Below are 57,671 nucleotides of genomic sequence, written 5' to 3'. Positions count from 1 at the left end.
CATTTACAGTTACCTTTTTTGTTCTGAAAAAATCATCGTCAGAATTTTCAGAGAACAATAGTTACATTATATCAATATATCCCTTTCCAGGCAAGTATACTCCTTTCCCTCTGTCTCAAACCTCAAACAGTTTTTTCACAAAAATAAGGCCGCGATCCGCGACCTCATTATCCTAAAAGTTACTTTCTTTTCTGTTTGTCTGCTCTCTGCAGGCATTTCCTATATTGGTCAGGCAAAGTACTGTAGCGATCAGAAAAAGACCCGGGATCAGAATGATCCACCAGGATCCTGTCATCAGAGCTTTATCTGACAGTGATAACATACTTCCCCATGTGATGACCTCTATCGGAAGACCAATTCCCATAAAACTCAGAGTAGCCTCAGAAATCATTGCTGTTCGCACATTCATGACCACCATAAACATAATGGATGAGAAAAAGTTCGGCACCAGATGCTTCCACAAAACGCGGAAGAAACCTGCTCCCATACATTTTGCTGCGATGATGTACTCACTGTTTCGGATCTGTCGAACCTCGGTACGTACCACTTTCGCAATACTGGTCCAGCTGGTCACGCCAATTACGAACGACAGACTGAGGATATTTGCATTTCCCAGAATAGCCTGAAGCAAAATAATAAGAAGCAAGGTTGGTATGCTCAGAAAAACTTCTGTAAATCTCATGATCAGTTCATCAAGCCATGCCGGTGCCACACCACTGAATGCGCCAACTACCACTGCAATAAAAGTAGAAATGACCGTAGCTAATCCACCGATCAGAAGTGAAATTCTTCCTCCATACCATATCATGGAAAAAATGTCTCTTCCCATAGTATCCGTACCAAAGAGGAACTCCTTATCCGGTGCTTTGTTATAGTTCAGCAGATCCATGTATGCAGGATCCTTTGTCATGATCAGTTCTGCACACAAACATCCAAGAACAATAAGAATCAATATGATAGCAGAAACTATCGGTTTACCCTCGTACCATTTTTTCTTTGCTCTCGGAACTACTGTCTCTGTCTTTCTGTTTCCTGCCAGTTCAAATAAATGATTTGTCATCCTTCTACTACCTCCGATTTCTCGGTTATTACTTCATCCTTCATACGAGGATCAATCTGTTCATTGATAGTCTGGCTGACGATATTACAGAAAATAACCAGGATTCCTGACATCATACAAAGCAACATCAGCAGATTGTAATCATGATATCTGGCACTCTCATAAGACAGAGCTCCAATTCCAGGATACGAGAATACACTTTCTACAACATAGGTTCCACCAAGTACATGAGGAACTGCAATAGCCATGATACTTAAGTAAGCAGGCATCACGTTTCGAACGCAATGTCTGAACATAAGCTTTTTCTTATCCAGTCCCTTGGCCTTCGCCAGAAGCACGTAATCTGCACGAACTTCTTCAAGGATTTTATTTCGGATCATGTAAGCATAGTACCACAGATGCTCAAGAACTATGATCGTCAATGGCATGATCAGATGAATCACCCTGTCTCCAACATCTCCTGCCTTTCCGGTACTGTAAGCACCACTACTTGGCAGGATCTTGAGATTTACGGAGAAAATAAGGATCAGCACCAACGCCATCCAGAACTCAGGAATACAGCTGGATATCGTACCCAATTTACATAAAATCCGATCTGCCAGCCGGTTTTCGTACCAGGCACATAGGATTCCCAGAAGCAATGCTCCCGCGAACATAATGATAAATCCGATTCCTCCCAGCAGAAGTGTATTGCCGATACGGCCACCGATCACTTCTAATACATCCTGTTTGTATTTAAATGAAATACCAAACTCTCCATGAAAAGCATTTTTTACCCACTTCACATACTGTACAGAAATCGGTTCATTCAGACCCAGTTTTTCCATAGCCCATTCACGTTCTTCCGGACTCATCTTCTCTGTACGATCACCATAATAGGAAATCAACGGATCGCCCGGTGCCAGACGTGCTACATAAAATACTACAACAGACAATATAAATACTGAAATCAGAAATATCAGGCATTTTTTACCATAGTAGACTAACTTTTTTTGTCTCATTATATGCTGCACCCCTTTCTGCCATCTGGAAGCATCGCAAAATGTCCCGGTGACACTTCTGTCCACACACTGTTTTCCATTCCTTCACCATCATAATATTTAAGTACTCTTTGTCTTTCTCTGATGGGATCCGGAACAGGAATCGCAGACAGCAATGTTTTTGTATAAGGGTGCACCGGATTAGAATACAGTTCTTCTGACGGTGCCAGTTCTACCAGTTTTCCATGATACATGACTCCGACACGGTCACAAAGATACTCGACCATGGCCAGGTCATGAGCGATAAATAAAAATGTAAATCCATGATCCTCCTGCAAATGTCGGAACAGATTCACGATCTGTGCCTGTATAGACACATCCAGAGAAGCGATCGGTTCATCCGCAACCAGAAATTCCGGTTCCATACAAAGAGATCTGGCTATTGCCACTCTCTGTCTCTGCCCGCCGGATAACTCGGAAGGATAACGATCCAGGAAACTCTTCTCAAGTCCTACATACTCCATCTGAAAGGCTGCTTCTTTCACAAAGCTTCCTCTCGGAGATGTGATATGCTGGATTCTCATAGGTTCCGTAATGATATCGGATACTTTCATTTTCTGATTCAGACTGGATGCAGAATCCTGAAAGATCATCTGGCGTCTGGTCTGCAGCATCTTTTTATGCTTTTTGAATTCCTTTTTGTCACAGATATTGACACCCTTGTACCAGATTTCGCCCTGTGCAGGCTGATAAATGTTCATCAGACATCTGGCTACTGTGGATTTTCCGGAGCCAGATTCTCCTACCAGACCAAAGATCTCACCTTTATGGATCTGAAATGATACATCATCCACAGCCTTTACTTTGATCTTTTTTGTCAGATGAAACTGCTGGGTCAGATGCCTGACATCTAATAATACTTCTTTACTCACTGTGCTGACCTCCCATAGGTGATTTGATCTGTGGAGCCCTTGGATCCAGCAGCCAGGTTGCCGCATAATGCGTATCTGTGATCTTAAACATAGGCGGCATTTCTTCATAGTCAATATTTAAGGCATATTCATTTCGACATGCAAAAGCATCACCCTTTGGTGGATCGATCAAAGTCGGCGGCATACCCGGAATCGTATACAGACTTTCTTTTCCGTTTGCAAATGCCGGAAGTGATCTCATCAACCCCCATGTATATGGATGCCTCGGATCATAATAGACTTCCTCAGCTGTACCGATCTCTACAATCTTGCCCGCATACATTACCGCTACCCGATCCGCTACCCGGGCAACAACTCCCAGATCATGGGATACCAGTATGGTAGCTGTTCCCAGTTTCATCTGTATTTCGCGCAGAAGATCCAGAATCTGTGCCTGTATGGTCACATCCAATGCAGTCGTCGGCTCATCTGCAAATAAAATATCCGGATCTGATGCAAGTGCGATCGCCATAACGCATCTCTGGCGCATCCCGCCGGAGAACTGCCAGGGATACTGATGATAGCGTTCCTTAGGATGCGAAATACCAACCAGTTCCATAAGTTCAAGTACCTTCTGATCTACCTGATCTTTTGTATAATTCTTATTGTGAATGATCACTGCTTCCGCGATTTGTTTTCCAATTTTAATAGTTGGATTCAGAGAAGTCATAGGATCCTGAAAAATCATGGAAAAAACTTTTCCACGCAGTTTTTGCATCTCCTTCTCCCTGTAACAGGTAATGTCCTGTCCATTAACACAGATACTGCCCTCTTTTATCTTTGCGCTTGGCGGCAAAAGCTTCATGATACTTTTGCAGAGCACACTCTTTCCACATCCGGATTCTCCAACTATAGCCAACACTTCTCCCTTCTTTAATGAAAAAGAGACGTCTCTCACTGCCTGAACCTCTCCCGAGAAACCATCTATAGTAACCGAAAGATTTTTGACCTCTAATAAATGTTCCATTTTTAACCCTTTTTCCGCTCGTGTAAAAATGGGGGCACTCCGAGTGCCCCCATCACAACCCATTTCTTATTATTCGATTGTCCAGTCTGCAACATTCCAGAAAATACCTACTCCGTGATGTCCCATAATGGTATCAGGATCGATTCCCTTAATGTTACTGTCAGCTACATAGTTAGCATCGATATAGCAGATCATTGCATAAGCCGGATCTTCTGCCAGAGCTTTCTGGAAATTAGCATAAGCTTCTTTACGAACTTCCGGATCAGCTGACTGTCTTGCTTCTGTCAGATACTTGTCTACTTCTTCATTAGAGTAACTGGAGTAGTTTGCTCCCTTATCTGTTCCGAATACTTTGTATGTGTGGTCGTCAGCATCAAACGGGCTTCCCCATCCGATCAGGAATGCCATCTGTCCGGCCCAGTCTGTCTGTGCGGGAATATCCACAGATACATCCATGCCGATTTCTTTCAGTTCCTGTGCTGCGATCTGAGCCATATCAATACGTACCTGATCTCCGGCACTTACGCTGATAACAAAACCAACTTTTTCGCCATCACGATAGTAGAATCCGTCATCACCCATTTCACATCCGGCTGCTTCAAGGATTTCTTTTGATTTTTCCGGATTGTAATCATAGTGTTCAACATCTTCACAGTTGTAGATATTTCTCTGAAGAGGACCATAAGCAGGCATTCCCTGTCCCAGGATAACTGCATCAATGATTGCCTGACGGTCAAGTCCGTAGCATACTGCCGGGATCAGATCACGGTTTTTCTGCCAGTATTCGTTTCCAAAGTTGAACATGATTCCACGATAATCAGCCGTCTTCATATCATAACATGTGTATGCGTCATCATCAGCAAAAGAAACTGCATCCTTCGGTGTCAGAAGAGCCATATCCAGTTCTCCGGATTTTAACTGAAGAGCTTTTGCATTGTCATCCGGTACAATCTTGAATACGATTTTGTCGATGGATGGCTCGCCTTTGAAATAATCTTCATTCTTAACCAGTGTGATAGCCTGTCCTTCATCCCAGGATTCAATCTTGTATGGGCCTGTTCCTACCGGGTTACGGAAGAAATCAGAAGTCTGCATATCCTCTCCCTCAAGCAGATGCTTAGGAAGAACTGCCATTGTCATATAGTCAAGGAATGCAACGTTCTTGTCCTCGAGTTTGAATGCAACTGTATGATCATCGATCACATTGATCTCTTCTACGTCCTCGTAGTTCGGTGCATTCTCAGAACCATTTTCTGGATCCATGATAGCCTCGATGGTAAATTTAACATCGTCTGCTGTAACAGGTTCGCCATCCTGCTACTTAGCATCTTCTGCCATATGGAATGTGTAGGTGTTTGTTGCATCATCAAAATCCCAGCTTTCTGCCAGTCCCGGAACTACCTGATTATCTCCGTCATGTGCAGTTAATCCGTTGAAGATCAGAATATTGATCTCGCCATGCTCGTCCATAGCCGGGTTGATTCTGGTATAATCTCCGCTTCCATATACCAGTGTTGTTTCTTCGTCTGCCAGTACAGGCACTGTGGTTCCGGTGCTGACCAGTGATACCGTCAGAAGCATTCCGGCCATTGTTAAAAATCCCTTTTTCATTCTTCTGTTCCCTCGCTTTTTTTCATTTGGTAACTTACTCAATGATACCAAAACGAGCTGTCTTTCATAAGCCCTGTGGGGGGATATTGACATATTCCTTTTTATGCCAGATATATTCCATATATATATATCTTTATAAAGAAAAAAACACAGTACAACAGAAATACTCTGTCATACCATGTTTTTTAGTTACTGTGGACAGTTACGTTACTCTGTCCTATTCTGCCAGTAATCCTGCCGCCCGCATATTTGCAAGCAGAAGATTAAACTGATTTACCACATCTTCCGCACTTGTCGCATTTGCGACCGCTGCCGCAGGAGTTATGGTACCTGCAGGGCCGGTTGGACCGGTTGCTCCTACTGGTCCATCTGCACCCACTGGTCCGGTTGGACCTGGACTCCCCTGTGGCCCGGCTGGGCCTGTTGCTCCCGTCACACCAATTGGTCCCTGGATTCCCTGCGGCCCTGTTGCTCCCTGGGCTCCGGCCGGACCCTGAATTCCCTGTGGTCCCTGCAATCCGGTGGCTCCAGTTGCTCCGGTTGGTCCGATTGCTCCGGTTGGTCCCTGGATTCCCTGTAATCCCTGGGGGCCCTGGGGACCAGTTGCACCAGGACATCCTCTTGGTCCCATAGGACCGGTCGGACCTGGACATCCACAGTTGCAGCAGCCCTGACTCTGACAGTCAGCTTCTCTGTTTTTTCTGAAAAAATCCATCTGTTGCTCCCTGCTAAAATATTTCTCTCTTTAGGATATGCGCAGTCAGTCTTTCCTGTTCCCTTTACTTCAGACAACAATAGTCAGATGTACATCGGTAATCTGTATTTACTGTTTGACTGAGATAAAATACTGCTGATTTTTCAGAAATTCTCTCCCGTAAGGTTTATACGTGCCCGCCTGACAATGATACTGAAACGCTTTTTCAATATCGCCAAGATAATACCAGCAGACACTCAGCTGAATGCATGGAATATAGCCATAGCACTCTTTTTCCACAAAACCTCCTGTCTTTGCATTCTCAGATACCTGCAGTGCATTTCTGTACCAGAATACTGCCTGTTCCCATTTCTTTCTGTCAAAGAAATGTTTGCCTATATCACAGCATAGTTCTCCCGACGGTGTCCGGTATGTCAGTCCCCTGTACAGAAACTCCAGTGCCATTCCATTTTGTTTCAGTTCATAACAGCAGCGTGCTGCCACTCTGCATGCCTCCGCCTGGTTTTCCACAAAGCCCTCCGGTAATTGCAGAAATTTCAGGAGGTTATCCACCGCCTCCACATACTCCCTGTGATAAAACAACTCTCGTCCATAATAGAATCTGTCTCTTGCCGATAACACTTCTCCATCTGATTCCATCTTTTGATATATCTCGAGATTTCTTCTTGAGTATTCCGTTTTTATGCTGTGATGTTCTATCTCACAGTCCAGGTATTCCGTCCTGCCCCTGACGGCTAACGTCTCATGCACCCGTCCCTGCCACTGAAAGTCCTTATCTCTTTTTACTATTCTTTCGCGATAATAGACTAATGTCTGATTTCTTTTTTCATCAAAACCTGCCACATATCGGATCATTACCACATCCGATGATCCGTCTGTTTCTTCTTTCCATCGCTTCAGTTTCAGTGCTTCACTTTTCATAATAATATCATCTGCATCAAGCCACATACAGTAGTCCATCTCTGCCTGAGAAAATGAATAGTTCCTTGCTCTTGAAAAATCATCCTGCCATTCCTGTTCAAATACTCTGGCATGATATTTTTCTGCGATCTCTTTCGTCCGGTCTTCAGAACCCGTATCAACTATGATAATCTCATCTGCAATCTCCTGTACAGATTCCAGACATCTGCCAAGCACTCTCTCCTCATTTTTTACGATCATGCAAAGACTGATTGTAACCATCTGCATCCTCTCTGCCTATAAAACGGAAGATCTTCTACTCTGTTCTTATAATACTTTATGAGATTTGTAATGAACTATATACATACATTCCACCAAAAAAGGAAGTCGCTATTTGCGACTTCCAAGTCTTTCTTTAAAATCTGCATAACCAAAATCTGTAAGTTGCTGCATCGTTTTGTCAGCACGTCTGAGCCAGATATCCGGCAACGGCATCCCGTTAAAAGTATTATTTTTGCAGGTAGTATAGATGGCCATATCTCCAAACATAAGAAGATCCCCATATTCGGGAAGCTGTCTGAATTTATAATCTCCGATCACATCTCCTGACAGGCAGGTTGGTCCTCCAAGACGAACTGTGATCCTGTCCTCTTCTGAATCATCTGCTCCAAGAAGCGGCGGACGATAAGGCATTTCCAGCACATCCGGCATATGACAGGCCGCACTGGCATCTATGATCGCAATCTCTGTCTTTCCATTTTTCAGGACATCCAGCACACGGGTCAGAAGGAATCCTGCATTTAATGCCCATGCTTCTCCTGGTTCAAGATAAACCTCTACCTTCCATTCATCTTTTGCCATCCGGATGCATCGTTCCAGTCGTTCAATATCATAACCTGGTCTTGTAATATGATGACCGCCGCCAAAATTGATCCACTTCACTCTGGAAGCCAAATCTCCAAAATGCTTCTTTACAAAAACAAGAGTTGTCTCCAGATCATCGGAATCCTGCTCACAGAGAGTATGGAAATGAATGCCCTCCAGTAAATCCAGAAGTTCCGGGTTTTTCTGGAATGCTTCATCCCACTGCGCTCTTGTCGTTCCCATTCGGCTTCCCGGCGCACAGGGATCATAAATCTCATGTCCATCCTGAGTGGAACATTCCGGATTGATCCGAAGTCCCACGCTCTTTCCCGCTTCTTTTGCTCCTGGTCCGAAACGAAGAAGCTGCATTGGCGAATTAAACACGATATGATCCGCATACTGAAGAAGTTCCTCAAATTCATCTGCCCGATAACCGGCACAGAATACATGAACCTCTTTTTCCGGCATTTCCTCAGCTCCAAGTCTTGCCTCAAACAGTCCGCTGGCCTCTGTACCCGCAAGATACGGCTCAAAAAACTGATAACAGTCATAATTGCTGAACGCTTTCTGCGCCAGGAGCATCTTACATCCTGTCCGCTCTGCCACTTCACCGAGCAGTTTTGCATTTTTTATAAGTGCTTTTTCGTCCAGGATATAGCAGGGTGTTTTTATATTCCTGAATTCCGGCGGAATGATTCCGCCGGTGGCTGTAAATGGTGCTCTTTTATCCAATCCTTCCATCAGTCTACCAGCTTCGGATCGTGGCTTTCACTGCGCGGCAGGCCATAACGGTCGAGTGCATCCAGGAACGGATCCGGATCAAATTCTTCAACTGTATACACACCTGGTCTGATCCACTTTCCTGTCAGCATCATAAGCGCTCCGCACATTGCCGGAACACCGGTTGTATAGCTGATCGCCTGACTTCCAACTTCGTGATAGCATTCCTGATGATCGCATACATTATAGATATAGTATGTCTTTTCTTTTCCGTCTTTTACACCTGTAAAGATACAGCCGATATTTGTTTTTCCTTTTGTACGTGGTCCAAGGCTTGCCGGATCCGGAAGCAGTGCTTTCAAAAACTGGATTGGAACGATTTCCTGTCCATTGTACTGGATTGGTGTTGTGGAAAGCATTCCTACATCTTCAAGACAACGCATATGATCCAGATAACTCTGTCCGAAAGTCATAAAGAAGCGAATACGTTTTACACCCGGGATTGTTTTTGCAAGAGACTCAATTTCCTCATGGTGAAGCAGATACATATCCTTATCTCCAACCTGGTCAAAATTATATTCTCTTTTGATATCCATTGGCGGGATCTCCACCCAGTGTCCGTCTTCCCAGTAGCTTCCCGGTGCACTTACTTCACGAAGATTGATTTCCGGGTTAAAGTTTGTCGCAAATGCATATCCATGATCACCGCCGTTGCAGTCCAGGATATCAATGGTATCAATCTGGTCAAACTCATGCTTTAATGCATGGGCACAGTATGCCTGTGTAACACCCGGGTCAAATCCGCATCCAAGCAGTGCTGTAAGACCTGCATCCTCGAATTTTTTACGGTATGCCCACTGCCAGGAATAGTCAAAATATGCGGAAAATCCTTCTTCTTTACAGCGTTTTTCATAGATCGCACGCCACTTTGGATCATCAGTATCTTCCGGCTCATAGTTTGCTGTATCCATATAGTTTACGCCACATGCCAGACATGCATCCATGATCGTCAGATCCTGATATGGAAGTGCAATGTTCATTACCAGCTCTGGTTTATAGCTGTTGATCAGTTCGATCAGCTGATCCACATCATCTGCATCAACCTTCGCTGTAGTAAGAACTGTCTTTGTCTTTCCTTTCAGTTTTTCCACGAGTGCATCACATTTTTCCTTCGTACGGCTTGCAATGCACATTTCTGTAAATACCTCATCAACCTGACAACATTTCTGAATTGCTACACTGGCTACGCCTCCGCAGCCGATTACAAGTACTCTGCTCATAATTTTTCTCCTTTTCCTGATAACTGACTGTTTCTTCAACAGTCTTATTTTATAATGTTATTTTTATGGTACCGGGGACGACACTGATATCATTTTATTTTGCAACTGCCAGAAGCAGTTCACGAAGAACCTTGCATGCCGTTGCAGTTGAAACACCGCTTGCATCCAGCATAGGCGCCAGTTCATTGACATCTGCTCCTACCAAGTTCACCTGAGAAACCGTACGGATAGCTTCAAGAAGTTCCACAAAACTCACGCCGCCTGCCTCCGGAGTTCCTGTTCCTGGAAATACTGACGGATCCAGACAATCCAGATCAATTGTAAAATATACCGGAACCTGTTTCTCTTTCAGTTCCCTGACCGTTTCCTTCAATCCCTCAAACGTAAACGGATGAAAATCTGTATGCTTTCTGGCAAACTGAAATTCTTCTCTCTCACCGCTTCGGATGCAGAACTGATGAATGTGATTATCTCCCAGAATTTCATGACATCTTCGAAGCACACAGGCATGACTTAATTTTGCTCCCAGATAATCATCTCTTAAATCTGCATGTGCATCAAAATGAATGATATGAAGGTCTGGATATTTAGCTGCTGCGGCACGCACAGCTGCCAGTGTCACCAGATGTTCGCCTCCCAGAAGCAGGGGGAATTTGCCTGCGTTTAATATCTCTTCTGCTCTCTTTTCAATATCTGAAAGTGCCATTTCACTGCTTCCAAAACAAAGTTCCAGATCTCCGCTGTCAAATGCTCTGATGTCCATAAGATCTCTGTCCTGATACGGACTGTAGGTTTCCAGGCCAAAGCTCTCATGTCGCATTGCTGACGGACCAAACCGGGCACCCGGACGGAAACTTGTTGTAGAATCAAAGGGTGCACCGTAAAGAACAACAGATGCCTCCTCAAAACTGCTTTCACAGCCGATAAAAGTTTCTATATTAGGTAACATCATAAATTATTCCTCCACTTCTTTCAGCATATCCTCCAGAAATGCCGGAAGATAAAATGCTCCTTTATGGAGTCTTGTCGTATAGTAGCGCGTGCGAAGATTTAATGCATTCCAGGCCTCTGCATCCAGATCATCCACCGGATGATATTTTTTACTGGCAAATCCAAACAGCCAGTAACCCGCAGCAAAAGTCGGTATGTGTGCCTGATAAACACGGCTGATCTGAAAAGTGCTGGCAATTCTCTTATGACTGCGCTGCATGGCATGTGCATCTTCCGCATAGAACGGGCTTCCCTGCTGGTTTACCATAATCCCGTCATCTTTCAGCGCATTGTAACAATTTCCATAGAATTCACGGGTAAACAAACCTTCAGAAGGGCCAAACGGATCAGAAGAATCCACAATGATGAGGTCATATTTTGCTTCACACCGACGGATAAATCTCAGCGCATTTTCATAATGAAGATGTACTCTTCTGTCATCCAGTCTGCAGGCATTTCCCGGAAGATATGCGCGACAGGCTTCCACAACCATCGGATCCATTTCTACCAGATCAATATGCCGTACTCTGTCATATCTGGTCAGTTCACGAACAACGCCGCCATCTCCGGCACCAATCACAAGAATATCCCTTGCTTCCTTATGTATTGCCATCGGCACGTGCGTGATCATCTCATCATAGATAAATTCATCACGCTCTGTCAGCATTACATTTCCATCCAGAGTCAGCACACGTCCAAATTCCGGTGTCTCAAAGATATCAATTCTCTGATAGTCGCTCTGTTTCGAATAGAGCTGACGATTTACCCGGATACTGTGCTTGACATCCGGTGTATGAAATTCTGAAAACCACATTTCCATTGTCATTACCTCCCTGCCAGAACATTCAGTCTCAAAATATCCGGATCTTCAGGTCCTGTCATATTGCAGCCCTTTGCCTTTGCATATTCAATATAATCCAGGATCTCTGCTGTGATCCGTTCTCCAGGCGCAAGAATCGGGATTCCCGGCGGATAACACATCACAAACTCACTGCAGACCTTTCCTTCGGTTTCTCGAAGCGGCAGGCTGCATTTATCTGCATAAAAAGCCTCCTGAGGACTTGTCACTACCTGAGGATCAATATACTCCTGACTGAGAAGTCCTGAGCCGTCTGTCTGAAAACGTCTGCGGATCTCTGCAAGTGCACTTACCAGTCGTTCTATTTCCTGTGCTCGGTCTCCGATGGAAAGATACGCAAGAATATTTCCAATGTCACCAAATTCTATCTGAATATCATATTCGTCCCGCAGAATATCATAAACTTCGATTCCTGCAAGTCCGATATCCAGCGTATGTACACTTAATTTCGTAATGTCAAAATCAAAAACCGAATTTCCATTTACCAGTTCTTTTCCAAACGCATAATAACCGCCGATCGCATTGATTTCTTCTCTGGCATATTCCGCCATATCGGCTACCTGGTGAAAAATCTGACGACCGCGCTGTGCAAGATTTCTTCTTGAAATGTCAAGGCTTGACATCAGAAGATAACTTCCTGAAGTGGTCTGTGTCAGATTAATGATCTGACGCACATATCCCGCGTGTACGTTCGGTCCTGTAAGAAGAAGACTCGACTGTGTAAGACTTCCCCCACTTTTATGCATGGATACCGATGCCATGTCTGCACCTGCTGCCATAGCCGAAACCGGAAGACCTCCGCCAAAATAAAAATGCGTTCCATGAGCCTCATCTGCCAGGCACAGCATTCCTGCATCATGTGCCATCTTGACGATCGCACGCAGATCACTACATATTCCATAATACGTCGGATTATTTACCAGTACCGCAACTGCCTTCGGATGTTCCTTTATTGCTTTTTCTACCTGCTCCCTGCGCATTCCAAGGGAAATTCCAAGTCTCTGATCCACCTCCGGGTTTACATAAACAGGAATTGCGCCACACAAGACAAGTGCATTCAAAACACTCCTGTGAACGTTACGGGGCAGTATGATCTCATCTCCGCGCTTGCAGGCCGTCAACACCATTGTCTGAACGGAGCTTGTCGTACCTCCCACCATCAGAAATGCATGTGCTGCTCCAAAAGCATCTGCTGCCAGTTCTTCTGCTTCCCGTATTACAGATACAGGATGACAGAGGTTGTCCAGTGGTTTCATGCTGTTGACATCCACCCCTACACATTTTTGTCCCAGAAATTCTGTCAGTTCCGGATTACCTCTCCCCCGCTTATGACCGGGGACATCAAAAGGTACAACTCTCATGCGTCGGAAAGTCTCCAGAGCTTCATGTATCGGTGCATGATTCTGGTTCAGTTTAAATCGACTTCCTTTCATCATTCCTCCATTTCCAGTTTCCTTTGCTTCAACCCTCAAACCACATTCCACAGACTGAGCAAAAATAAAAAAACGCAGATTAGGGCACTAAGCCACAAACCTGCGTCTGATCTGTATTCGCATGCGTGTCAGAGTCTATATAGCAATCATACTTTTACTACTCTTATTGATCGTTTCACAAGTCTGCGCTTTGGGCGCATCTCGGTTATCAAAGGAACCTACTTATAAAATTTGAGCTTCTAACTCAATCAATAAGGTAACCAAAGTTACCATAATCGGCAGTGGACCCGGCTGTCCGTATGGCCTTAACCCTGATGGGTGGTCCAAAACAATTGCTTTGAAAAGACTCTGTCTGTTACTCTGCATCTTCGTCTCTCAAAATCGAATTTATCATATCATGTAGAGAAACAACTGTCAATATTTTCTCGAAGTAACGCTTCACAGCAATTTACATACAAATTCCCCCGTGCTATACTTAAATAATAATGATTTTGAACAGTTATTAATAATTTTTAAAGGAATATCTGCAAAATGAAAAGAATTGATTTCGAAAACGGAACCGTAACCGGAAATATTCTGGCAGCCACCTTGCCCATGCTGGTTGCCCAGATTTTAAACCTGTTATATAACATTGTCGACCGTGTTTATATTGCACGAATCCCTGAAGTAGGAACCGCTGCACTTGGTGCAGTGGGGCTTTGTTTCCCACTGATCGTGATCATCACTGCCTTCGCAAACCTCTTTGGAAGCGGCGGTGCACCACTGTTTTCTATTTACAGAGGAAAAAAACAGGAAAACACTGCCGTACAAATCATGGATACCTCTTTCTCCATGCTCTGCACCTGCGGTGTTTTCCTGATGCTTATCGGCTTTCTGTTTGCCCGCCCGATACTGACCGTATTCGGTGCTTCTCAGAATGCTCTGACCTATGCTTATTCTTATATGATGATCTACCTGATCGGTACTTTACCGTCCATGATCTCCATTGGAATGAATCCTTTTATCAATGCTCAGGGATACTCAACCATCGGTATGCTTTCTGTTGCCATTGGCGCTGTTGCAAACCTTCTGCTTGATCCTTTGTTTATCTTTGTCCTTGGTTTTGGAGTGCAGGGGGCTGCAATTGCCACCATATTATCTCAGTCTTTATCCGCGGCATTTGTTTTATTCTTCCTTACAAAAAAAGCAGAATTAAGAGTACGTTTTCTTAGAAAAAACGAGTTTTCTGCGTGTACCGGTCATGCCAGAGATATTGTAAGTCTCGGCTCTGCCGGCTTTATCATGCAGTTGACAAACAGTCTTGTAACGATCTGCTGCAACAATGTACTTTCTGTTACCGGAGGAGATATCTATATCTCTGTTATGACTATCGTCTCCAGTGTACGCCAGCTGATAGAGACACCTCTTCATGCAATGAATGAAGGAGCATCTCCAATCCTGAGCTACAATTATGGTGCATGCCGCCCAAAGCACGTACGCAAAGCCGGTGTTATACTGTCAGTCATGGTTCTTATCTATACCGCTTTTACATGGAGTATGATCATTTTAATCCCGGAAGTACTGATCCGCATTTTCAGCTCCGATAAGGTTTTATTGAAGGATGCCGTAATCGCATTAAAACAGTATTTCGCTGCCTTTATTTTTATGGATCTGCAGTATATCGGACAGACTGTATTTAAGTCCCTGAACAAAAAGAAATTCGCGATTTTTTTCTCTCTGCTCCGCAAGGTATTTATTGTAGTTCCGCTTACCTATCTGATGCCATATGCCTTACATATGGGAACAAAAGGTGTGTTCCTCGCTGAACCAGTGTCAAACGTAATTGGAGGAAGCATATGCTTTGTGACCATGCTCTGTACCGTACTGCCGGAGCTTAAGAAGATGGAGAAGTAGCTGTTTTTTTTGCCCGATTCAGATATACAAAGAATCCCACATTCAGAATGATTCCTGTTACAGTTGCCACCGGTGCTGCCAGACCAATCCTGGTCAGGCTTGCATTTGGCTGAATACTCATATAATATGCCAGCGGCAGACGAACCAGAAGTGTCTGTACCAGGCCCTGGATCATGACCCAGACTGTCTTGTTATTTCCGTTGAAATAACCAACCATGCTGAATAAAATTGCAGTTACGATCGTTTCCGGTGCAAAACCTTTCAGATAAGCAAAGGCATTCTGGATAACGGATGCATCTGTTGAGAAAATACCTGCGACCACATCGCCTTTAAACATAACAAGCACAAATACCAGACATCCGACCGCCAGCCCAACTCCGATTCCTGTAAACATGGACTGTTTCGCACGTTTTGTCTTGCCCGCTCCCACATTCTGAGATACAAAGGATGCCATGGACTGCATCAGCGAACTTGGTACAAGCATCGCAAAGTTAACGATCTTGCAGGCAACTCCATATCCGGAGGAAGCCTCCAGACCAAGTCGGTTGACAAATGCACAGAGTGCAAGGAAAGAAAGCTGAGTCAGAAACTCCTGCAGTGCAAGCGGCAATCCAATCTGAAGAAATCTCTTACACTGTGGATTGAGTCTGAAATCACTCTTTTTAATTGTAAACGGCAGTTCTTTTTTGATAAGAAGAAGTACAGCAAATACTACGCTAAGTGCCTGTGCTGTGACCGTTGCAATTGCAGCACCGGCTGCATCCATATGAAATCCGGCTACCAGAACCATATCTCCGATTACATTTACGATGCATGCAACCAGCACGAAAAGAAGCGGTGATTTACTGTCGCCCAGACCACGGAAAATTGCCGACAGCAGGTTATAAGCCACAATAAAAAAGATACCGCCTCCACAGATCCGTACATAACTGGAGGTCAGATCAACAGCCTCTGCCGGTGCCTGCATAAGTACCGAAATCGGATGTGCAAAACACACCATTACAAAAAACAATACTACAGATATGATTGTAAACACAACGGCTCCGCCGCCAATGACTGCACCTATTTTCTCCGGTCTTTTTTCACCAAGATAACGGGCGATCAGAACAGTAATGCCCATTGCAAACTGAACTACCACAAAAGTTACCAGGTTCAATACCTGACTTCCGGTGGAAACTGCGGAAAGTCCTGATGTGGAGCCAAATCTTCCTACAACCAGAAGGTCAACCGCACCATACATGGCCTGAAGGATTAATGCTCCAAGAACCGGCATCATGAACGCGACCAGCTTTTTCAGGATACTTCCCCGGGTAAAATCTGCTTTATCGTTTGTCATATTCTTTTCTCCTCTCACACATGATCTGATAGAATTTCTCGATAGTCTGGATCATACAATCCGCGTCTTCCTCTGAAATGTCACTGAGAGAAAGAGCCAGCTCGCTGAAATAATCTCGGTCATATTTCTGTGATAATTTTCTTCCCTCGTCAGTGATGGATATGTATGTGACACGTCCATCCTCCTTAGATGCAAACTTGTGAAGATATCCCTTTGTTTCCATCTCTTTTACTGTTCTGGTCACTCCCGGACGCGGCAGATTCATTACACTACTGATATCCGAAACCTTTACCTGAATCCCCTGCTTTTCCAGTTTCTGGATCGTATCCATATACTGAATATAAGACGGCATAACTCCCTGCGGGAGTGGCGGAAGTAATTCCCGTATTCGTTTTGCCTGATAACATGCATCAAGCATTCTCTTAACTTTTTCGTTTGTCATATCGCACGCTCCTATATAGTTACCTTTGTTAATTACCATTAGTAATTATATAGTGATTGAAGAATTTGTCAAGATTTCTCCTTCACTATACCAAAGCAATTTGAATAAAAAATTGCTGTAATCGAAAAAAAAGCAGACCCCTGTTTTAATACAAGGCTCTGCTTTTCGCTGAATATGAATATGTGTAAGATTTCCAATTATTTTCGGATGGAATCAACCAGTTTTCTTGCCTCTGCGGTCAGTTCTCTGATTTTGTCAAACTCTCCTGCTTTGACAAGCTCTCCTTTTACCATCCAGCTTCCACCACAGCAGATGATTTTATCGCAGGAAAGATATTCCTCAAGATTTTTTGCATTTATTCCGCCTGTCGGCATAAACTTAAGTCCTACATAAGGAGCAGCCATTGCTTTGATCATCGGAAGTCCGCCTGCCGGTTCTGCCGGGAAGAATTTTACAACCTTAAGTCCTCTTTTAACTGCCTGAGCAACCTCAGATGGTGAAACACATCCCGGGTAAACAGGGATTTCTTTTTCCAGACAGTAGTCTACAATCTCTGGATCAAATCCTGGGCTTACAATGAACTTTGCACCTGCTGCTGCAGCTGCATCCACCTGTTCCTTAGTAAGAACAGTTCCTGCTCCTACAAGCATATCCGGAAACTGCTCTGCCATAAGACGGATAGATTCTTCCGCTGCCTCAGTACGAAATGTAACTTCTGCACATGGAAGTCCCCCTTCAACAAGTGCCTCTGCAAGCGGAACTGCATCCTTTACATCTTCCAGTACTACTACCGGAACAACTCCGATTTTCTGAAACTTCTCTGCTAGATCCATCATTTCAATTTCCTTTCACTCAAAAAACTATGTTATCTTTTAATGTCAAAATTCATTTCCATCACATGTCTGATCAGAGAAACATCATCGGTAATATTTCCGTCACCATGGATCGTGTGCTTCACTGCACTTGCCGCAACACCAAAGTTTACAATATCATCTGGTGTATATTCGTTCATCAGAGCATAGATGATGCCACTTACAAAAGCATCTCCACCACCGACACGGTCAAGGATATGGAACGTCAGGCGTTTGCTCTCATAGGTTTTTCCATTTAACCAGAGATATGCGGAAAGACTGTTCTCACTGCAGCTGTATGCAAAACGTACATGTCTTGCAATACATTTGATATTCGGATATCTCTCCACAAAAGCTTTAAAAACTTTTTCCTGCTGATCACGGTCCGGCTGGAATGGAACACCATCTTTTACATCGCCAGCATTGTGGTCTTCTTCATTTTTCCAGATATGATATGGTTCAATCCCAAAAAGAACATCTACATATGGAAGGCAGAGAGTACAGAAATCTCTCGCATCTTCCCAGCTCCACAGGGTGCTTCGGAAGTTTCCGTCAAAGCTGACTGTCATGCCGTTTTCTTTTGCTGTTTTCAGGCATGTCAGGATCAGTTCACTGCAGCTTTTTCCAAGTGCAGGAGTGATACCGCTCAAATGAAGCCATGTATATCCTTCCAGAAGTTTCTTTACATCTGTTTTGCTGAAGTCGTACTCCGAAAAGGCGCTGTGTTTTCTGTCATAAACTACTTTACTGGGGCGAATTCCATAACCTGTCTCCAGATAATAGGTTCCAAGGCGATGTGCAGGTGTCTCTTCCTCTGTTGAATAAATTACGCTGTCACAATTTACATCATTGCTTCGCATCATACGCACAGCACTTTTTCCAAGACTGTTTCCCGGAACTACTGTAAAAAATGATGCATCTACTCCAAGATTTGCAAGGGAGAGGGCCACATTGGCCTCACTTCCCCCGTATCTTGCCTCAAAAGATGTTGCTGTTCTGATTTTTTCATAATCCGGCGGAGTCAGTCGAAGCATGATCTCGCCAATCGTAATAAATTTATGCTTCATAATCAATACTCCAGATAGGCTCCCTTCATCGGACTTGCAGCATGCTGACTGAAAAGTCTGAGTACACCTTTTTTGTATTTCATTTCACGTGGTTTCCAGTTTTTACGTCTTTCTGCAAGAATCTGATCGATTTCTTCCATAGACTTGCGCTCCCCTGCGATTCCGATGATATTCAGTTTTCTTTCCATAACATCAATTTCGATAAGATCGCCTTCTTCAACAAGTGCGATCGGGCCTCCATCAACAGCCTCAGGGCTGCAGTGTCCGATAACCGGACCGGTAGATGCACCTGAGAAACGTCCGTCAGTGATCAGGGCAATGCTCTTTCCAAGTTCTTTGTCGCTGCTGATTGCCTCAGAAGTATAGAACATTTCCGGCATTCCGCTTCCCTTTGGTCCTTCGTAGCGGATGAATACTGCATCACCCTTCTGAACCTTATGTTTCAGAACTGCATCCAGACATTCTTCTTCGCTGTCAAACGGTCTCGCACGAAGAACAGATTTAAACATTTCCTTCGGGCATGCAGTGTGTTTGATTACGGCACCTTCCGGAGCAAGATTTCCACGAAGAACTGCAATGCTTCCATCTGTTCCAATGGCTTTGTCATACGGACGGATAATATCTTCCTTGGTAACATTTACGTTGTAACGTTTATTAAACTCCTGAAGCCATTTATCACATTTTTCATAAAATCCGTTGTTCTTCAGTTCTTCCAGGTTTTCTCCTAATGTCTTTCCGGTAACGGTCATTACATCCAGGTGAAGATGCTCTTTGATCTCTTCCATGATTGCCGGTACACCACCTGCATAGTAGAAGCACTCTGCCGGCCAGCGGCCTGCCGGACGTACATCCAGAAGGTATCTTGCATTTCTGTGCAGTTTATCAAAAGTATCTCCTGTAATCTCAATACCCAACTCATGTGCAATTGCCGGAATATGGAGCAGACAGTTTGTGCTTCCTGAAATTGCAGCATGCACAAAGATTGCATTCTCAAAGCTGTCCATGGTCACAATGTCAGAAGGACGCATATTTTCCATCTGTGCGATTCTTACCGCCTGTCTTCCTGCTTCTCTTGCAAAGTCAAGAAGGTCAGGACTGGTTGCCGGCATCAGTGCTGTACCCGGAAGTGCAAGGCCAAGTGCCTCTGCCATGATCTGCATAGTAGATGCAGTTCCGATAAAGGAACATGCTCCACAGCTTGGGCATGCATTACATTTTGCCCAGTCAAGCTTCTCTTCATCAATTTCACCACGTTCAAATCCTGCGCTGTACATTCCAAGCTGTTCCAGAGTCAGCATTTCCGGGCCGGCATTCATGGTTCCACCTGGAACAAATACAGACGGGATATTTACTCTGGCAAGTCCAATCAGATTTCCCGGCACACCTTTATCACAGCTTGAAAGATATACACCTGCGTCAAACGGTGTTGCATTTGCATGAATCTCGATCATATTTGCGATCATCTCACGGCTTGCCAGACTGTAGTTGATTCCGTCTGTTCCCTGACTTTCACCGTCGCAGATATCTGTACAATGGTAACGTGCTCCAAATCCACCTTCTTCTGCAATTCCTTTGCGTACCTCTTCTACAAGGATGTTCAGATGTCCGCTTCCCGGATGACTGTCACCATAAGTACTCTCAACCATAACCTGAACTTTTCCCAGATCTTCTTTTGTCCATCCGGTTCCAATACGCAGCGGATCAAGCTCCGGTGCAAGTTTTCTCATTTCCTGACTTTTTAACTGCATGATTTTTTCCTCCATTTTTTATTCTCTGATAAGATTTAAACTTTCCAGTGTTTCTCTGAGCTTCTCTTCGTCCTCTTCTTCTACTCCAAGTTCTACCGTATCAAATGTCGGTAAACTGAACACACCCAGCATCGATTTTGCATCTACAATATATCTTCCACAAATCAGGTCTACATCTTTCTTACAGCCAGATGCCGCCTGTACTAAATGCTTTGCATCATACATATCTCTTAGGTAAACCGGTATCTTTATCATTGTGCTCTGCCTCCTATGCAAAGATTGAAACAATAAAGCTTACAATAAGTGCCGTAACACCGATTAAGGTCTCCATAATCGTCCAGGATTTCAGGGTTGTCTTTTCATCAATCTCAAGGAAAGATGTTACCAGCCAGAATCCTGCATCATTTACATGACTCAGTGCTGTTGCTCCACCACAGATTGCGCAGCACATCGCAGCTCTGTAGATCATACTCGTATCCATTACTGCCGGCATAGTTGCCATAATTCCGGATGCCATTGTCATTGCTACGATGGAACTTCCTACAGATGCTCTGACCAGAAGTGCAATCAGAAATGCGATCAGGATCAATGGAAGACCACTCTTCTCCAGTACTGGTCCGATAATGTTTCCAAGACCGGAATCCTGAAGCATCCATCGGATCACTCCACCGCTGGCGATTACCAGAAGGATCATACCAACCGGTCTGAGTGAATGATCCAGAATCTTCTTCAACTGTGCACCGGTAAATCCTCTTTTAATTCCCAGAAAATACATGGATGCGAGAGTTGCGATTGTTAATGCCAGGAATGGTTTTCCGATAAATCCAAGAACATCCTGAACGCCCGCCGGAAGCGGCATGTATTTTGATAAAGTACTGAGAAGGATCAGAACAAGCGGAATCAGAATCACTCCCAGGACCAGTCCAAAAGGTGGGAGTTCTTTTCCATCATCTTTGATCTCTTCCACATTTGCCGGAAGCTCTGTATGGATTTTGTTACCAATAAAGCTTCCCCAGAAGATTCCTGAAACCATCATACAGATCAGTGCTGTTGGAACTCCTACCATGATCATGGTTCCCAGATTCACACCAAGTGCATTTGCCACAAGTACGGATCCTGCAGACGGTGGGACAAACGCATATCCACTTGCCAGACCTGAAAGAAGTGGGATTGCATAATACAATGTAGATTTTTTGGTCTGTTTTGCAACACTGAATACCAGCGGAATCAGTACCACAACACCAGCCTCAAAGAATACCGTTGTACCAATGACAAGTCCTGTGAGTCCAAGTGCCCATCCGGCTTTCTTCTGACCGAATTTACCAATCAGAGTCTCCGCTATTCTCTGGGCACCTCCACTTACTTCCAGAATTCCACCAAACATGGAACCCAGTCCTACCAGAAGTGCGATTCCCTGCAATGTCTTTCCAACACCTTTTTCTACCGTGTCTGAGATCATCGTAAGCGGCATTCCAGCTCCTGCTCCGATGATGATGGCAGAAATCATCATTGACAGAACCGGGTGAAGCTTAAATTTGATGATCAGTATCAGCAGGATTACAATTCCTACCGCAGCAGCGATCATCAGTCTCATCGGATCCGCCGCAAAAGTTGTTTCTTCCATTTTTCCTTTAACCTCCTTGATTCATCTGATGTTTTACGTTTCTCTCGTGAATTCATCTGACCTATTTTGTTGTTTTTTATGCTTTTCTTTGATATTTTAGGTATTTTTCCTAGAATTCATCTGATGTATTTATCATATATTCTCTTTTCAAAAAACGCAATACTGGAATTTTATCTAAAATTTTGTATTTATTTTTGTGCATTTTAGCATTTTGACATTGGAATTGAAAAACATTATCATGGAAAGAAAGAATTACATCTATTAGAAATGAGGTAAATCATATGATGAATCTGTCATCTGAAGAGAAAAGTCTTCCTCAAAAAATATCTGAAGACATTATTGAACTTATTTTAGAAGAGAATCTGCAGCCAGGAGATAAATTACCTAATGAAACCATTCTGTCTGAGCGTCTGAACGCTGGAAGAAGTTCTGTCCGTGAAGCTATGAAGCTTCTCGCCTCCCGCAATATTGTTACGATCCGTCAGGGTTCCGGTACCTACATTGCCTCTTCACCCGGAATGGTGGAAGATCCGCTGGGCTTTACTTTTATCGGCAACAAACAGAAGCTGATTAATGACCTCCTGGAAGTACGCTTTCTCCTCGAGCCTTCTATTGCAGCGATGGCCGCCACACATGCCGACGAAAAAGACATAAAAAAAATCACCGCACTCTGCGATGAAGTTGAAAAATTATTAAAAACTCATAAGGATCACACGCAAAAAGATATCGAATTCCATACAGCGATCGCTATGAGCAGTAAGAACGTTGTGGTTCCACGACTGATTCCTGTGATCAACAGTTCTATTCCTCTCTTTGTTGAAACAACCGGCGGAACCCTGCATGATGAAACCATAGAAACTCACCGTGAGATTGCGGATGCCATAGCATCCCATGACCCACTCCGGGCACAGGATGCCATGTATCTGCATCTGGTTTATAACCGTAAAAGGATTCAGATGATAGAAAAATAAAACCAATTACAGTCTTTTCTTCAGCTCCTGGATCAGTTCCGAGTAGTCTCTGTGTTTCATCTTAGGGAAAGCCTTGATGATACGCCCCTGACCAACGATCGTATGGTTGGTGATAGAATTGGAAAGCTCATCAAACTGTGCCTGGAGCTCTGCTCTCTTCACTCGGAGCATTTCGATGGATTTTTCTTTCTGTGCTGCGGTTGCATCACGGAATTCTGCCCTCGCAAGGGATGCCTGAACCTTTCCTTCTCCAACTTTCTGCGCAGTCTCAATCGTTGTCGTAGCCAAAGTATCACTGAGTCTGTCACTCACAATTCTCAGATCGGAACGAACCTTGTCCAGTCGGGTAAGCTTCTTGTTAAGACCACGGATAACTGCTACCGTCACAATAAAGTCTGTCAGATACACTGCGTATAAAACAGCTATTACGATCCACTCCCAGGTTGCCGGGGTATGGGATGCCTGACTTTCTACATATTTCTGAAAAAACTTTACTACCATAACGATCGCAAGTCCCCAGATCAGCGAAAACTCCAGACAGATATATCCGTGGAAATTGAACGGCTTATCTGAATAGTCCCACCATCTCGCATGAAAACATACATCCAGCAGCCAGCCGGCGATCAGCTCCACTGCCGTTGCAAGGATAATTCCAAACAGAAAGATCATTGCATCATTCATCTGATGTCCGCCACTCTGAATCGTATTGAGCATGGCAAACACAGAAAGCACTCCGAATCCATACACAGGGCATACCGGTCCGTTCAAAAATCCTCGGTTTATAACCTTTCCAAGTGCTACCGCATGAAAAATAACTTCAACAACCCAGCCGCCAAAAGAATAAACCAGAAAATACAGGCATATCTGAAAATATGTCATTCCAAAAATCATGCCTCTCTCCTCCTAAAAATCACTTCTTTCACCTGTCTATTAATGCACTGTTATCAGATGTGGAAAAATTTCTGAATTGCTTTATAATCTCCAAGAACCAGAAGCGTACTGTCAGCTTCAAGAACTGTATCTACAGAAATTGTCACACTGACTTCTCTTTCTTTTTTTACTGCAAGAATATTTATATTATATCTTCTTCGAATATCCAGTTCTCCAACAGATCTTCCAATCCATTCATCTGGGATTGCTACTTCAAAGATCGCATGAGACGCATCTACTTCCATATAGTCAAGGATATGATCATCCGCATAACGGATAGATGACCATTTTGCCACCTGTTTTTCAGGATAAACGACTCTGTCTGCACCATTCCGTAAAAGGAATTTTTCCTGTACGTCACGCTCTGCCCGGGAAATTACCAGATTTGCTCCCAGTTCTTTTAATAATGATGTTGTCTCAAGCGAATTCTGAAAACTGCCTCCAATGGTAACAAAGCAGATATCAAAATTTCCTATTCCCAGTGATTCCAGGAAACTGGCATCTGTACTGTCTCCAATCTGGGCGTTGGTGACAAAAGGAAGGATTCTGTTGACTCGCTCCTCATTGATATCCACTGCCATGATTTCGTGTCCCATTTCATTCAGCTGCATTGCAATATGTTTTCCAAATCGTCCAAGACCAATAAGTAAAATATTCTTCATTCTATCTCCTCTTCTATCCAACTGTTATTTTTTCCAATGGCATTTTGGCATTCATATTTCTTCTGGATAATACTGCATAGATCAGGGTCAGTCCTCCTACACGTCCCAGATACATAAGCACAATCAGTATCAGTCGTGACAGAATATGAAGCCCCGGTGTGATTCCCAGAGTAAGTCCTACGGTTCCTACTGCTGAAGCAGCCTCATACAGACAAAGCTGTAATGAAAGCCCTTCATAAACACTGATGGTTATTCCTCCAAAGAAAAACAATACAAAGTACAGCATTGCTATCGTTGCGGCATTTTTTATTACCTGACCGTCGAATCTTCTTCCAAAAGCACCCGCATCCTCACGACTTCGAAATGTCGCAAATGCGTTCAAAAGCAGGGCTGCCGCTGTCGTTGTCTTCATACCACCTGCTGTAGAACTTGGTGATCCTCCGATCAGCATAAGAAGTATCATGATCGCCTGTCCTGCCTCAGTCATCGATGACAGATCTGCGGTATTAAAACCAGCCGTTCTTGTCGTTACAGACTGAAAAAGCGATAACAGCGTCCGTTTCCCAATCGATACCTGTCCAAAGTCACAGACAAAAAAGAAGATCGCCGGGACAAAAATCAGGATTGCGGTCGTTAACAGAATAATCTTGCTCTGCATACGATAACGTTTAAATCGGCGTTTATTCGTATAAACATCATCCCATGTAAGAAAACCAATGCCACCAATGATAATCAGAAGCATAATCACTATATTTAACCAGAAATTTCCAGCATAACCACTCAGTGATACAAAAGTGTTATCTGCGGTACCAAGTATATCAAATCCCGCATTACAAAAGGCCGATATGGAATGAAAAATCGACATCCATATACCTTTTATTCCAAAATCACGGCAAAATACCGGAAGAAGCAAAACCGCACCAATTCCTTCGATCAGAAACGTTCCTCTCAGAATAAACTTTGTCAGGCGGACAATACCACCGACTTTTGGTGCTGAGATGGCATCCTGCATGGTACTTCGCTGCATCAGTGATATCTTTCGTCCTGACAGCATAAACACCGAAACGGCAACCGTTACAACTCCCAGGCCGCCTGTCTGTATAAGCAGCAATATCACTGCCTGTCCAAAACCTGACCAGTAGCTTCCTGTGTCCTGCACAACAAGACCCGTCACACATACAGCAGAAGTTGAAGTAAAAAGTGCCTGATCAAATGGCGTTACAACTCTCTCCGCAGATGAGACGGGTAACATAAGCAGGAGTGATCCCAAAAGAATCACTCCTGCAAAACCTAAAATAATCATCTGAAAGGATGTCAGATGTTTTCTTTTATGTTTTTCTGGCATAACTAATCTCCTCTTTTTTGATTTTAATAGTATTATATACCAAAAAAGAAGTTATACAAGCTTAATATTGATTATCATCTGATATTAAGCCCATATAAAAATTTTATTTTCTTTTTGTCCCACACTGAATTGCCTGTGTCGGACAGATCTTTTTACATCTTCCACAGCGAATACATTCTAAGCTGTTCGGGTTTTCCACCGGATTTACTTCCATCTGACATGCTTTTGCACATTTTCCACAGTGAACGCATTTTTCTGCATCCACTCGATAACGGAAAACAGAAACTTTATTAAATACAGAATAAAAAGCACCCAACGGACAGATATATTTACAGAACGGCCGATAAATGATAATGGAGAGTATGATTGTGATCACCAGGATCGTATTCTTCCACACATAGAGCCATCCCACTGCACTGCGCATGGATTTATTCAAAAGCACCAGTGGAAGCCCGCCTTCCAGCGTACCTGCCGGACAGATCAGCTTACAGAAATAAGGGGAGCCCTGCCCCATAATATCCACCACAAATAATGGCATCAAAACTACAAACACCAGAAGAATCACATATTTCAGTTTACGAAGCAGCTTATCTCCCCTGAATGTCCGAATCTTTTTGGGAAAAGGAATCTTATTCAAAAGATCCTGGATCAGTCCAAACGGACAGAGGAATCCACAGACAAGTCTTCCCAGCAGAGCTCCGATAAAAATCAGAAATCCAACTATATAATATGCCATTTTGAAATTCCAGCTGCCGATCACTGCCTGAAAGGAACCAATAGGACAGGCACCTGTGGCCCCGGGGCAGGAATAGCAGTTCAGCCCCGGAACACATACATTTTTCAATTTTCCGGTATAAATCTTTCCAGTCACAAATCCGGAAACATGACTGTTTGTAAGTGCCGCCCACAATGCCTGAATTCCATGCCTCGGCCACTCATTTATTTTTATCTTCTTATTATCCAATTCCAATACACTCCATACAGATATTTACTGCTTTTGTGAAAACCACAGACATCTCGCCTCTGTAAATTCCAAAAATTATCATCAGAATTCCCGCTCCAGCCAAAACAACTCCTGTCCATTTAGTTTCTGTCAGTTTTTTCATCATATTTCTCACCATGCTCATTCATTATTTGGAAACATTCTGTAATTCTTTTTCTACAATCTCTTTCCACTCCTCCAGTGAATGACTTCCTGTATAAGTCTCACCTACGATGTTTCCATCTTTGTCAACAAAGAAAGTTTCAGGAAACGCAGAGATTCCATTTAAACGTCCGTTCATCATTGTAGAATCCGGAATCAGGAATGGATAGGATGCTTTTGTCTTTTCCTGAAGAACACCGGCTTTTTTCACTGTAGCATCATCCTGTTTGCCGTCATCTCCTACTGTATCAAGAACTACACCAACAACACCCACTCCTTTTTCTTTCATCTCTTCATAGAGTTTCTCCAGTTCCGGAATCTCGTTGACACATGGAGAACACCAGGTGGTAAAGATGTTTACCAGAGTCAGATCATAATCGCTAAATACTTTTTCTGTATAGTCCTTTCCGTCAATGCCCTTTGTCTCAAACTTTCCTACAGTTGTGGAATCACCTGTATTGCTGGTGTCCTGCGGCTGATCAAAAGCAGAAAGCTGCTGGAATGATGTCATCTCTGTAAATGTCGGAGCAATTTCTTCAACTTCTTTTCTCAATGTTTCGTCTGCATCTTTATTAGTGCTCAGATAGTATTTATACTTTCCGTCGCTGCTACTTCCAAGCTCTTTGTGTTCCGTACATCCTGTGGTCTCATCGAGTTTTTTCTGAGATTCCTCGTCATAGATGCCGAGCACTCCGATTTTTGCAAGACTGTTGCACCAGTCTTGATATGCCGTACCAAGCTTATCAACCTCTGCATTCTTCTGTTCTTCTGTCATTTCACTCCAGCTTAAATACGCATATTTTATTGCATCTGCATTGTCATTCCATTCTTCATTGGAGATCATCGCAATCGTCTGATCCTTCATCTGCTTCTGCAGTTCTTCCGGAATCGTAAAATTCAATCCCAGGAATGGATACTCATAAGAATCCTGTACCGGTACAGTCGTCTCGGACGGTTTAAAGGTACCTGCCACCAGGTCTGACGGGATTGCATCGCCATCAGCAGCAACTGCCTCACCATCAACTGCCATTCCCGCTTCGTCTGCCGGAACCGCCATTGCTTCTGTACTTTCTGCTGCCATTACTGATACACTTCCAAATGTAGATGCTCCCAATACTGCTGCTGCCATAAGTGCTGTTATTTTTTTCATTCTGAATTTCATGATATTTATATCTCCCTTCATATTTGTCCTGTAATTTATAAATCGTTTTGTGTTTTTATTATACACGCTTTGATTACTGTAACCGTATTATATCATCCTGTCTATAAAATCTCTGTTAAGAAATCAAAAAAATCAAAATTTCTTTTTATTCCTGTATTTTTTACGGGAATTTTATATGGAACATGATATGATAATACCAGAGTTCCAATATAAACGTTACTGTTCACTCCGTTCACAGTAACATATAAACATTTTTAACCCCGACATCATATTTGACAAAGGAGATTTCTTATGCACATATTAGTAATAGAAGATGAAGAACAGCTCTGCCGCTCGATTGCAGAGGGTCTTCGCATGAATGGATACGAAACAGATACCTGTTTTGATGGAGATGAGGGACTGGAATTGTGCCTGACCGAAAATTATGATCTGATTCTTCTGGATCTGAATCTTCCCGGCATAGATGGTCTGGAAATCCTGCGGCAATTCCGGGAAATAAACTCCTCCACACCTGTTCTGATCCTCTCAGCCAGAGGACAGATCCAGGACAAGGTAGAAGGACTTGATCTTGGAGCAAATGACTATCTGACAAAGCCCTTTCACTTCGAGGAACTGGAAGCCCGGATCCGCAGCCTGACACGGCGAAAATTTATTCAGGAAAATATCTGCCTGAAATGCGGACGCATCACCTTCGATACCCGCACAAGAAAGGCTGCCATTGACAGCGAAGAACTTTCTCTCACCCGGAAAGAAACCGCACTGCTGGAATATTTTATGCTTCACCAGAATCGTATCATCAGCCCGGAAGAACTGATCGAACATATCTGGGACGGAAGCGTCAACAGCTTCAGCAATTCTATACGCGTCCATATTTCTGCACTTCGCAAAAAGCTGCGCACAGCTCTTGGTAATGACCCGATCCAGAACAAGATCGGACAGGGCTATATTCTGACGGAGGATCTGAAATGAACAAAAAAAATCCAATAAAAAAGCTTTCTCTGCAATGGCGTCTGACACTGATCATTACACTTCTGATGACCATTACCTGTGTTCTGATGTACTTTTTTATCAGTCGTTCCGCTGTCACCGGAATCGAAGATCTGGGAGATTATGTTGTACGGATCAACAAAACCGATTCCACGCCAATTACCTTTAACATTAATCCGTCTACGTTATTTTCGGGACTTTCCGATCAGGTACAGGCAACCAAAGATCAGTTCCGTGTCAGAAGTATCATCGCCACTGGGATCATCATTCTTCTGAGCAGTATCTGCACTTATTTTATCAGTCGGCGTGCACTGCAGCCTCTGCGCAGTCTCAGTAACGAGGTTAATAAAATAGAAGCTCAGAATTTATCGGAATCTCTTGAAGTTCCTGATACGAATGATGAAATTTCACATCTGACAGGCTCCTTCAACAAGATGCTCTCCCGTCTGGACGAGGCATTTACCGCACAGAAACAGTTTTCTGCCAGTGCAGCACATGAACTCAGGACACCGCTTGCCGTTATGCAGACAAATCTGGAGGTTTTTGCCCGCAAAAACAATCCTGATATCGAAGAATATCAGGAAATTTTCAGAATGATCCAGGAACAGACCGAGCGGCTTTCTCACCTGTCCGAGGTTCTTCTCGATATGACCGGCATACAGTCCATAGAACGTTCCGATTCTATTTCACTGGCAGCACTCACAGATGAAGTATTTTGTGATCTGATTTCTGTTGCCGACCAAAAAGAAGTCGAACTGATCCAAAAGGACGGTGACTGTACCGTTATCGGAAGCTATCTGCTTCTCTACCGGGCTGTGTATAATCTTGTGGAAAATGCCATCAAATACAATCATCCCAGTGGAAAAGTGACTGTAAAAATATCACAAAAAAAAGCAGAGCCTGACTGCTCTGCCCCTTCTGTTTCAACTGACTGTGCTTTTGTTGAGGTAACAGACACCGGAATTGGTATTCCTCCTGAATTTCAGGAAAGAATCTTTGATCCATTTTTCCGGGTGGACAAGTCCAGAAGCCGTGCCATGGGCGGTGCCGGCCTTGGACTCGCCCTTGTAAATGAAATTGCCAGACAACATGGCGGACTGGTCAAAGTACTGGAAAGCAGCAAAAAAGGCAGTACAATTGCATTGATACTGCCTTTATAAAAAACTGCCTTATTTCCATATTCCTTTACTTTTCCGTACATAATAGTAAAGCTCATTTTCCATGGCCATGACTTTTTCGAGCGGGATACTTTTGAATACTTTCATCTTCATCTTGAATTTGATCCATACAGCCGAATATATTTCCAGTACAATAAAGCATGCCCCTGTCAAAAGCCAGATATTCATACGCTCCTGTGGATCACTGGATATATTAAGAATCATATATGCCGTTCCAACAATTCCTATAACCGGAAATAATATACCACAAGGCACTTTAAAGTTTCTCGGTGCATTTGGAAGACGTTTTCTGAAAATCAGTACGTCAACGTGTGCAAGTATGTATGAAATCATCCAGAATACCGAACCTGCCAGGATAAGAAAAGAGATCATATCTGCAGAACTGTCACTGAAATATCCAAAGATAAGAATCGCTGCACTTACAAACATCTGACCAAACCATGGAACGTTGTGTTTATTGGTCTTTGAGAAAATTTTTGGCAGCATATTCATCTTTGCCATTCCCTGACCCGGCTGAAATCTGACACCAAAGCACGTATCTGCATCTCCAAGATTCCATGCCTTCACACCAAATACAGTTCCGCTTATATAGGTTGTAACTTTATCACTTCCTATATTGAAAAGCAGATCGATACTCCCATCCGGAACTGCTTTCATCTCATGTGATTTTCCCTGTCTCAGCGAAAACTCATAAAAATGTGAAATTCCCAGCTGTGGACAGTTCAGCTTTTCAAGCTATCTTTGCGGCATGAACACCATAACCTCCAACTCTTGGTGCAGCTCCTGCTCCGATTACACCAGGTTTTGTCCATCCCTCAAAATTTACCATGTTTTCGCTTGCACCTGTTGCAACAAGAACTGCATCGCCTTTATAATGTTTTACTTTGTCTCCGACTTTTACGGTTACTTCCTTCTCTGGATATAAACCAACTACAATAGCATTTAAGACTACTTCCACTCCATATTTCTCGGCCTCGGCAAGAAGCTCCTGACCAATTTTGAAGCCTCGTACTTTTGCCTTATGTTCTTTTGAACCGAAGAATTTATGGATCTGTTTAAAAAGCTGTCCACCCGGCTTTGCATTTTCATCAAACACAATTGGCTTTAAACCTTTTTTTGCGGCTTCGATTGCCGCAGACAAACCAGCCGGACCGGCGCCAATTACTATCATATCGTATCGTTCTATCTTCATAATTCCAGTCTCCCATCCATTTATTTTATTTCTGCGGTGCTGCCGAAACTCCATACTGTGTCTGAACAACCATGCCTGCCTCAAGTGGTGTGATGCATGTTCTGATGTTTGGTTTACCATCTACGATCATTACACAGTCCGTACATCTTCCTATCGCACAGAACACTCCTCGTGGTTCATGTGTTTTTGCCGTATATCGATGAGCCATGACTCCTGCTGCTTTCAATGCTGTTGCAATTGGTTCGCCTTCATAGCCTTCCAGCAATTTCCCATCATAACTGAATGTAACTTTTTTTCTCTTTGGCGTTTCTCCAAGTATCGGGTGATTCTTAATTCTGTCCATGATCTCATCCTCCTCATAAATCTATAAAACAGAAAAGCGCCAACGAATTTATCGTTGACGCCTTTGTCTCTCTCATTAACTGATTAGACTTTATCATTTAGTTTTAAATTCGTATTGTAAAAAACGATACTGACCTGTAAAGCATTCCGATACGTATCCAGAATAAGACTTTACACTTTCGTCAAATGCCGCTACAATGATTACATAAAAAATCCAGTTATCAAATATCTGCAAAAATAAAGGAGTATCAAAAAATGGAACTACAAAATGGAAGACCTGAAAATACCGACAAACGACTTGACAAAGAAATCCGCGTATATGATTTTTTAGATAAGCTGGGAATTGATTACCAGAGAGTAGATCATGAGGCAGCCATGACCATGGAAGCCTGCGAAGAAATTGACCGCACCCTCGGTGATGATACCACGATCTGCAAGAATTTATTCTTATGCAATCGCCAGGAGACAAACTTCTATCTGCTTTTAATGCCTGGCGATAAACCTTTTAAAACCAAAGATCTTTCTGCCCAGATTCACTCTGCCAGATTATCCTTCGCCAAACCGGAATATATGGAAAAATATCTGGATATCACCCCGGGTTCTGTCAGTATCATGGGACTGATGAACGATTCCGAAAACAAAGTACAGCTTCTGATTGACGAAGACATCATGAAAGAACCTTATTTTGGATGCCATCCATGCATCAATACTTCAAGTCTCAAATTTGCAACAGAAGATCTTACCGGAAAAATCATCCCGGCTCTCGGACACGATCCAATTACTGTGAATCTGCCGGTTCCGGAATCACATAATTAATAATTTCGAACACTGACCAGAAAAGGATTTTATTTATGAAAAAGCAATTGACTTATACGAAATTTCTCATGGAAACAATCATCCTGACAGGTGCAGTCGCAATTATCGCTGCCGCTGTATACTTTTTCCTGGTGCCAAGTCATACTTCTGTCAGCAGTATTTCCGGTCTTGGAATTGTACTGTCCAATTTCATACCCCTTCCATTATCTGCAATCACCATGATCCTGAATGTGGTACTATTGATCATTGGTTTTATCACCTGTGGAAAGGAATTTGGCGTAAAAACCGTCTACACCAGCATTATGCTCCCTCTGTTCCTCGGACTGTTTGAAAAAATCTTTCCGGATTTTGGCTCTATGACCAACAGCCAGGAGCTAGATGTTCTCTGTTATATTCTGATTGTCAGCGTAGGACTCAGCATTCTTTTTAATCGCAATGCATCCTCCGGCGGTCTGGATATCGTTGCCAAGATCATGAACAAATATCTGCATATGGATCTCGGAAAGGCAATGTCACTCTCAGGTATGTGCGTCGCACTTTCTGCCGCATTTGTCTATGACAAAAAGACCGTCGTTCTGAGTATCCTAGGCACTTATTTCAACGGTATTGTCCTGGATCATTTTATCTTTGACCACAATATTAAGCGACGTGTGTGCATTATCACCCAAAAAGAAGAAGAACTCCGGAATTTTATCATCCATGATCTGCACAGCGGAGCAACTATCTATGAAGCCACCGGGGCATATAATATGCAGAAACGAAACGAGATCATCACGATCGTTGATAAGACAGAATATCAGAAACTTATGAACTTTATCAACCAGGAAGATCCTCTGGCATTTATCACCGTATACAACGTTTCTAATATGCGTTATCAGCCCAAGGTATAAAAAGCATCCTGTTATATAACAAAACCGCAGATTCCTGTATTTATCAGGTTTCTGCGGTTTTCTTATTTACATGGAAATCCATCCAAATGCATTTGCTACAGAGCTGAAAAGAATGATTGCCGCAAAGATCGGACAAAGATATTTGATCATAAAATTAAAGATTTTCTTTCTGCGGAAAGTACCACCTTCCTGCAGTACTTCATCTTCAATTTTCTTTGTACCGACTACTCTGGATATCAGAAGACAGGTAGCAATCGCTGCAATCGGCATCATGACAGAGTTCGTCAGGAAATCAAAGAAATCAAGGAACTGCATTCCAATGATCTTAACACACGCCAGAGGACCATAGCCAAGAGAAGAAAGACTTCCGAGAACAACCATGACAACTCCGACAAATACTGTTGCCTTCTTGCGTCCCCATTTCAACTCATCCTGAAAAGTAGATACTGCACTCTCAGTCAGGGCAATAGAACTGGTCAGGGCTGCACAGAGAACCAGTACAAAAAACAGGATTCCAACCAGAGTTCCAAAGCCCATGCTTGCAAATACCTTCGGAATCGTAATAAACATCAGTGCCGGGCCCGCCTGTAACGTATCCGGATCTCCACCAGAGAATGCAAACACTGCCGGAATGATCATCAGACCTGCCATCATTGCGATCGCTGTGTCAAAAATTTCTACATTTTGTGTAGAACCTTCAATAGATACATCCTTTTTCATATAGGAACCAAAAGTTACCAGAATACCCATCGCGATCGACAGAGAATAAAACATCTGTCCCATTGCCGCAACCACTGTCATCCAGGAGAAGTTTTTGATATTTGGTATCAGGAAATATTTCACACCTTCCAGTGCTCCCGGTCTTGTTACCGAATAAACGACAATGACTACAGACAAGAAAACCAGTATCGGCATCATTACTTTGGAAACTCGTTCCACGCCATTCTGCACACCTGCATAAATGATCATCAGCGTAAGCAGCGTAAAAAACAGAAAACAGGCCTCAGTTGAAAATCCATCGGATATAAAAGCGGAAAAATATCCGTCCTCGGCAAGGGTCTGGCTGTTTCCCTTTACATATTCCACCAGATATTTAATTACCCAGCCACCGATCACGGAATAATATGGTACAATCAGAACCGGTATGATTGCATTGATCCAGCCTCCCAAAGACAGCCACTTTGATTTACCAAAAGTTCCAAACGCACCTACCGGACTTTTCTTTGTCATACGTCCCAGAGCTGTCTCTGCCACGATCATAGAGTATCCGAAGGTCAATGCCAAAATGATATAGATCAGTAAAAAAATTCCACCGCCGTACTTTGCCGCCAGATAAGGGAATCTCCATATATTCCCCAGGCCTACCGAAGCACCGGCTGCAGACAGTACAAATCCGATCTTCCCGGAAAATGTACTTCTCTCATGTTTATGTTTCTCCATAATTCTTCCTTTCCCATCACATATTTTTTTCATGTTCTTTCTTTATGTCTTCTCAATTTCCGCCCATATGATGATACCATGCTTTTGTACCTCAGGCAAATAATATATCAAAAAAAGATGCAAAGCTTATATTTCCTGCTCTGCATCCCATTTTTATTAATATTGCATTATTTAATCTTTTTTAATTCATATTCTCTGGTTCCAAGTCCGACTTTTTCTGCCTGATCCAGTGTTGCCTTCCATTCAATGTTCGGATTGGAATCTTTGAAATGATCGTGATGGCAATGCCATCCCGGTTCTGCCAGATGTTCTCCAAGCTGGCTGTTCTCGATCGGTGTTGCTTTGAGACAGGCATCTGCACATGCCTGATCCAGTGCAACCGGGTCAAAGCTTGCAAACATTCCGATATCCGGAAGAATCGGTGCATCGTTTTCTCCATGACAGTCGCAGTTCGGGCTGATATCCTGAACCAGTGCAATATGGAAATGTGGCCTGCCATGACAGACTGCCTGTGCATATTCTGCCATCTTACGATCAAGAAGTTCATTTGCACTGTCGTTCGGATTGTATACTGCGTCAAAACTGCAGGCTCCTATGCAGCGTCCACAGCCCTTACATTTATCATAATCAATTACGGCTTTTTTGTTTACATAAGTAATCGCATCACTTCCGCATTCTTTCGCACAGCGATGGCAGCCACGACAGAGTTCTTCATTGATCGCCGGCTTGCCGCTTGCATGCTGCTGCATCTTTCCTGCACGGCTTCCACAGCCCATGCCAATATTCTTGAGTGCACCGCCGAATCCGGTTGACTCATGACCTTTGAAATGGCTCAGACTGATAAAGATATCCGCATCCATGATAGCATGTCCGATCCGTGCAGTCTTACAGTATTCTCCATTTACAACCGGAACTTCTACCTCATCTGTTCCGCGCAGTCCATCTCCAATAATGATCTGACAGCCTGTTGTGATCGTATTGAATCCATTCAGATTTGCACAGTTCAGATGCTCCAGTGCATTCTTTCTGCTTCCCGGATATAATGTGTTACAGTCTGTCAGAAACGGCATACCGCCCTGCTCCTTACATAAATCTGCTACTACCTTCGCATAGTTCGGACGAAGAAATGCCATATTTCCGAGCTCACCGAAATGCATCTTGATCGCCACAAATTTCCCATCCATATCAATGTCCTTAATACCGGCTGCGATACAAAGCTTTTTTAACTTGTCAAGCTGACTGGTTCCTACCGGACAGCGAAAATCTGTAAAATAAACTGTAGATTTGTCCATCTGTGATCCTCCTGAAATTATTTGTTACTGTTCACTCCGTTCGCAGTAACTTGGTCAAAATGCATTCCAAATCACCTTCGGTGATGGCATTTTGCCCCGTATATCTCGGGATTTTGCCATATTCATGGCAAAACACCTCGCGGGATATTACCTGTGAACAGTTACAATTATTTTACCTTTACAAAAGAATAACACTTCAAGTATACTTGAAGTCAAGGAGGTTTTTTAATTATGCATACTTATACAATTCGGGAAATGTCTGAACTTTTTTCTCTTCCGGCTTCTACCCTTCGCTATTATGAAAGCGAAGGGCTGCTTCCACTTGTAGAAAAAAATTCTTCCGGGCAGAGGATCTACACAAAGGAACATATCGACAGACTTCAATGCATCAACTGTTTTAAGCGTACCGGCATGACGATCCCACAGCTTCGAAAATTTTTTGAATATGAAACCGATGAGGCACTTTATATCAATGACATCATCCAGTTACTTGAAGATCAGGAAAAACAGCTCGATAAAAAACTCAGACAGCTTCAGAAGGATTCCGCACATGTCCATCACAAAGTAAGATATTACAAAGCGATCAGACATGCACTGGAAAACGATCTGCCGCTGCCTGAATGGGAGGAAGAATAGTAACTGTTCCGTACCCTCACAGTTACAAAGAATAATTATTTTATAAATGGAGGTCCTGATAATGACCAGAGAAACTTTACAGCCCTATATCTCTATGGCTGATATGCTTGCACGCACTTTTGGTAAAGAATGCGAAGTTGTTCTTTACGACATGACGAATCCACAGCATTCCATTGTCTACGCTGCCAACAACACTGTAACCAATTGCCAGATTGGGGACCGCCTTCCCTCTTCTGTCAGCCAGATGCTCCGTTCACCTGACTTAAAAGAAGACTTTATTTCCAACTACTATTTTCATACAGAAATCCATAACAAAGAGCATCTTATCCGTTCCTCAGCCTTTCTGTTCCGCAGACCGGATGGTTCCCCGGATGGTGTACTCTGCATCAACCTGGACACAGAACCCATCACAAGTATGATTGAATTTCTGAAAGGATATCTCCCTGAACAGCCGTCAGGCTCTGCCAGCAGCGAGGCAGCGGTGCCCAGGGTTACGGAAGAAAAAAATGTTTCTTCTATGGTTTCTTCTCTCATCGATCACATTCTGGAAGGCATCTCTGATGAGGCCACCAGAGATGAACGTGTCGAAAGAATCCGCTCTATGGAAAACAAGGGAGTCTTTCTTATGAAGGGAAGTGTAGAACAGGTAGCTGCTAAAATGGGCGTCAATAAGGTCACCATTTACAGTTATCTGGATGAAGTCCACGGAAAACGGAGATAACAAAGCGGATAAGTCCGCTTCAAACTCCCTGAATCCCTCAATCTTTGAGGGACTTGTTACGCTTTGCGCGCCAGATGCAGTCTGCTTTAGCAGACATATTCCATATGCATCTGGTCGCATCCTCGCGGAGCGTTTTTTGCTTTATTGGAACATTACGGAGTAATTTCCTATAAAGTAAAAAACCTCTATCCGATATTCACCTCACCGGCAATATTCATAGAAAAATATTCCTTCATTTCGCGAAGATTATCTGTCTGACCAAGCACCCACATAAGCTTGGTCATGGCTGCTTCCGTCGTCATGTCATAAGCCTGGATTACACCTTTCTCCAAGGCCAGTCGGCCGGTTTCATACACAGACAGATTGCTTCCCTCATACAGACACTGACTTCCTGCCAGCACCAGCATTCCCCTGTCGATCACCTCTCCGACTTTTCCTGTAAAATCATTTTTTACGAAGGGCATTCCACCCAGTCCAAAGCCCTCGATATAGACTGCCCTGTAGCCTTTTTCATAGTACATATCCAGTATCTCCGGACTGATCCCCGGATATAATTTCAAAAGTGCCACCTGATCAGAATATTCTGTCTGAGGTTTAAAGATTCCTTTTTTCTCAACAAGGTTTTTTTCAAACACGCGAAGTCCCAGAGAACTGATTTCCCCGACATACGGATAATTGATGCTTTCAAATGCATCAAAACTCATGGTGCGAACCTTAGATGCTCTGCACCCAAGTATAACTTTTCGGTTAAACGCCACAAAAACTCCCGGATATCCACTGGCTGCCATATGAATTCCACAGCGACAGTTTTCCAGGGCATCTGCTACAGGATTTGCAATAGACAGCTGACTTCCGGTCACCACGACCGGAATTGAAATATTCTGCAGCATAAACGACAACATCGCAGAGCTATATGCCAGAGTATCCGTTCCATGGATCACTACGATTCCATCATAGTCATAACTTCTCTTTGCGATCAGTTTCGCAAGCCCGGTCCAGTCTTCCGGTCCGATATTGGAACTGTCCAGCGAACAGAAGTCTTCTGCCTCCAGTTCCAGATTTCTGGAAACCATACGTAATTCTTCAAGCATATCTCCGCTGCTCATTCCCGGCACGAGTCCGTTGCAGCCTTTCACAGAGGAAAGAGTTCCTCCTGTATTTATGATCAGGATTCTTTTTTGCATGCCGGCATTTCCCCTCATCCAAGTTTTTCAGGTACGATCTCCAGCCAGTATCCGTCCGGATCATTAATAAAATAGATACCCATTGCCGGATTTTCAAAACAGATACATCCCATTTCTTCATGTTTCCTGTGAGATGCTTCCATATCATCTGTAGTAAATGCAAGATGGACTTCATTGTCACCCAGATCGTAATGATCCTTTTCCCAGTCTCTCAGCCAGGTAAGTTCCAGTTCAAATCCTGTCTTACCGTCTCCAAGATACGCAAGAATAAAACTTCCATCTTCCGCTTCTTTACGTCTCACTTCTCTAAGACCAAGTGCCTCCTCATAGAATTTGATAGATTTCTCCAGATCCATAACGTTGTAATTATAATGTGCAAACTGAAAACTCATGTTAATGATCTTCCTTTCTGAAAATAATATTTACCTGATTATCTCACAGATACCTGTTATCTGTCGACTGTTTTTGATAATTTCCAAAACTACAGGTATTATTTTGTTACTGTTCACTCCGTTCACAGTAACTTGGTCAAAATGCATTCCAAATCACCTTCGGTGATAGCATTTTGCCCCGTATGTCTCGGGATTTTGCCATATTCATGGCAAAACACCTCGCGGGATATTACCTGTGAACAGTTACATTATTTTTCCCGTTGTTTATGAAAAACAATAATTGTTGTTTCCCGGAATCGGTGATAAAATATATTTGCATTTTTTGTTAAGGAGTTTTTTACAGATGAAGAAAAAAGCACTCAAAGCCGCATTTCCATACACGATTCCTATCGGTATCGGCTTCCTTTTTCTTGGAATGTCCTATGGATTTATGATGCAGAGCAAGGGTTTTTCTGTATGGTATCCATTTTTTATGAGTATGTTTATCTTTGCAGGCTCTATGGAATTTGTGACAGCCAATCTTCTGCTGTCGGCATTCAGTCCAATCGCGGCATTCTTTCTGGCTCTGGTGGTCAACGCCAGACATTTATTTTATGGACTTTCCATGCTGGATAAATACAAAAATACCGAATGGAAAAAATTCTACCTGATCTTTGGTATGTGTGATGAATCTTTTACCGTGAACTGCACTGTGACACCACCGGATGATGTGGACAGGGGATGGTTTATGTTCTTTGTAAACCTTCTGAATCAAATCTACTGGGTCCTCGCAGCTACGGCTGGTGCACTTCTCGGTTATGTGATCCATTTTGATACAACAGGGATTGAATTTGTCATGACTGCACTGTTCGTCGTTATGTTTCTGAATCAATGGGAAGAAGCAAAAGATCATCGTCCTGCACTGACCGGATTGATCTGCTCTGCAGTCTGCCTTCTGCTTTTTGGAAACAACAAGTTTATTGTTCCTGCCATGATCCTTATCATCCTGTGTTTTACAGCAGAACATAAATACAGTAAAAGACCGGAGGTGGCGGCGAAATGACAATGACAACAACACAGGCGGTCATTACTATTGCTGCTGTTGTTCTTGGAACGATGGCAACCCGTTTTATCCCATTTATGATTTTTCCCGAAGGGAAAAATCCGCCGGAATTTGTACAATATCTTGGAACAGTACTTCCATATGCCGCAATCGGACTTCTCATTATCTACTGTCTCAAAGATGTCCCGTCGAGCAGCACACATGGGCTTCCTGAGGCAATTGCAATCATTTTTATTGTTCTGCTCCACAAATGGAAAAAAAGTACTCTGCTGAGTATCGGCGGCGGAACCATCCTGTATATGATACTGGTACAGACTGTTTTCCATTAGAAAGAAAGGGGATGTCGATAATACCGCATTTCGACATCCCCTTCCTGGTTATTCTTATTCTGCAATTTCGTTAATTGCCTCTACTGTTTTGTCATACTGCTCTTTCACTTCATCATACAATGTTTCATATCCGTTAAGTTCTCCTCCGCGGAGCTTTTCTGTCAGTGCTTCACTTGGCTTATACAGATTATCAAACCCCAGGTTCAGGCAAATGCCTTTCAATGTATGTGCCGCACGAAAAGCACTTTCTGCATCACTTTTTTCAATTGCAGCTGTGAGATCCTGGAAGCTCGGATCCTTGAGAAATTTTATTACAAATTTCCTGATCAGCATTTCATTTCCCAGTCTGGATAAAACTCCATCATAATTTGCCCCCATTTTCTCATAACATTCTCTGACTGTCATTCTATTTTCTCCTTTAACTTTTATTGGTAAAATGCTGTATCTTTCTCTATTTCAGAACATTCCCTCTGGATATCCTGCGTAATAGATTCCATCAGATGCTCCTTTGTATCTTCGTATTTCCTCAGTTTTTTCATGACATTTCGCCTGCAGGAAATTCCATTCTCTTCTTTTATTACAATACTCTCTTTTATCTTATCCTGTGCTTCTGTCAGACACTGCAGAAGAACCGGATTAAAAGCACCGCATTCTCCCCCAAGAATCATCTTCATGGCTTCTTCATGCGAATAAGATTTCTTATAAACTCTTCGGCTTACCAGTGCATCATAGACATCTGCCAGAGCGACCACCTGTGCAGAAACAGGAATTTCCTCACCCTTCAGTCCATCTGGATATCCTCTGCCATCATAACGTTCATGATGCCAGCGGCAGATCTGGTAAGCAGTTTTTACTAATTCTTCATCCTTGAACAGTTCCATGTTCTCCAGTATAGAAGCCCCGATCACCGTATGTTCTTTTATTTTTTCGATTTCCTGAGGTGTCAGTCTGCCTGCCTTATTCAGAATTTTTTCATTAATTCCTATCTTACCGATGTCATGGAGAGAAGCCGCCGTTGTAATGATAAGTCTGTCTGACCATGAAATATTATACTTGTCTGTGATCTGTGTCAGCTGCTCCAGAAGAATTCCTGTGATGATATTTACATTCAGAACATGACGCCCGCTTTCACCATTTCGGAATTCTACGATCTGACTTAAGATTTCAATCAGGATACGGTTGTTCTTTTCTTTTTCATATACCTGGTTTGTGATCAAAGCTATCAGTCTGCGCTGTTTTGCATAAAGCTTGATCGTATTAAACACTCGTCGATGAACAACCTCCACATCAAATGGTCTGTTTATATAATCTGATACACCCATTTCATAGGCTTTTTTGACACTGGCTGCCGAATCCTCGCTTGAGATCATGATCACCGGAATATCATCAATCCACTCATGTTTATTCATGAATTCCAGAACCTCAAATCCATCCATCTCAGGCATCACAATATCCAAAAGAACCAGAGCAATATCACGTCCATATTTCCTTATGACAGAAATACATTCCTTTCCGTCTGCTGCCTCAAGAATATCAAATTCATCTCCAAGAATGGAAGAAAGAATCTCTCTGTTCATTTCTGAATCGTCTACGATCAGAATCTTGTATTTATGAGTTGCTGATGGATTTGTGATATTCTGTGTTTCATGCTGCAGATCACTTTCCGTGACAACCATGTTCTTACTTGTCTTTGCCTGATACATACACTGATCTGCCTTATGTATTGCGTCTTCTATTGTTCCATGTGTGGACAATACTCCACCTATACTGACAGAAACCTGAAGCTGTGAATATCCCGGAACTTCTGCTGCATGAATCTCGTTCTGTATCTGCTTCAGTTTCTTTTGAAATGAGGCTTCCAGAATATCCGGCATAACCAGAAGGAACTCATCACCGCCAAAGCGTACTAGCACGTCTGTCCTACGGATGCTGTTCCGTATAACATTTACAACCGTTTCCAGAACAAGGTCACCGGCATTATGGCCATAGGTATCATTGTGAAGCTTAAAATCATCCAGATCGATCATTGCAACTCCGGCAACCATCTCAGTCTGCTTAAGCTGATCTTCGTAATAGCGTCTGTTATATGCTCCTGTCAGTGCATCCATATACAGTTCCCTGTCATATCGGATCAGCTTCTTGAGCATCTCATCTCTGCCATCCTCATTTATCAGAATGTCTCCATCAAGCTTATTTACCAGTTCAACCACATAGGGGATACCCTCTATTTCAATATACCTGGATACTATCTGAAAAATATCTCCGTCTATAAATTCAAGTTTTGTTTTTTTGTCTTTTTCTGCAAAGGCCGCCCTGGAGATGCAGTTATCACAGCGGGTGCGTTTGTTCCAGAGTGCATAGCATTCGCATCCTTCTGTCATATCTGTACTTCCCTGTATTCTGCCTGTACGCAGTTCCTCTTCATTCAGGAGGCGCACAATGGAAAATACCTTTTGCAATTCCTTCAGCATGATTTCCCATTCATATTTCGTCATTTTATATTCCTGCTGTGTTTCCATGGCATCCTTTCTATTCGCGTACTTTCCTATAACTAACTCCTATAAAAATATATTATAGCATTCCCAAAATTTCCCGTAAAGAAATTTAGGAAGGATTATGAATAATTTTTCACTGGTAGAACCGTGTCGTTTGTGGTAATCTAAAGATAGATATTTTATGAAATCGTGACTGTTCACCAGACTGGCAGCTGCACGATTCAGAAGGGAGAAACAAATGCTTCAGGATGATTTTATACTTCGCCAGATCCGTGAAATGATTCATGCAGTTATGAGGATGCTTTTTCAGGTAAATGCATCTGAACTGTCCCCGGAGGTGATCGAAGATGCCTCTGCCAGAACAGTACTTGAGGAACTGCTTGCTTTAACAGATGAGGGACGGATCGATGAAGCAGAGAACCAGTTATATGAAATGACCTGTGATGGTGACCGCCAGAATCTGGAGATCGGCCTTCTTTTTTATTATAATCTTAATGGAAAGGACGATGACTTCCTGGAAGTCCACAATTTCAGCCGTGAAGAAATCATGACCGGAATCCAGGATCTTGCTGACCGTTATCAGCTCAGTGGGATTGCAGAAGCATTCCGCACAGAAATCTTATAATATTTTAGGGAGGGATTTTATGGAATCAAAAATGACCAAAATTTATGCTCGCAGCAATAAGAAGATCCAGCTCAAGGTTTATGCTGGACATTTTGCAACGCCGCAGTCTCACATCACCCACTATCTGGATCTCACTACCATGCGTTCCAGAAGTTCTGAGGCAATGCGCATCGCGGAAGCACTGGCTGCCAACTACGAAACAAGTATTCCTGTCGATACGATCATCTGTATGAGCGGACTGGAAGTTGTCGGAGCTTATCTGGCAGAAACGCTTACCAGAGCCGGTGTTTATTCCATGAATTCTCATCAGACTATTTATATCACTTCACCGGAATACAATAACTCCGGACAGATTATCTTCCGCGATAACATTCAGCCAATGATCCGTGGCAAAAACATCCTGATCCTGGATGGCTCGATCACTACCGGAGAAACTCTGTCCCGTGCAATTGAGAGTATTTTGTATTATGGCGGTGCGATCCGCGGCATTGCTTCCATTTTCAGTGCAGCCACCAGCATTGCCGGTCTGCCGGTTTACAGTATTTTTAACCATCAGGATCTTCCGAATTATGGTTCTTATTCTGCTGCAACCTGTCCTTTATGTGCCCAGAAACAGAAACTGGATGCACTGGTAAACGGTTTTGGTTATTCCAAAATCTAACTTGTAAAAAGGGCCTTATGGCCCTTTTTTTCTGACCAGAAATACTTTTTATATTTTCAGATACAAGGAGTTTGTTTATGAATAAAAAAGAAATATCCGAAATCAAGAAACAATTCACACCCAACAACTGTGCTATTACACGCATCTGCGGCTGCTATGTTGACGGAGAAAAAAACAAAAAAACCAAACTGAAAGAAGCATTTCTTTCTCTTTCTGAAGAAGAAATGTTTAAATACTTTGAAATTTTCAAAAAAACACTTTCCGGTACCGTCGGCAAAAACCTCATCAATATGGACTTTCCTCTTGAACAGGAAAAAGAAGGCGGTACTCAGGAATTTCTTCTTCGTCTGCGTGGAAGTAAACTCCAGGATGATTCTATTCTGGAAGAGTTTTATGATAAGGTCATCCAGGCTTATGATTACGGAGAAAATTATTACATCATCCTGATCCATGCCGTATATGATATCCCCGGCAAGTCCTCCGATGGTCAGGAAATGTTTGACGCATCTGATGAAATTTATGATCACATTCTGTGCAGCATCTGTCCTGTAAACCTTTCCAAGGCAGGGCTCTGCTACAATGCCAAAACCAATAACATTGAGGATCGTATCCGTGACTGGATCGTAGAAATGCCTGACCTTGGATTTCTGTTCCCTGTATTCAATGACCGCAGTACAGATATCCACGGACTTCTCTATTACTCCAAGAATGCAGAAAAACTTCGCAGTACTTTTGTAGACGAACTGTTTGGCTGTGAAACTCCGCTTTCAGCCGGTGGACAAAGAGATTCCTTCAATGCCCTTGTGGAGGAAACCCTGGGGGAAGACTGTGCTTATGATACTGTCATGAACATTCATGAGAAGTTAAATGAGTGGGTTGAATCACAGAAGGATTCTCCTGAACCGGCTGTGCTCACCAAATCGGAAGTGAAACGCCTCTTCGAGGAATGTGGTGTTGAAGAAGAAAAAATGGAAACCTTTGACCAGTGTTATGAAGCCACAGCCGGAGAAAATGCATCTCTCATGGTGTCCAACATTACTAACACCCGCCGGACAGAGATCAAGACCCCTGATGTTGTCATTCACGTGGATCCAGACCGCGCGGCATTAATTGAAACCCAGATCATTGATGGACGTAAATGTATTGTCATTCCAATGGAGGGAGATGTTGAAATCAATGGTATTCATGTGACAGGAAGTTTTTCTGAGGATAATAGTGAACAACTTTAACATATTTCCATTTAAACAGCCCCGCAGCGAATGCTGCGGGGCTTGATTTTTATAGTTTTTTATTCATAAATTCCATTCACAGTAACATCAAATACTGCTTCTTTTCCGGCAAGATCTGCTGCGCCGTAATCATCCGGGAAAGTTACGGTTACTTCTACTTCATCTCCTGGATGAGCTCCTACGAGCTGATCTTCAAAATCATCAATATAACTTCCGGAACCAATCTCAAGGTCTGTTCCCTGTCCATTAGTACTTCCGCCATCGAAAGCTGTTCCGTCGATCTTACCTACATAATCAATATTTACAGTATCTCCATCCTTGACTGTCAGAGATGTATCTGTACTGTAGGAAGGTGCTTCCGTAGCTTCCGGTGTTGTTGTGGTATCTGCTGCTTCTGTTACCTCCGGAGTCTCAGTTGCATCTGCTTCCGGAGTTTCTGTAACCTCCTCAGTCTCAGCAGCTTCCTCTGTAGGAGCCGGTGTTGCAGTCGGTGCAACATATTTATGATTGTCTGTTACTTTAAGAGTCTTGAGAACTTTCTTTTTTTCTTTGATGTCTGCATCATCCAGCCACTTCTCTGTAGTGTCTGTATACAGTGTCTGCTCTCTTGTAGAAATGATGCTTTCTTTCTTGGTCTCTGTCGCTTCTTCATCATCCTTCTTGTTCAGTTTTACAACATAATATGCTGTATCTGTCTCGATGATATCAGAGGCAACCTCTCCATCATCGAGTGTCCGAAGAACATCGATCACTTCCTCCGGATAAGTACCGCTGTAAGAACTGCTGTCCTCATCTGCATCTTCGTCATCTGTGTCCTCATCCTCACTGGTCTCGTTTGCATCAAAGGTACCGCTCAGGGAAGAATAAGAATCATCTACAGATTTGGCGATTTCACTAAAATCTCCATCCGGATCTGCCTTAAGGCCATCCAGGATCTTCTGTGCATCTTCCTTCTTTTCTTTGATCTCATCATCACTTAAATCCGCTGTGCTGACGCTGACATACTCAAAAGAAGACTGTTGTGCTTCCTCATCGGAAACATTCTTGTCTACATCTGCAATGATCGGATCATGGATCTTCTGTTTGTAAGTCTGAAGTTCCAGATAAGTCTTAACCTGATCTTCTGTCACTGCCAGATCTGCAATCGTTTCCTCAGAGTTTGCTTCCATAAATGAAGCTGCTACTTCTGCAATCGCCTTCTCATCCTCATCTGTCAGTTCAACATCATAGTCTGCTGCCTTTGCTTTCATGATGTACATAAGCTCTACATCCTTGAGAGATTCTTCTACAGCCTGCTCTCCGTAGGTTTTGCCTTTCTCTGCTTCTGTATCCCAGATATCAAAATCAGAGCCGCCCATATAACTTCTGTACATAGCTTCTGTCTGCATCTGACCTTCTCTGACAGAAAGACTTACAACTCCCAGTGGAATCTTTGTTCCATCTACTGTAGCAACCGTCTTGCTTCCGTCTAATTTCTTCTCACCGCATCCGGTAAGCATCCCTGCAGCCATAATACCTGCCATAGCAACAACGGCTGTTTTCTTTGTCATTTCTTTCATATTTTCCTCCATGATTGCCTGTAGGCAATAACCTAATAGTATGAGTATAAACTTTTTTCTCTTTCAGGGCAAGGATATTCCTCAAGAAACCATGTTTTTTCACAAAATAAACACGTTTCTCCTGCTGTTCCCTTAAGTCAGGATTTATTCTGTTGCTGTGAACAGTTACTTTATTCTTCCACCAGCTTTTCCAGTTCATTCAGAAAATCGGTGAGGGCTGTCAGAATATTTCCGACCGGAGTCAGAATGAATTTCGGTTCCTGCTCGTTTTTAAACTGAAGCCCCCGCCTGTATTTCTGCATCAGTTCCGGAAATCCTGCCGGATTCAGTTTCGCACGTTCATACAGCGTGATCTTCATATCTTTTCCTGTCTGCTTGATCTCTGTCACATAACTCCTGTGTGCAAGTGCCTTGAGTCTGGCAATCGTCAGAAGGTTTAATACTGCCTTCGGCAGCTCCCCAAAACGATCTAGAAGCTCTTCCAGCATATCATCATAATCCTGTGTTGTTTCAATGCCTGCAGTTCTTTTGTAAATATCCAGTTTCTGATACTCATTACTGATATAGGTATCCGGAATGAAAGCATCCATGTTCAGATCGATCATTGTTTCAAAATCTTCCATTGTATGGATTCCTTTTGCTTCTTTTACTGCCTCGCTGAGCATCTTGCAGTAAAGATCATATCCAACCGCATTCATATGACCATGCTGCTCTGCGCCAAGAAGGTTTCCTGCTCCACGCAGTTCAAGATCCCTCATGGCGATCTTGAATCCACTTCCAAGATCTGTGTATTCTCGGATCGCTGACAGTCGTTTTTCTGCTGTCTCTTTAAGCATTGTATTTCTGCGATACATTAAGAATGCATACGCAGTACGATTGGAACGTCCGATTCTTCCCCGAAGCTGATAAAGCTGCGAAAGCCCATAACGATCCGAATCATGGATGATCATCGTGTTTACATTCGAAATATCAAGTCCTGTCTCTATGATCGTTGTAGAAACCAGCACATCGATCTCCCCATTGATAAATGAATACATGACGGCCTCCAGTTCTCTCTCACTCATCTGTCCATGTGCAAAATCAACTCTCGCATCTGGAATAAGTTCGGAGAGACGTGCTGCCACATCTGCAATGTCATTCACCCGGTTGTATACATAATAAACCTGTCCGTCTCTTCGAAGTTCCCTGTTGATCGCCTCCCGGACAGTTTCTTCATCATATTCCATAACGTAGGTCTGAATTGGGACACGATCCATAGGCGGCTCTTCCAGAACACTCATATCGCGGATTCCGATCATGCTCATATGAAGAGTTCTTGGGATCGGAGTTGCCGTCAGTGTCAGTACATCAACATCTTTCTTGAGCTGTTTGATTTTTTCTTTATGGGCAACACCAAATCTCTGTTCTTCATCGATGATCAGAAGGCCCAGATTTTTGAACGTGACATCTTTTGACAAAACTCTGTGCGTTCCGATGATTATGTCAACCTGTCCTTTTTTCAGATCTGCAATGGTCTTCTGCTGCTGGGACGGTGTACGAAAACGGCACAGAAGATCCACTCGCACCGGAAACTCATTCATTCGCTGTACAAAGGTATTATAGACCTGCTGTGCAAGAATGGTAGTCGGTACCAGATAGACAACCTGACGGCTCTCCTGAACGGCTTTAAACGCCGCACGAAGGGCAATCTCTGTCTTACCATAGCCTACGTCCCCGCATACAAGACGATCCATGATCTTGGTGCTCTCCATATCTTTCTTGGTATCCTCAATTGCAGCAAGCTGATCCTCTGTTTCCTCATAAGGAAACATCTCCTCAAACTCCCTCTGCCATACCGTATCCGGTCCACAGACATATCCTTCTTTTTCCTGACGGACCGCATAAAGCTCCACCAGTTCCTTCGCGATATTCTGAACAGCACCACGAACTCTGGATTTTGTTTTTTTCCATTCCTGACCACCAAGCCGATTCAGCTTCGGCGGTCTGGCAGTTTCTGACCCGGCATACTTCTGCAGGGCATCAAGCTGCGTGGCAAGTATATACAGATTGCTTCCATTACGATATTCAATCTTGATATAATCCTTCGCAACCTTATCTACCGCAACCTTCTCAATGCCACGGTAAATGCCCAGCCCATGCTTCTCATGAACAACAAAGTCTCCAATAGAAAGCTCTGAGAAATCCTGAATCCGCTTTCCGTTATATTCTTTCTTTTTCTTTCGCTTCTTCTGCTCTTTTCCAAAAATATCCGTCTCGGTGATAACTGCAAATTTAATAAAAGGATATTCAAATCCTCGACGGGCATGCCCATATGCAACCATGATCACACCAGGTTCCAGCACATGATCAAAATCTTTTCCGTAAAAGGCACTCAATCCCTCATCCTGAAGATCCTTCGCAAGACGCTCTGCCCTGGTTCTCGATCCTGAGAGAAGTACAATCTGATATCCCTGCTTCTTATACTGTTTAAGATCCTTGACCAGAAGTGAAAAACTACTCTGATAGGAACTCACAGATTTCACTGTCAGATTAAACTGTTCTGTGATCTTCCAGTCCGCCCGTTTGGGTTCCATAAGTGACACGGAAATACAGTTTCGGTCATTCAGCTTATATCTCAGTTTTTCCCAGCTGCACATCCAGCTCTGGGAAAGATTTCCCTCCCCTTTCTGCTGACGGTTCTCGCAGCTCTGACGAAATTCTTCTTCTACTGCTTTTGCATTTTCCTCCAGACGGTTCGGCTCATCCAAAAACACAAGACTGTTCTCTTCCGAAAAATAATCCAGGAAAGAAACTCCATCCTTTTCGACCGGCTGCTCTACAGCAGGATAGATGGTAATTTCATCAAGATTTTCCAGAGAACGCTGGCTCTGCGAATCAAATGTACGGATGGAATCAATCTCATCTCCCCAGAGCTCAATTCTCCACGGATTCTCTTCTGTGAGAGAATAGATATCCACAATCCCACCTCGAACAGAAAACTGTCCGGGCATCTCAACCTGACCCACACGCTCATATCCCATATGAACAAGTGCATCCTTGAGCTTATCCATATCCAGTGTACTGTCATTTCGGAAATGAAGCAGCTGTTTTTCAATTTTATCAAGCGGCTGAAGATAATCCATGCATCCATCTATACTGGTGACAACTGTAATATCCTCTTTCTGCTCCAGCAATGCCTTAATAACGCACATCCTCTGACGGATCAGGAGATTTCCATGAATATCTGCCTGAAAAAAAAGCAGATCCTTTGCAGGGTAATAATATACATTCTTATCATAAAAACGATAATCTTCATACAGCTCTTTCGCAGCTTTCTCATCTTCTGCCAAAATCAGATGAGATGGAAAAAGCCCGGAAAGCCCATATATAAAATGAGCTTTCTGGGACTCCATACAACCACTAATCTCCAGTATTCCACGATTATTTTTTGCCTGTCTGCATATTGCTTCCATCTCTGCAAGATTCTGCAGAGGACGCAAAAATGTTTTCATACAACCTCCAGTTTTTTGTTGTATTCATTCATGGCAGCATCCGGGCCGTCCGACAGAATCAGTTCTACTGCCTTGCATGCCCGTTCCTGTGCCTCATCAACGAGTTTGCGGTCTTCTTTTCCAAATCTGCCAAGAACATAATCTGCAAGATCCCATCCCTTTGGCTTTGCACCTACCCCAACTTTGATACGTACAAATTTCTGCGTTCCCAGTTCCTGGATGATATTCTTGATTCCATTATGTCCTCCGGCACTGCCCTTCTTACGGATCCGAATCTGTCCCGGATCCAGATCAATGTCATCATAGATAACGATCATCTCTGTCTCCGGATCGATTTTGAAGTAGTTTGCCATCTCCCGTACCGGACCTCCGCTGAGATTCATATAAGACAGAGGTTTCATAAGGAGAGCCGGCTGCCCTCCTATGATACCTTTTCCATACATGGCATTAAACTTCACACCGCCCTGGGGAACCTGGTATTCTTCTACCAGTTTGTCAATCACATCAAATCCCATATTGTGGCGTGTTGCTTCATACTGCCTTCCGGGATTTCCCAAACCTACAATCAAATACATTCAAATTTCCTCGCTTAGTTTTAATTAAAGTAAACCATCTCATCTGCCAGCGGTTCGCAGACTTCTACATGATCTGCATAAAGAACGATTCCCTCTTCTCCCTGATACTCGTTTCTTCTCTCCACACCAATTTTTGCGGTAACTTCTACCCATTCTCCTGGATTCAGCTTTGGTGCATAGGCACTCTTGCATACATAGCCAAGAAAAGTGGTGTCATCTGCACAGCAGGTCATAGCAGTACGTCCCGGAACAAAGAATTTACTTCCCATTCCACGCGGCTTCATGACTCTGGCTTTAAATTTGACCGTTTTGCCTTCATAATTTTCCGGATGATCCATGGCATCTACAAACCAGATACCATAATCCTCAGGCAGAATATCGATCACCGGTGCATTTATGTCAAATGGCATTTCATCCTGGAAAATATCTCCAAGTTCACCTTCTTCATCTTCAAAGATAACTTCTGCTCTCTGGTTCGCAACCTTGATTCCACGACGATATGTCGGGAGTGGATCGTCCTCCTTACAGCGATTAAAAATAACCATATCGCTGTTTCTTATCATATCCATAAAAATGGATTTCATGTTTGCCATATACATCTGGAAGGTACTGGCATCTACGCAAGTGATCTGCTGTTCTACCCCCCAGCCCCGTGGAAGCTGCATTTTTTCGAAGTCACTTACAAGCCACATTCCATTATATTCAATGATAACTCGTTCCGGCTGATGAAGGATATCCATGGCAACCAGTCTTTCAGTTGTAAAATCCTCTTTATTTTCGATAATTTCCACAACTGTATTGTTTGCTTTCAGTGCAGCCTCATCGTATTCTTCCTCACCCTCTTCACAGAGAATCAGAAGAGTTTTTCCGTCTGTGTGAAAATAATCCTGCTGAATAGTAAAATTCAGAAAAGAAGTCTTTCCACTTTCAAGGAAACCTGTCATTAAATAAATCGGCACTTTGATTTCTTCCATTGTCTGTATGTTCCTCCGTTATTACAGGCCAAAAAGCTCAGCCAGTTTATCCTCTTTGAGTTTTGAACCGATCACGCAGAGACGTCCTGTATATTCCGGTGCCCCCTCGCGGATCTCTGTTTCTTCCGGAACCATATCAAAATAGATCCATGTTCCGTCTTCTGCCGGAAGCATTCCCTTTGCACGAAGAATAACTCCATATTCTTCTGTCTCTGACAGAGTCTCAAGAATTTTCTCAAGGTTCTCTCTTGTATATTTCTTAATTGTCTCGCGTCCCCAGCTTGTAAATACCTCATCTGCATGATGATGGTGATGATCATGTCCACATCCACACTCATGGTCGTGATGATGATGCTCATGCTCCTCGTGTTCATGGTCATGGCCGCATCCGCACTCATGGTCGTGATGATGGTGCTCATGCTCCTCGTGTTCATGGTCATGGCCGCATCCACACTCATGGTCATGATGATGCTCATGTTCCTCATGATCATGATGGTGATGATCGTGTTCATGAACATGTCCACATTCCGGGCATACTTCTTCTTCCATCATTTCCTGCTCCAGTGATACCGGATGTTCCATAACCTCCAGGATTTTTGCACCCTCCAGTTCTTCGATCGGTGTAGTAATGATAGCTGCCTTTGGATTAATTTCACGAAGAAGTTCCATTGCGGCCTGAGCTTTTGCCTCATCCACAATATCTGTACGGCTCATGATAATCGCACCGGCATATTCTACCTGATTATTGAAGAACTCACCAAAGTTTCTCATATACATTTTACATTTCTTTGCATCAACAACCGTTGTATAGCTGTTAAGTACCAGACCTGTTTCTTCTTCAACACCCTGAACTGCTTTGATAACATCTGAAAGTTTTCCGACACCGGATGGCTCGATCAGGATTCTGTCCGGATGATATTTGCTGATCACCTCTTTGAGAGATGCTCCAAAATCTCCTACCAGTGAGCAGCAGATACATCCTGAATTCATTTCACGGATCTGGATTCCCGCTTCTTTAAGAAATCCGCCGTCGATTCCAATCTCTCCGAATTCATTCTCGATCAGTACAACCTGCTCGTCTTTAAACGCATCCTTGAGGAGTTTTTTGATCAGAGTTGTTTTACCGGCTCCAAGAAAACCGGAAATAATATCAATCTTTGTCTTTTCCATGGTATATTCATGTCCTTTCTTAATACAGTGTTTAGCAAGGCTAACTCCAAACGTAGCTTGACCAGGAAGTGCATGCACCCCCTGGTTAATTTTGCCATGCATAATGCCAGTGGGGACATGAACCAGTCACGCCCCCACTGTGTTTATCATTACCGTTTACAGTAATGTTATTCATTCCTTTAATCAGCCGTTGATCATGAAGCTCAGAAGTTTATCAATATCTTCTTTTTCATAAGCAACGATTTCCAGTTCCGGGATCTCTCCACCGGAGAAAATGTTTGCCAAAGATACATACTGGGATAATTTGGATTTCAGATTCAGTCTGTCTCCCTCACCTGTTACAAGCTCTACTCTTCCTTTGCAGCTGTCTACTACTTCAAAAAATTTGTCGATATCTTTAATGTTGGATACTTTCATTTTTATTCTCCTTTCGAGATTTTAATCAGTTAGTTACTTTCTAATTCGCGTTCAGTATAAACCATATTTTTGCAAATTGCAATGCCTTTATAACAAAAATTAGTATGTAAACACAGCAATTCCATATGCCGGAAGCGGATATGCAAAAGAAAACTCTCTGTGATCACATTCCTTTGCCTCTGCCTTAAATACTTCCGGTTTGTCCAGAAGACCGTGTTCATCCATAATAAGTTTGTACTGTTTATTCTTCGGAACGCCAACACGATAATCTGTACGTTCTACCGGCGTATAATTTACAACGAACAACAGATTGTTTCGTTTGGTAGGTGACTTACGTACCAGACTGAATATACTCCTGTCTGCATCATCTGCATTGATCCATTCAAATCCATTCGGATCATTATCTCCGGCATAAAGTGCAGGATATTTCTTATACATATGGAACAGTGTTTTCACAAAGTTCTGCAGATCTTTGTGATTGTCTTCTTCCAGAAGATACCAGTCAAGTTCTCTTTCTTCACTCCACTCTCGAAGCTGTCCGAAGTCCTGTCCCATGAACAAAAGCTTCTTGCCCGGATGGAAGATCATAAATGCATACGCGGCCTTCAGATTCTTGAATTTGTCATCCGGATAACCCGGCATCTTATTCAGCATAGAGCATTTCAGATGAACAACTTCATCATGAGAAATAACGAGTACATATTTCTCGCTGTATGCATATGTCATGGAGAAAGTCATCTTGTTATGATCTCCTTTACGGAAATATGGATCCAGCTTCATATATTCCAGGAAATCATTCATCCATCCCATATTCCATTTCAGAGAAAATCCAAGACCATCATCCTCTGCTTTACCGGTAACCTTAGGCCATGCTGTAGATTCCTCTGCAATCATGACCGTACCATGATTCCTTCCAAGAACAACCGTATTCAGATGCTTAAAGAACTCTATCGCCTCAAGATTCTTATTGTCACCATATTTGTTGGCAACCCATTCACCGTCTTTCTTGCCATAATCCAGATACAGCATAGATGCCACTGCATCTACACGGAGCCCGTCTACGTGACATTCTTCAATCCAGTACAGTGCATTTGCGATCAGGAAATTCTTTACTTCCGGTCTTCCATAATTATAGATCTTGGTTCCCCAGTCAGGATGCTCTCCCTGTCTCGGATCTTCATGTTCATATACAGCAGTTCCGTCAAAATTGGCAAGTCCATGTGCATCCTTCGGGAAATGTGCCGGAACCCAGTCAAGAATAACACCTATCTTATTTCTGTGCAGATAATCCACCATATACTTAAAGTCCTGTGCTGTACCATATCGTGATGTCGGTGCGTAATATCCTGTCACCTGATATCCCCAGGATCCGTCAAACGGATGCTCTGCAATTCCCATAAGTTCTACATGCGTATAGCCCATTTTCTTAACGTATGCAGCCAGTTCATGTGCAAATTCGCGATAGTTATAAAATCCCGGATCATCCTCATTTTCTGCCGGATGTTTCTTCCAGGAACCAGGATGAACCTCATAGATTGCCATTGGATCACGCTTCTCGTCAAACTCCTGACGTTTCTTGATCCATGTGGTATCTTTCCATTTATAATCTGTAATATCTGTGATCCTGGATGCCGTTCCCGGTCGGAGCTCTGATTCATTTGCATATGGATCTGCCTTATAAAGTTCCTCACCATGATAGCCGACTATAAAGAACTTATACAAATCTCCAGCCTTGGCACCTGGAACAAAAAGCTCGTATACTCCAATCTCTCCTACTTTATTCATAGGATTCGCCTGGTTATCCCAGTTATTAAAATCTCCAATGACAGAAACAGATCTGGCATTTGGTGCCCATACTGCAAAATAAACGCCCTTTTTACGTCGCTGTGTCGTAGGATGTGCTCCTAATTTCTTATAAATGTCATAATGCGTTCCCTGTCCAAACAAATACTGATCCAGTTCTGTAAACTGCATTTTCTCTCCCATCCAGAACTTCCTCCTTAATATACACTCTTTCTTTCAATCCTCTGTCAGTTTCTTTATGGTTTCTGACAGAGCAGATCCATACTGGCTGATTTCATATTCGCATATTTATCGGTAATCTGCACATTTTACCACTCTCATTTCAGCCCATTTATAGTCATATTATACCAACGTGGTTTGTCTTCGTCAACTAAAAGTACTGTGAGTTTTCATATCTGCAAATAAAAAATGAGGACAAAACTTTTTCTTTGCTTTGTCCTCATCTGTACTTCTTATTTAGTATGTATCATACGAATCATCACCGCTGGAATCCTCATCATAATAATCCCCTGAATCACTGTCACCGGAAGAATCATCTCCATAATCCTCCGATCCGGAACTGTCATCATAGGAACCGTCACTTTCGGAATCACCACCTCCTGATGAATCACCACTGCCCGAAGAATCGTCTCCATCGGAGCTTCCATCTCCCGAACTGCTGTCTTCCGAACTACTGTCTTCCGAACTACTGTCTTCCGAACCATCACTGGAATCTTCGGAAGAACTTCCATCACTTACATCTGTGCCATCAGAAGAACTGTCTGATCCATCAGAAACATCACTGCTTCCATCATCTGTGGATGCTGAATCTGAGTTTCCATTATATCCCGGGATCGTTCCTGCCTGAAGCTGACTGTCCCAGAACTGTGAATAACTTGCATTCTGTAAGGTTACATTCTTGGCTGCTGCAAGTTCACTGACTGTCATCAGCTTATATCCCTGGGCAGTAAGATCCGGTATCAGTTTTAACGCCGCCTGAACAGAAGGTTCATGAATATCATGCATCAAAATAATCGTTCCGTCTGTCAGATCTCCATTCATAACCGCGTTATAATCTGCCGTTGCATCCATCAGTTTCCAGTCCTCTGTATCCAGTGACCACATAAAGAATGGCTTCTGTACCGCATCAAAAATATCCTGGTTTGCGGCTCCATATGGTGCCCGGGCTACTGTAGAAATCTGTCCACAAGCTTCCTTCAAGGCATCATCCGTCTTCTGAAATTCTGCCAGAACATCATCCATTGACATATTTAACAGTGTCTGGCTCGGATGATCCCAACTGTGGTTTCCAATCTCACATCCTATATCTACCATTCTCTGTACAGTTGACTGCCAGGAGCCCACGTTCTGTCCCAACATAAAGAATGTCGCATGCGCATTATTCTCTTCCAGACAATCCAGAAGTTCATCTGTATATTCTCCCGGTCCATCATCGAAAGTAAGTGCAATTCTCGGTTTATGTGTATTCGGATCATATGTACCATCATCATTAAAATAATAATCATCAAATCCAACGCTTACCCAGCCGGTCTGAATATAACCGTTTTCATCAAAATAATACTTGGAACCATCTATCTCCTGCATACCATTTGCATAATAAGTTCCATCTGCATTCTGATACCATTTGCCTTTCTCATTTTCATTCCATCCAATAGACAGCTGAAATGCCTTTGCCGAATCATTCTTAAGTGGATACCTTACTGCTG

Annotated in this window: 55 protein-coding genes and 1 pseudogene (1 of these 56 cut by a window edge); 13 read left to right on the top strand and 43 right to left on the bottom strand. The window is 43.1% G+C overall.

The features are described from left to right. Positions 1 to 172: 172 nt before the first annotated feature. From GT674_RS07205 to GT674_RS07150, 13 genes and pseudogenes are all read right to left on the bottom strand, one after another. On the bottom strand, positions 173 to 1,060 hold the full coding sequence (locus GT674_RS07205) for an ABC transporter permease (protein WP_161285086.1): 888 nt from the start codon (positions 1,058 to 1,060) through the stop codon (positions 173 to 175). Further along, positions 1,057 to 2,061 (bottom strand): ABC transporter permease, encoded by a 1,005-nt coding sequence (locus tag GT674_RS07200; protein ID WP_161285085.1) that lies wholly within the window; start codon positions 2,059 to 2,061, stop codon positions 1,057 to 1,059. The genes GT674_RS07205 and GT674_RS07200 overlap by 4 nt, the downstream gene beginning before the upstream one ends. Continuing rightward, positions 2,061 to 2,972 carry an ATP-binding cassette domain-containing protein gene (locus GT674_RS07195; RefSeq protein ID WP_161285084.1) on the bottom strand — a complete coding sequence of 304 codons (912 nt, stop codon included), beginning with the start codon at positions 2,970 to 2,972 and terminating at the stop codon, positions 2,061 to 2,063. The genes GT674_RS07200 and GT674_RS07195 overlap by 1 nt, the downstream gene beginning before the upstream one ends. Further along, complete coding sequence (locus GT674_RS07190) at positions 2,965 to 3,978, bottom strand: ABC transporter ATP-binding protein (RefSeq protein WP_161285083.1); 1,014 nt, start codon at positions 3,976 to 3,978, stop codon at positions 2,965 to 2,967. The genes GT674_RS07195 and GT674_RS07190 overlap by 8 nt, the downstream gene beginning before the upstream one ends. 69 nt (positions 3,979 to 4,047) lie before the next feature. Further along, a pseudogene (locus GT674_RS07185) lies at positions 4,048 to 5,283 on the bottom strand (ABC transporter substrate-binding protein); the annotation flags it as partial. A 12-nt stretch (positions 5,284 to 5,295) separates the two neighbouring features. Continuing rightward, positions 5,296 to 5,589, bottom strand: a complete 294-nt coding sequence (locus tag GT674_RS17760; protein WP_330585492.1) for a hypothetical protein — start codon at positions 5,587 to 5,589, stop codon at positions 5,296 to 5,298. 217 nt (positions 5,590 to 5,806) lie between these two features. Continuing rightward, positions 5,807 to 6,304, bottom strand: a complete 498-nt coding sequence (locus GT674_RS17620) for a collagen-like protein (protein ID WP_161285082.1) — start codon at positions 6,302 to 6,304, stop codon at positions 5,807 to 5,809. A gap of 108 nt (positions 6,305 to 6,412) precedes the next feature. Beyond that, a complete protein-coding gene (locus GT674_RS07175; protein ID WP_161285081.1) occupies positions 6,413 to 7,486 on the bottom strand; it encodes a glycosyltransferase family 2 protein in 1,074 nt (357 codons plus the stop codon). A 108-nt stretch (positions 7,487 to 7,594) separates the two neighbouring features. After that, positions 7,595 to 8,809: a carboxynorspermidine decarboxylase gene (locus GT674_RS07170; RefSeq protein WP_161285080.1), complete on the bottom strand. Its 1,215-nt coding sequence runs from the start codon at positions 8,807 to 8,809 to the stop codon at positions 7,595 to 7,597. Continuing rightward, positions 8,809 to 10,068, bottom strand: a complete 1,260-nt coding sequence (locus GT674_RS07165) for a saccharopine dehydrogenase family protein (RefSeq protein WP_161285079.1) — start codon at positions 10,066 to 10,068, stop codon at positions 8,809 to 8,811. The genes GT674_RS07170 and GT674_RS07165 overlap by 1 nt, the downstream gene beginning before the upstream one ends. Before the next feature lie 94 nt (positions 10,069 to 10,162). Next, positions 10,163 to 11,020, bottom strand: a complete 858-nt coding sequence (gene speB, locus GT674_RS07160; protein ID WP_161285078.1) for an agmatinase — start codon at positions 11,018 to 11,020, stop codon at positions 10,163 to 10,165. Between the two features lie 3 nt (positions 11,021 to 11,023). Beyond that, the gene (speE, locus tag GT674_RS07155; protein WP_161285077.1) at positions 11,024 to 11,878 is read right to left on the bottom strand and encodes a polyamine aminopropyltransferase; all 855 of its coding nucleotides are present in this window, start codon (positions 11,876 to 11,878) and stop codon (positions 11,024 to 11,026) included. Between the two features lie 5 nt (positions 11,879 to 11,883). Beyond that, positions 11,884 to 13,353 (bottom strand): aminotransferase class I/II-fold pyridoxal phosphate-dependent enzyme, encoded by a 1,470-nt coding sequence (locus tag GT674_RS07150; protein ID WP_161285076.1) that lies wholly within the window; start codon positions 13,351 to 13,353, stop codon positions 11,884 to 11,886. Positions 13,354 to 13,881: 528 nt separating this feature from the next. Between GT674_RS07150 and GT674_RS07145 the strand changes: the two genes are divergently transcribed. After that, the gene (locus GT674_RS07145) at positions 13,882 to 15,243 is read left to right on the top strand and encodes an MATE family efflux transporter (protein WP_161285075.1); all 1,362 of its coding nucleotides are present in this window, start codon (positions 13,882 to 13,884) and stop codon (positions 15,241 to 15,243) included. Here the strand turns inward: GT674_RS07145 and GT674_RS07140 are convergent. The 7 genes from GT674_RS07140 to GT674_RS07110 all read right to left on the bottom strand — a co-directional run bounded on the left by GT674_RS07140 (position 15,224) and on the right by GT674_RS07110 (position 22,311). After that, positions 15,224 to 16,579: an MATE family efflux transporter gene (locus GT674_RS07140; RefSeq protein WP_161285074.1), complete on the bottom strand. Its 1,356-nt coding sequence runs from the start codon at positions 16,577 to 16,579 to the stop codon at positions 15,224 to 15,226. The two genes, GT674_RS07145 and GT674_RS07140, sit on opposite strands and share 20 nt — an antisense overlap. After that, positions 16,566 to 17,021 (bottom strand): MarR family winged helix-turn-helix transcriptional regulator, encoded by a 456-nt coding sequence (locus tag GT674_RS07135; RefSeq protein WP_161285073.1) that lies wholly within the window; start codon positions 17,019 to 17,021, stop codon positions 16,566 to 16,568. The genes GT674_RS07140 and GT674_RS07135 overlap by 14 nt, the downstream gene beginning before the upstream one ends. Before the next feature lie 197 nt (positions 17,022 to 17,218). Beyond that, complete coding sequence (eda, locus tag GT674_RS07130) at positions 17,219 to 17,857, bottom strand: bifunctional 4-hydroxy-2-oxoglutarate aldolase/2-dehydro-3-deoxy-phosphogluconate aldolase (RefSeq protein WP_161285072.1); 639 nt, start codon at positions 17,855 to 17,857, stop codon at positions 17,219 to 17,221. 29 nt (positions 17,858 to 17,886) lie between these two features. After that, positions 17,887 to 18,939: a sugar kinase gene (locus GT674_RS07125; RefSeq protein ID WP_161285071.1), complete on the bottom strand. Its 1,053-nt coding sequence runs from the start codon at positions 18,937 to 18,939 to the stop codon at positions 17,887 to 17,889. Positions 18,940 to 18,941: 2 nt separating this feature from the next. Next, the gene (ilvD, locus tag GT674_RS07120; RefSeq protein ID WP_161285070.1) at positions 18,942 to 20,687 is read right to left on the bottom strand and encodes a dihydroxy-acid dehydratase; all 1,746 of its coding nucleotides are present in this window, start codon (positions 20,685 to 20,687) and stop codon (positions 18,942 to 18,944) included. Positions 20,688 to 20,705: 18 nt separating this feature from the next. Then, entirely contained in the window at positions 20,706 to 20,942 is a 237-nt protein-coding gene (locus GT674_RS07115; RefSeq protein ID WP_161285069.1) for an HPr family phosphocarrier protein, read from the bottom strand. Between the two features lie 13 nt (positions 20,943 to 20,955). Beyond that, on the bottom strand, positions 20,956 to 22,311 hold the full coding sequence (locus GT674_RS07110) for a GntP family permease (protein ID WP_161285068.1): 1,356 nt from the start codon (positions 22,309 to 22,311) through the stop codon (positions 20,956 to 20,958). Positions 22,312 to 22,592: 281 nt separating this feature from the next. Here GT674_RS07110 and GT674_RS07105 point away from each other — a divergent pair, with 281 nt between their 5' ends. Next, the gene (locus tag GT674_RS07105; RefSeq protein ID WP_161285067.1) at positions 22,593 to 23,282 is read left to right on the top strand and encodes a FadR/GntR family transcriptional regulator; all 690 of its coding nucleotides are present in this window, start codon (positions 22,593 to 22,595) and stop codon (positions 23,280 to 23,282) included. A 6-nt stretch (positions 23,283 to 23,288) separates the two neighbouring features. Here GT674_RS07105 and GT674_RS07100 read toward each other — a convergent pair whose 3' ends face one another. The 6 genes from GT674_RS07100 to GT674_RS07075 all read right to left on the bottom strand — a co-directional run bounded on the left by GT674_RS07100 (position 23,289) and on the right by GT674_RS07075 (position 28,525). Beyond that, positions 23,289 to 24,173: a putative ABC transporter permease gene (locus GT674_RS07100; protein ID WP_161285066.1), complete on the bottom strand. Its 885-nt coding sequence runs from the start codon at positions 24,171 to 24,173 to the stop codon at positions 23,289 to 23,291. Between the two features lie 53 nt (positions 24,174 to 24,226). Next, a complete protein-coding gene (locus GT674_RS07095; RefSeq protein WP_161285065.1) occupies positions 24,227 to 24,874 on the bottom strand; it encodes a potassium channel family protein in 648 nt (215 codons plus the stop codon). Positions 24,875 to 24,887: 13 nt separating this feature from the next. Continuing rightward, on the bottom strand, positions 24,888 to 26,252 hold the full coding sequence (locus tag GT674_RS07090) for a TrkH family potassium uptake protein (RefSeq protein WP_330585494.1): 1,365 nt from the start codon (positions 26,250 to 26,252) through the stop codon (positions 24,888 to 24,890). 70 nt (positions 26,253 to 26,322) lie between these two features. Then, positions 26,323 to 27,183: a 4Fe-4S binding protein gene (locus tag GT674_RS07085; RefSeq protein ID WP_179978696.1), complete on the bottom strand. Its 861-nt coding sequence runs from the start codon at positions 27,181 to 27,183 to the stop codon at positions 26,323 to 26,325. Next, on the bottom strand, positions 27,176 to 27,328 hold the full coding sequence (locus GT674_RS07080; RefSeq protein ID WP_161285063.1) for a CD1871A family CXXC motif-containing protein: 153 nt from the start codon (positions 27,326 to 27,328) through the stop codon (positions 27,176 to 27,178). Before GT674_RS07080 ends, GT674_RS07085 begins: the two co-directional genes overlap by 8 nt. A gap of 21 nt (positions 27,329 to 27,349) precedes the next feature. Then, positions 27,350 to 28,525: a TlpA family protein disulfide reductase gene (locus tag GT674_RS07075; RefSeq protein ID WP_161285062.1), complete on the bottom strand. Its 1,176-nt coding sequence runs from the start codon at positions 28,523 to 28,525 to the stop codon at positions 27,350 to 27,352. A gap of 291 nt (positions 28,526 to 28,816) precedes the next feature. On the opposite strand from GT674_RS07075, the gene GT674_RS07070 reads away from it, so the two are divergent. Continuing rightward, the gene (locus GT674_RS07070) at positions 28,817 to 29,494 is read left to right on the top strand and encodes a response regulator transcription factor (protein WP_161285061.1); all 678 of its coding nucleotides are present in this window, start codon (positions 28,817 to 28,819) and stop codon (positions 29,492 to 29,494) included. After that, positions 29,491 to 30,672: a sensor histidine kinase gene (locus tag GT674_RS07065; protein ID WP_161285060.1), complete on the top strand. Its 1,182-nt coding sequence runs from the start codon at positions 29,491 to 29,493 to the stop codon at positions 30,670 to 30,672. Before GT674_RS07070 ends, GT674_RS07065 begins: the two co-directional genes overlap by 4 nt. 9 nt (positions 30,673 to 30,681) lie before the next feature. Here GT674_RS07065 and GT674_RS07060 read toward each other — a convergent pair whose 3' ends face one another. The 3 genes from GT674_RS07060 to GT674_RS07050 form a co-directional block, all read right to left on the bottom strand. After that, complete coding sequence (locus GT674_RS07060; RefSeq protein WP_161285059.1) at positions 30,682 to 31,347, bottom strand: amino acid permease; 666 nt, start codon at positions 31,345 to 31,347, stop codon at positions 30,682 to 30,684. A gap of 73 nt (positions 31,348 to 31,420) precedes the next feature. After that, on the bottom strand, positions 31,421 to 31,882 hold the full coding sequence (locus tag GT674_RS07055) for an NAD(P)/FAD-dependent oxidoreductase (protein WP_330585491.1): 462 nt from the start codon (positions 31,880 to 31,882) through the stop codon (positions 31,421 to 31,423). 25 nt (positions 31,883 to 31,907) lie between these two features. Continuing rightward, positions 31,908 to 32,225 carry a (2Fe-2S)-binding protein gene (locus tag GT674_RS07050; protein ID WP_161285058.1) on the bottom strand — a complete coding sequence of 106 codons (318 nt, stop codon included), beginning with the start codon at positions 32,223 to 32,225 and terminating at the stop codon, positions 31,908 to 31,910. Positions 32,226 to 32,479: 254 nt separating this feature from the next. On the opposite strand from GT674_RS07050, the gene GT674_RS07045 reads away from it, so the two are divergent. Both GT674_RS07045 and GT674_RS07040 read left to right on the top strand, forming a co-directional pair. Beyond that, complete coding sequence (locus GT674_RS07045) at positions 32,480 to 33,040, top strand: prolyl-tRNA synthetase associated domain-containing protein (protein ID WP_161285057.1); 561 nt, start codon at positions 32,480 to 32,482, stop codon at positions 33,038 to 33,040. Positions 33,041 to 33,075: 35 nt separating this feature from the next. Continuing rightward, complete coding sequence (locus GT674_RS07040) at positions 33,076 to 33,930, top strand: YitT family protein (protein WP_161285056.1); 855 nt, start codon at positions 33,076 to 33,078, stop codon at positions 33,928 to 33,930. Positions 33,931 to 33,996: 66 nt separating this feature from the next. Here the strand turns inward: GT674_RS07040 and GT674_RS07035 are convergent, their stop codons facing one another. After that, positions 33,997 to 35,370: a sodium-dependent transporter gene (locus tag GT674_RS07035; RefSeq protein WP_161285055.1), complete on the bottom strand. Its 1,374-nt coding sequence runs from the start codon at positions 35,368 to 35,370 to the stop codon at positions 33,997 to 33,999. A 167-nt stretch (positions 35,371 to 35,537) separates the two neighbouring features. Continuing rightward, positions 35,538 to 36,662 carry a DUF362 domain-containing protein gene (locus GT674_RS07030; protein WP_161285054.1) on the bottom strand — a complete coding sequence of 375 codons (1,125 nt, stop codon included), beginning with the start codon at positions 36,660 to 36,662 and terminating at the stop codon, positions 35,538 to 35,540. 231 nt (positions 36,663 to 36,893) lie between these two features. Here GT674_RS07030 and GT674_RS07025 point away from each other — a divergent pair, with 231 nt between their 5' ends. Both GT674_RS07025 and GT674_RS07020 read left to right on the top strand, forming a co-directional pair. Beyond that, the gene (locus GT674_RS07025) at positions 36,894 to 37,298 is read left to right on the top strand and encodes a MerR family transcriptional regulator (protein WP_161285053.1); all 405 of its coding nucleotides are present in this window, start codon (positions 36,894 to 36,896) and stop codon (positions 37,296 to 37,298) included. Between the two features lie 61 nt (positions 37,299 to 37,359). After that, positions 37,360 to 38,019, top strand: coding sequence for a helix-turn-helix transcriptional regulator (locus GT674_RS07020; RefSeq protein WP_161285052.1), 660 nt, complete (start codon positions 37,360 to 37,362; stop codon positions 38,017 to 38,019). A gap of 185 nt (positions 38,020 to 38,204) precedes the next feature. Here the strand turns inward: GT674_RS07020 and GT674_RS07015 are convergent, their stop codons facing one another. Both GT674_RS07015 and GT674_RS07010 read right to left on the bottom strand, forming a co-directional pair. Beyond that, positions 38,205 to 39,203 (bottom strand): asparaginase, encoded by a 999-nt coding sequence (locus tag GT674_RS07015; protein WP_161285051.1) that lies wholly within the window; start codon positions 39,201 to 39,203, stop codon positions 38,205 to 38,207. A gap of 14 nt (positions 39,204 to 39,217) precedes the next feature. Continuing rightward, positions 39,218 to 39,595 carry a VOC family protein gene (locus GT674_RS07010; protein ID WP_161285050.1) on the bottom strand — a complete coding sequence of 126 codons (378 nt, stop codon included), beginning with the start codon at positions 39,593 to 39,595 and terminating at the stop codon, positions 39,218 to 39,220. Positions 39,596 to 39,938: 343 nt separating this feature from the next. Between GT674_RS07010 and GT674_RS07005 the strand changes: the two genes are divergently transcribed. Then, positions 39,939 to 40,637 (top strand): AzlC family ABC transporter permease, encoded by a 699-nt coding sequence (locus GT674_RS07005; protein WP_161285049.1) that lies wholly within the window; start codon positions 39,939 to 39,941, stop codon positions 40,635 to 40,637. 2 nt (positions 40,638 to 40,639) lie between these two features. After that, entirely contained in the window at positions 40,640 to 40,966 is a 327-nt protein-coding gene (locus GT674_RS07000) for a branched-chain amino acid transporter permease (RefSeq protein WP_279286396.1), read from the top strand. 54 nt (positions 40,967 to 41,020) lie between these two features. Here GT674_RS07000 and GT674_RS06995 read toward each other — a convergent pair whose 3' ends face one another. Together GT674_RS06995 and GT674_RS06990 are read right to left on the bottom strand one after the other, a co-directional pair. Further along, positions 41,021 to 41,371, bottom strand: a complete 351-nt coding sequence (locus tag GT674_RS06995) for an Hpt domain-containing protein (RefSeq protein WP_161285047.1) — start codon at positions 41,369 to 41,371, stop codon at positions 41,021 to 41,023. A gap of 20 nt (positions 41,372 to 41,391) precedes the next feature. Further along, on the bottom strand, positions 41,392 to 43,461 hold the full coding sequence (locus GT674_RS06990; protein ID WP_161285046.1) for a diguanylate cyclase: 2,070 nt from the start codon (positions 43,459 to 43,461) through the stop codon (positions 41,392 to 41,394). A 238-nt stretch (positions 43,462 to 43,699) separates the two neighbouring features. On the opposite strand from GT674_RS06990, the gene GT674_RS06985 reads away from it, so the two are divergent. From GT674_RS06985 to GT674_RS06975, 3 genes are all read left to right on the top strand, one after another. Continuing rightward, positions 43,700 to 44,086 (top strand): DUF6483 family protein, encoded by a 387-nt coding sequence (locus GT674_RS06985; RefSeq protein WP_161285045.1) that lies wholly within the window; start codon positions 43,700 to 43,702, stop codon positions 44,084 to 44,086. 19 nt (positions 44,087 to 44,105) lie between these two features. Then, the gene (locus GT674_RS06980; RefSeq protein ID WP_161285044.1) at positions 44,106 to 44,747 is read left to right on the top strand and encodes an orotate phosphoribosyltransferase; all 642 of its coding nucleotides are present in this window, start codon (positions 44,106 to 44,108) and stop codon (positions 44,745 to 44,747) included. Between the two features lie 77 nt (positions 44,748 to 44,824). Beyond that, a complete protein-coding gene (locus GT674_RS06975; protein ID WP_161285043.1) occupies positions 44,825 to 45,976 on the top strand; it encodes a DUF4317 domain-containing protein in 1,152 nt (383 codons plus the stop codon). A 59-nt stretch (positions 45,977 to 46,035) separates the two neighbouring features. On the opposite strand, the gene GT674_RS06970 is transcribed toward GT674_RS06975, so the two are convergent. The 8 genes from GT674_RS06970 to GT674_RS06935 form a co-directional block, all read right to left on the bottom strand. Beyond that, positions 46,036 to 47,535, bottom strand: coding sequence for an FKBP-type peptidyl-prolyl cis-trans isomerase (locus tag GT674_RS06970; protein WP_161285042.1), 1,500 nt, complete (start codon positions 47,533 to 47,535; stop codon positions 46,036 to 46,038). Positions 47,536 to 47,705: 170 nt separating this feature from the next. Then, the gene (gene mfd, locus GT674_RS06965) at positions 47,706 to 51,026 is read right to left on the bottom strand and encodes a transcription-repair coupling factor (protein WP_161285041.1); all 3,321 of its coding nucleotides are present in this window, start codon (positions 51,024 to 51,026) and stop codon (positions 47,706 to 47,708) included. Beyond that, positions 51,023 to 51,601, bottom strand: coding sequence for an aminoacyl-tRNA hydrolase (gene pth, locus GT674_RS06960; protein ID WP_161285040.1), 579 nt, complete (start codon positions 51,599 to 51,601; stop codon positions 51,023 to 51,025). Before pth ends, mfd begins: the two co-directional genes overlap by 4 nt. A gap of 20 nt (positions 51,602 to 51,621) precedes the next feature. Continuing rightward, the gene (locus GT674_RS06955) at positions 51,622 to 52,575 is read right to left on the bottom strand and encodes a TIGR03943 family putative permease subunit (RefSeq protein WP_161285039.1); all 954 of its coding nucleotides are present in this window, start codon (positions 52,573 to 52,575) and stop codon (positions 51,622 to 51,624) included. A gap of 21 nt (positions 52,576 to 52,596) precedes the next feature. Beyond that, on the bottom strand, positions 52,597 to 53,745 hold the full coding sequence (locus GT674_RS06950; RefSeq protein ID WP_161285038.1) for a CobW family GTP-binding protein: 1,149 nt from the start codon (positions 53,743 to 53,745) through the stop codon (positions 52,597 to 52,599). Positions 53,746 to 53,928: 183 nt separating this feature from the next. Further along, positions 53,929 to 54,162: a polya polymerase gene (locus GT674_RS06945; RefSeq protein ID WP_161285037.1), complete on the bottom strand. Its 234-nt coding sequence runs from the start codon at positions 54,160 to 54,162 to the stop codon at positions 53,929 to 53,931. A 99-nt stretch (positions 54,163 to 54,261) separates the two neighbouring features. Beyond that, complete coding sequence (gene glgB, locus GT674_RS06940) at positions 54,262 to 56,148, bottom strand: 1,4-alpha-glucan branching protein GlgB (protein WP_161285036.1); 1,887 nt, start codon at positions 56,146 to 56,148, stop codon at positions 54,262 to 54,264. Positions 56,149 to 56,421: 273 nt separating this feature from the next. Next, positions 56,422 to 57,671, bottom strand: partial view of a polysaccharide deacetylase family protein gene (locus GT674_RS06935; RefSeq protein ID WP_161285035.1) — the 3' portion only. 271 nt of this gene lie beyond the right edge of the window; 1,250 of the gene's 1,521 nt are visible here — the last part of the coding sequence; its start codon lies beyond the right edge, outside the window; it ends in the stop codon at positions 56,422 to 56,424.

The organism is Blautia sp. BIOML-A1, from assembly GCF_009883055.1.
Lineage (GTDB): Bacteria > Bacillota > Clostridia > Lachnospirales > Lachnospiraceae > Blautia_A.
The sequence above is the reverse complement of the archived record's forward strand: the minus strand, read 5'-3'. Positions and strand labels throughout refer to the sequence as shown.

Bases quoted from the DNA above. Each gene is read 5' to 3' on its own strand.
- GT674_RS07205 (WP_161285086.1), bottom strand. From the start codon at position 1,060: ATGACAAATCATTTATTTGAACTGGCAGGAAACAGAAAGACAGAGACA.
- GT674_RS07200 (WP_161285085.1), bottom strand. From the start codon at position 2,061: ATGAGACAAAAAAAGTTAGTCTACTATGGTAAAAAATGCCTGATATTT.
- GT674_RS07190 (WP_161285083.1), bottom strand. From the start codon at position 3,978: ATGGAACATTTATTAGAGGTCAAAAATCTTTCGGTTACTATAGATGGT.
- GT674_RS17760 (WP_330585492.1), bottom strand. From the start codon at position 5,589: ATGAAAAAGGGATTTTTAACAATGGCCGGAATGCTTCTGACGGTATCA.
- GT674_RS17620 (WP_161285082.1), bottom strand. From the start codon at position 6,304: ATGGATTTTTTCAGAAAAAACAGAGAAGCTGACTGTCAGAGTCAGGGC.
- GT674_RS07175 (WP_161285081.1), bottom strand. From the start codon at position 7,486: ATGGTTACAATCAGTCTTTGCATGATCGTAAAAAATGAGGAGAGAGTG.
- GT674_RS07170 (WP_161285080.1), bottom strand. From the start codon at position 8,809: ATGGAAGGATTGGATAAAAGAGCACCATTTACAGCCACCGGCGGAATC.
- GT674_RS07165 (WP_161285079.1), bottom strand. From the start codon at position 10,068: ATGAGCAGAGTACTTGTAATCGGCTGCGGAGGCGTAGCCAGTGTAGCA.
- speB (WP_161285078.1), bottom strand. From the start codon at position 11,020: ATGATGTTACCTAATATAGAAACTTTTATCGGCTGTGAAAGCAGTTTT.
- speE (WP_161285077.1), bottom strand. From the start codon at position 11,878: ATGGAAATGTGGTTTTCAGAATTTCATACACCGGATGTCAAGCACAGT.
- GT674_RS07150 (WP_161285076.1), bottom strand. From the start codon at position 13,353: ATGATGAAAGGAAGTCGATTTAAACTGAACCAGAATCATGCACCGATA.
- GT674_RS07145 (WP_161285075.1), top strand. From the start codon at position 13,882: ATGAAAAGAATTGATTTCGAAAACGGAACCGTAACCGGAAATATTCTG.
- GT674_RS07140 (WP_161285074.1), bottom strand. From the start codon at position 16,579: ATGACAAACGATAAAGCAGATTTTACCCGGGGAAGTATCCTGAAAAAG.
- GT674_RS07135 (WP_161285073.1), bottom strand. From the start codon at position 17,021: ATGACAAACGAAAAAGTTAAGAGAATGCTTGATGCATGTTATCAGGCA.
- eda (WP_161285072.1), bottom strand. From the start codon at position 17,857: ATGATGGATCTAGCAGAGAAGTTTCAGAAAATCGGAGTTGTTCCGGTA.
- GT674_RS07125 (WP_161285071.1), bottom strand. From the start codon at position 18,939: ATGAAGCATAAATTTATTACGATTGGCGAGATCATGCTTCGACTGACT.
- ilvD (WP_161285070.1), bottom strand. From the start codon at position 20,687: ATGCAGTTAAAAAGTCAGGAAATGAGAAAACTTGCACCGGAGCTTGAT.
- GT674_RS07115 (WP_161285069.1), bottom strand. From the start codon at position 20,942: ATGATAAAGATACCGGTTTACCTAAGAGATATGTATGATGCAAAGCAT.
- GT674_RS07110 (WP_161285068.1), bottom strand. From the start codon at position 22,311: ATGGAAGAAACAACTTTTGCGGCGGATCCGATGAGACTGATGATCGCT.
- GT674_RS07105 (WP_161285067.1), top strand. From the start codon at position 22,593: ATGATGAATCTGTCATCTGAAGAGAAAAGTCTTCCTCAAAAAATATCT.
- GT674_RS07100 (WP_161285066.1), bottom strand. From the start codon at position 24,173: ATGATTTTTGGAATGACATATTTTCAGATATGCCTGTATTTTCTGGTT.
- GT674_RS07095 (WP_161285065.1), bottom strand. From the start codon at position 24,874: ATGAAGAATATTTTACTTATTGGTCTTGGACGATTTGGAAAACATATT.
- GT674_RS07080 (WP_161285063.1), bottom strand. From the start codon at position 27,328: ATGATGAAAAAACTGACAGAAACTAAATGGACAGGAGTTGTTTTGGCT.
- GT674_RS07075 (WP_161285062.1), bottom strand. From the start codon at position 28,525: ATGAAATTCAGAATGAAAAAAATAACAGCACTTATGGCAGCAGCAGTA.
- GT674_RS07070 (WP_161285061.1), top strand. From the start codon at position 28,817: ATGCACATATTAGTAATAGAAGATGAAGAACAGCTCTGCCGCTCGATT.
- GT674_RS07065 (WP_161285060.1), top strand. From the start codon at position 29,491: ATGAACAAAAAAAATCCAATAAAAAAGCTTTCTCTGCAATGGCGTCTG.
- GT674_RS07060 (WP_161285059.1), bottom strand. From the start codon at position 31,347: ATGAAAGCAGTTCCGGATGGGAGTATCGATCTGCTTTTCAATATAGGA.
- GT674_RS07055 (WP_330585491.1), bottom strand. From the start codon at position 31,882: ATGAAGATAGAACGATACGATATGATAGTAATTGGCGCCGGTCCGGCT.
- GT674_RS07050 (WP_161285058.1), bottom strand. From the start codon at position 32,225: ATGGACAGAATTAAGAATCACCCGATACTTGGAGAAACGCCAAAGAGA.
- GT674_RS07045 (WP_161285057.1), top strand. From the start codon at position 32,480: ATGGAACTACAAAATGGAAGACCTGAAAATACCGACAAACGACTTGAC.
- GT674_RS07040 (WP_161285056.1), top strand. From the start codon at position 33,076: ATGAAAAAGCAATTGACTTATACGAAATTTCTCATGGAAACAATCATC.
- GT674_RS07035 (WP_161285055.1), bottom strand. From the start codon at position 35,370: ATGGAGAAACATAAACATGAGAGAAGTACATTTTCCGGGAAGATCGGA.
- GT674_RS07030 (WP_161285054.1), bottom strand. From the start codon at position 36,662: ATGGACAAATCTACAGTTTATTTTACAGATTTTCGCTGTCCGGTAGGA.
- GT674_RS07025 (WP_161285053.1), top strand. From the start codon at position 36,894: ATGCATACTTATACAATTCGGGAAATGTCTGAACTTTTTTCTCTTCCG.
- GT674_RS07020 (WP_161285052.1), top strand. From the start codon at position 37,360: ATGACCAGAGAAACTTTACAGCCCTATATCTCTATGGCTGATATGCTT.
- GT674_RS07015 (WP_161285051.1), bottom strand. From the start codon at position 39,203: ATGCAAAAAAGAATCCTGATCATAAATACAGGAGGAACTCTTTCCTCT.
- GT674_RS07010 (WP_161285050.1), bottom strand. From the start codon at position 39,595: ATGAGTTTTCAGTTTGCACATTATAATTACAACGTTATGGATCTGGAG.
- GT674_RS07005 (WP_161285049.1), top strand. From the start codon at position 39,939: ATGAAGAAAAAAGCACTCAAAGCCGCATTTCCATACACGATTCCTATC.
- GT674_RS07000 (WP_279286396.1), top strand. From the start codon at position 40,640: ATGACAACAACACAGGCGGTCATTACTATTGCTGCTGTTGTTCTTGGA.
- GT674_RS06995 (WP_161285047.1), bottom strand. From the start codon at position 41,371: ATGACAGTCAGAGAATGTTATGAGAAAATGGGGGCAAATTATGATGGA.
- GT674_RS06990 (WP_161285046.1), bottom strand. From the start codon at position 43,461: ATGACGAAATATGAATGGGAAATCATGCTGAAGGAATTGCAAAAGGTA.
- GT674_RS06985 (WP_161285045.1), top strand. From the start codon at position 43,700: ATGCTTCAGGATGATTTTATACTTCGCCAGATCCGTGAAATGATTCAT.
- GT674_RS06980 (WP_161285044.1), top strand. From the start codon at position 44,106: ATGGAATCAAAAATGACCAAAATTTATGCTCGCAGCAATAAGAAGATC.
- GT674_RS06975 (WP_161285043.1), top strand. From the start codon at position 44,825: ATGAATAAAAAAGAAATATCCGAAATCAAGAAACAATTCACACCCAAC.
- GT674_RS06970 (WP_161285042.1), bottom strand. From the start codon at position 47,535: ATGAAAGAAATGACAAAGAAAACAGCCGTTGTTGCTATGGCAGGTATT.
- mfd (WP_161285041.1), bottom strand. From the start codon at position 51,026: ATGAAAACATTTTTGCGTCCTCTGCAGAATCTTGCAGAGATGGAAGCA.
- pth (WP_161285040.1), bottom strand. From the start codon at position 51,601: ATGTATTTGATTGTAGGTTTGGGAAATCCCGGAAGGCAGTATGAAGCA.
- GT674_RS06955 (WP_161285039.1), bottom strand. From the start codon at position 52,575: ATGGAAGAAATCAAAGTGCCGATTTATTTAATGACAGGTTTCCTTGAA.
- GT674_RS06950 (WP_161285038.1), bottom strand. From the start codon at position 53,745: ATGGAAAAGACAAAGATTGATATTATTTCCGGTTTTCTTGGAGCCGGT.
- GT674_RS06945 (WP_161285037.1), bottom strand. From the start codon at position 54,162: ATGAAAGTATCCAACATTAAAGATATCGACAAATTTTTTGAAGTAGTA.
- glgB (WP_161285036.1), bottom strand. From the start codon at position 56,148: ATGGGAGAGAAAATGCAGTTTACAGAACTGGATCAGTATTTGTTTGGA.